This is a genomic window from Bradyrhizobium sp. HKCCYLRH3099 (assembly GCF_051167855.1).
Lineage (GTDB): Bacteria > Pseudomonadota > Alphaproteobacteria > Rhizobiales > Xanthobacteraceae > Bradyrhizobium.
The window spans coordinates 1-56,765 of sequence record NZ_JBNPTW010000023.1; the positions used below are offsets into that span (position 1 = coordinate 1).

The 56,765-nt window shown below is 63.9% G+C and carries 50 protein-coding genes, 2 tRNA genes and 1 pseudogene (1 of these 53 running past the window's edge); 35 read left to right on the forward strand and 18 right to left on the reverse strand.

The genetic code is table 11. The annotated features are described in order from the left end of the window. Positions 1-1,003: 1,003 nt before the first annotated feature. Positions 1,004-1,474, forward strand: a complete 471-nt coding sequence (locus tag ACQR1Y_RS30690; protein WP_434879488.1) for a helix-turn-helix domain-containing protein — start codon at positions 1,004-1,006, stop codon at positions 1,472-1,474. 1,449 nt (positions 1,475-2,923) lie between these two features. Here the strand turns inward: ACQR1Y_RS30690 and ACQR1Y_RS30695 are convergent. The 5 genes from ACQR1Y_RS30695 to ACQR1Y_RS30715 form a co-directional block, all read right to left on the reverse strand. Next, a complete protein-coding gene (locus ACQR1Y_RS30695) occupies positions 2,924-4,078 on the reverse strand; it encodes a hypothetical protein (RefSeq protein ID WP_434879487.1) in 1,155 nt (384 codons plus the stop codon). Between the two features lie 15 nt (positions 4,079-4,093). Continuing rightward, entirely contained in the window at positions 4,094-6,925 is a 2,832-nt protein-coding gene (locus tag ACQR1Y_RS30700; protein ID WP_434879486.1) for a TrlF family AAA-like ATPase, read from the reverse strand. A 186-nt stretch (positions 6,926-7,111) separates the two neighbouring features. Further along, a complete protein-coding gene (locus ACQR1Y_RS30705; RefSeq protein WP_434879485.1) occupies positions 7,112-7,786 on the reverse strand; it encodes a recombinase family protein in 675 nt (224 codons plus the stop codon). A 1,251-nt stretch (positions 7,787-9,037) separates the two neighbouring features. Beyond that, positions 9,038-10,669 carry a phage integrase gene (locus tag ACQR1Y_RS30710; RefSeq protein WP_434879484.1) on the reverse strand — a complete coding sequence of 544 codons (1,632 nt, stop codon included), beginning with the start codon at positions 10,667-10,669 and terminating at the stop codon, positions 9,038-9,040. A gap of 92 nt (positions 10,670-10,761) precedes the next feature. Next, positions 10,762-10,836: transfer RNA gene (locus ACQR1Y_RS30715), tRNA-Thr, on the reverse strand. A gap of 453 nt (positions 10,837-11,289) precedes the next feature. Between ACQR1Y_RS30715 and ACQR1Y_RS30720 the strand changes: the two genes are divergently transcribed. The 13 genes from ACQR1Y_RS30720 to ACQR1Y_RS30780 all read left to right on the forward strand — a co-directional run bounded on the left by ACQR1Y_RS30720 (position 11,290) and on the right by ACQR1Y_RS30780 (position 20,741). After that, the gene (locus ACQR1Y_RS30720) at positions 11,290-11,469 is read left to right on the forward strand and encodes a hypothetical protein (protein ID WP_434859692.1); all 180 of its coding nucleotides are present in this window, start codon (positions 11,290-11,292) and stop codon (positions 11,467-11,469) included. A 22-nt stretch (positions 11,470-11,491) separates the two neighbouring features. Then, the gene (locus ACQR1Y_RS30725) at positions 11,492-13,210 is read left to right on the forward strand and encodes an FAD-dependent oxidoreductase (protein WP_434879483.1); all 1,719 of its coding nucleotides are present in this window, start codon (positions 11,492-11,494) and stop codon (positions 13,208-13,210) included. A 134-nt stretch (positions 13,211-13,344) separates the two neighbouring features. Beyond that, positions 13,345-14,634: a UDP-N-acetylglucosamine 1-carboxyvinyltransferase gene (gene murA / locus ACQR1Y_RS30730; protein WP_434879482.1), complete on the forward strand. Its 1,290-nt coding sequence runs from the start codon at positions 13,345-13,347 to the stop codon at positions 14,632-14,634. 15 nt (positions 14,635-14,649) lie between these two features. Then, positions 14,650-15,093: a DUF2948 family protein gene (locus ACQR1Y_RS30735; RefSeq protein ID WP_434879481.1), complete on the forward strand. Its 444-nt coding sequence runs from the start codon at positions 14,650-14,652 to the stop codon at positions 15,091-15,093. 87 nt (positions 15,094-15,180) lie between these two features. Next, complete coding sequence (gene hisD / locus ACQR1Y_RS30740) at positions 15,181-16,476, forward strand: histidinol dehydrogenase (protein ID WP_434879480.1); 1,296 nt, start codon at positions 15,181-15,183, stop codon at positions 16,474-16,476. Continuing rightward, positions 16,473-16,979 (forward strand): UPF0262 family protein, encoded by a 507-nt coding sequence (locus tag ACQR1Y_RS30745; RefSeq protein WP_015663966.1) that lies wholly within the window; start codon positions 16,473-16,475, stop codon positions 16,977-16,979. Before hisD ends, ACQR1Y_RS30745 begins: the two co-directional genes overlap by 4 nt. Before the next feature lie 54 nt (positions 16,980-17,033). Next, on the forward strand, positions 17,034-17,504 hold the full coding sequence (locus ACQR1Y_RS30750; protein ID WP_434859697.1) for a low molecular weight phosphatase family protein: 471 nt from the start codon (positions 17,034-17,036) through the stop codon (positions 17,502-17,504). Between the two features lie 181 nt (positions 17,505-17,685). Next, on the forward strand, positions 17,686-18,315 hold the full coding sequence (locus ACQR1Y_RS30755) for a Maf-like protein (protein ID WP_006613056.1): 630 nt from the start codon (positions 17,686-17,688) through the stop codon (positions 18,313-18,315). A 48-nt stretch (positions 18,316-18,363) separates the two neighbouring features. Beyond that, on the forward strand, positions 18,364-18,561 hold the full coding sequence (gene yacG, locus ACQR1Y_RS30760) for a DNA gyrase inhibitor YacG (protein ID WP_434859698.1): 198 nt from the start codon (positions 18,364-18,366) through the stop codon (positions 18,559-18,561). A gap of 174 nt (positions 18,562-18,735) precedes the next feature. Then, positions 18,736-18,811 (forward strand) — tRNA-Phe (locus tag ACQR1Y_RS30765). 776 nt (positions 18,812-19,587) lie between these two features. Next, the gene (locus tag ACQR1Y_RS30770) at positions 19,588-19,869 is read left to right on the forward strand and encodes a type II toxin-antitoxin system RelE/ParE family toxin (protein WP_434879479.1); all 282 of its coding nucleotides are present in this window, start codon (positions 19,588-19,590) and stop codon (positions 19,867-19,869) included. A gap of 11 nt (positions 19,870-19,880) precedes the next feature. After that, entirely contained in the window at positions 19,881-20,186 is a 306-nt protein-coding gene (locus ACQR1Y_RS30775; protein ID WP_434879478.1) for a HigA family addiction module antitoxin, read from the forward strand. Positions 20,187-20,261: 75 nt separating this feature from the next. Continuing rightward, positions 20,262-20,741 (forward strand): hypothetical protein, encoded by a 480-nt coding sequence (locus tag ACQR1Y_RS30780; protein ID WP_434879477.1) that lies wholly within the window; start codon positions 20,262-20,264, stop codon positions 20,739-20,741. 759 nt (positions 20,742-21,500) lie between these two features. Here ACQR1Y_RS30780 and ACQR1Y_RS30785 read toward each other — a convergent pair. Together ACQR1Y_RS30785 and ACQR1Y_RS30790 are read right to left on the reverse strand one after the other, a co-directional pair. Next, the gene (locus ACQR1Y_RS30785) at positions 21,501-23,663 is read right to left on the reverse strand and encodes an exonuclease domain-containing protein (RefSeq protein WP_434879476.1); all 2,163 of its coding nucleotides are present in this window, start codon (positions 23,661-23,663) and stop codon (positions 21,501-21,503) included. Positions 23,664-23,856: 193 nt separating this feature from the next. Continuing rightward, positions 23,857-24,573: an acyl-homoserine-lactone synthase gene (locus tag ACQR1Y_RS30790; protein ID WP_434879475.1), complete on the reverse strand. Its 717-nt coding sequence runs from the start codon at positions 24,571-24,573 to the stop codon at positions 23,857-23,859. Positions 24,574-25,287: 714 nt separating this feature from the next. Between ACQR1Y_RS30790 and ACQR1Y_RS30795 the strand changes: the two genes are divergently transcribed. After that, a complete protein-coding gene (locus ACQR1Y_RS30795) occupies positions 25,288-26,061 on the forward strand; it encodes a helix-turn-helix transcriptional regulator (RefSeq protein WP_434879474.1) in 774 nt (257 codons plus the stop codon). A gap of 133 nt (positions 26,062-26,194) precedes the next feature. Next, on the forward strand, positions 26,195-27,760 hold the full coding sequence (locus tag ACQR1Y_RS30800) for an ABC transporter substrate-binding protein (protein WP_434879473.1): 1,566 nt from the start codon (positions 26,195-26,197) through the stop codon (positions 27,758-27,760). Here the strand turns inward: ACQR1Y_RS30800 and ACQR1Y_RS30805 are convergent. Beyond that, complete coding sequence (locus tag ACQR1Y_RS30805; RefSeq protein ID WP_434859707.1) at positions 27,747-28,664, reverse strand: LysR substrate-binding domain-containing protein; 918 nt, start codon at positions 28,662-28,664, stop codon at positions 27,747-27,749. The genes ACQR1Y_RS30800 and ACQR1Y_RS30805 overlap by 14 nt on opposite strands. Positions 28,665-28,750: 86 nt before the next feature. On the opposite strand from ACQR1Y_RS30805, the gene ACQR1Y_RS30810 reads away from it, so the two are divergent. The 7 genes from ACQR1Y_RS30810 to ACQR1Y_RS30840 all read left to right on the forward strand — a co-directional run bounded on the left by ACQR1Y_RS30810 (position 28,751) and on the right by ACQR1Y_RS30840 (position 35,428). Next, positions 28,751-29,869 carry an NAD(P)/FAD-dependent oxidoreductase gene (locus ACQR1Y_RS30810; RefSeq protein WP_434879472.1) on the forward strand — a complete coding sequence of 373 codons (1,119 nt, stop codon included), beginning with the start codon at positions 28,751-28,753 and terminating at the stop codon, positions 29,867-29,869. Continuing rightward, entirely contained in the window at positions 29,850-30,143 is a 294-nt protein-coding gene (locus ACQR1Y_RS30815) for a (2Fe-2S)-binding protein (RefSeq protein ID WP_434879471.1), read from the forward strand. Before ACQR1Y_RS30810 ends, ACQR1Y_RS30815 begins: the two co-directional genes overlap by 20 nt. Continuing rightward, complete coding sequence (locus ACQR1Y_RS30820) at positions 30,140-31,534, forward strand: FAD-dependent oxidoreductase (RefSeq protein WP_434894330.1); 1,395 nt, start codon at positions 30,140-30,142, stop codon at positions 31,532-31,534. Before ACQR1Y_RS30815 ends, ACQR1Y_RS30820 begins: the two co-directional genes overlap by 4 nt. A gap of 76 nt (positions 31,535-31,610) precedes the next feature. Further along, on the forward strand, positions 31,611-32,549 hold the full coding sequence (locus ACQR1Y_RS30825; RefSeq protein ID WP_434859710.1) for an ABC transporter permease: 939 nt from the start codon (positions 31,611-31,613) through the stop codon (positions 32,547-32,549). Continuing rightward, a complete protein-coding gene (locus ACQR1Y_RS30830) occupies positions 32,546-33,415 on the forward strand; it encodes an ABC transporter permease (protein ID WP_434859711.1) in 870 nt (289 codons plus the stop codon). The genes ACQR1Y_RS30825 and ACQR1Y_RS30830 overlap by 4 nt, the downstream gene beginning before the upstream one ends. A 4-nt stretch (positions 33,416-33,419) precedes the next feature. Next, a complete protein-coding gene (locus ACQR1Y_RS30835) occupies positions 33,420-34,415 on the forward strand; it encodes an ABC transporter ATP-binding protein (RefSeq protein ID WP_434859712.1) in 996 nt (331 codons plus the stop codon). Beyond that, complete coding sequence (locus tag ACQR1Y_RS30840; protein ID WP_434879469.1) at positions 34,415-35,428, forward strand: ABC transporter ATP-binding protein; 1,014 nt, start codon at positions 34,415-34,417, stop codon at positions 35,426-35,428. Before ACQR1Y_RS30835 ends, ACQR1Y_RS30840 begins: the two co-directional genes overlap by 1 nt. 46 nt (positions 35,429-35,474) lie before the next feature. Here ACQR1Y_RS30840 and ACQR1Y_RS30845 read toward each other — a convergent pair whose 3' ends face one another. Then, entirely contained in the window at positions 35,475-36,356 is an 882-nt protein-coding gene (locus tag ACQR1Y_RS30845; protein ID WP_434859714.1) for a winged helix-turn-helix transcriptional regulator, read from the reverse strand. Between the two features lie 242 nt (positions 36,357-36,598). Here ACQR1Y_RS30845 and ACQR1Y_RS30850 point away from each other — a divergent pair, with 242 nt between their 5' ends. The 5 genes from ACQR1Y_RS30850 (at position 36,599) to ACQR1Y_RS30870 (ending at position 42,630) form a co-directional block, all read left to right on the forward strand. Continuing rightward, positions 36,599-37,501 carry a sugar phosphate isomerase/epimerase family protein gene (locus ACQR1Y_RS30850; protein ID WP_434879468.1) on the forward strand — a complete coding sequence of 301 codons (903 nt, stop codon included), beginning with the start codon at positions 36,599-36,601 and terminating at the stop codon, positions 37,499-37,501. 348 nt (positions 37,502-37,849) lie between these two features. Further along, positions 37,850-39,001, forward strand: coding sequence for an NAD/NADP octopine/nopaline dehydrogenase family protein (locus ACQR1Y_RS30855; protein WP_434879467.1), 1,152 nt, complete (start codon positions 37,850-37,852; stop codon positions 38,999-39,001). Between the two features lie 32 nt (positions 39,002-39,033). Next, entirely contained in the window at positions 39,034-39,996 is a 963-nt protein-coding gene (locus tag ACQR1Y_RS30860) for a DMT family transporter (protein ID WP_434879466.1), read from the forward strand. 204 nt (positions 39,997-40,200) lie between these two features. Next, the gene (locus ACQR1Y_RS30865) at positions 40,201-41,580 is read left to right on the forward strand and encodes an MmgE/PrpD family protein (protein ID WP_434879465.1); all 1,380 of its coding nucleotides are present in this window, start codon (positions 40,201-40,203) and stop codon (positions 41,578-41,580) included. A gap of 600 nt (positions 41,581-42,180) precedes the next feature. Continuing rightward, positions 42,181-42,630, forward strand: coding sequence for a hypothetical protein (locus ACQR1Y_RS30870; RefSeq protein WP_434879464.1), 450 nt, complete (start codon positions 42,181-42,183; stop codon positions 42,628-42,630). 81 nt (positions 42,631-42,711) lie between these two features. Here ACQR1Y_RS30870 and ACQR1Y_RS30875 read toward each other — a convergent pair whose 3' ends face one another. From ACQR1Y_RS30875 to ACQR1Y_RS30885, 3 genes are all read right to left on the reverse strand, one after another. Beyond that, positions 42,712-43,497: a class I SAM-dependent methyltransferase gene (locus ACQR1Y_RS30875; protein ID WP_434879463.1), complete on the reverse strand. Its 786-nt coding sequence runs from the start codon at positions 43,495-43,497 to the stop codon at positions 42,712-42,714. Between the two features lie 56 nt (positions 43,498-43,553). Beyond that, positions 43,554-44,366: a GntR family transcriptional regulator gene (locus tag ACQR1Y_RS30880; RefSeq protein ID WP_434859721.1), complete on the reverse strand. Its 813-nt coding sequence runs from the start codon at positions 44,364-44,366 to the stop codon at positions 43,554-43,556. 91 nt (positions 44,367-44,457) lie between these two features. Next, a complete protein-coding gene (locus tag ACQR1Y_RS30885; RefSeq protein ID WP_434879462.1) occupies positions 44,458-45,492 on the reverse strand; it encodes an ABC transporter substrate-binding protein in 1,035 nt (344 codons plus the stop codon). Between the two features lie 543 nt (positions 45,493-46,035). Here ACQR1Y_RS30885 and ACQR1Y_RS30890 point away from each other — a divergent pair. Next, positions 46,036-46,221, forward strand: coding sequence for a hypothetical protein (locus ACQR1Y_RS30890; RefSeq protein ID WP_434859723.1), 186 nt, complete (start codon positions 46,036-46,038; stop codon positions 46,219-46,221). A gap of 51 nt (positions 46,222-46,272) precedes the next feature. Here the strand turns inward: ACQR1Y_RS30890 and ubiG are convergent, their stop codons facing one another. From ubiG to ACQR1Y_RS30910, 4 genes and pseudogenes are all read right to left on the reverse strand, one after another. Continuing rightward, positions 46,273-47,055 (reverse strand): bifunctional 2-polyprenyl-6-hydroxyphenol methylase/3-demethylubiquinol 3-O-methyltransferase UbiG, encoded by a 783-nt coding sequence (ubiG, locus tag ACQR1Y_RS30895; RefSeq protein ID WP_434879461.1) that lies wholly within the window; start codon positions 47,053-47,055, stop codon positions 46,273-46,275. 184 nt (positions 47,056-47,239) lie between these two features. Further along, positions 47,240-47,479, reverse strand: a pseudogene (locus ACQR1Y_RS30900) (DUF4149 domain-containing protein); the annotation flags it as partial. Then, positions 47,476-48,291, reverse strand: a complete 816-nt coding sequence (locus ACQR1Y_RS30905; RefSeq protein WP_434879460.1) for a methyltransferase family protein — start codon at positions 48,289-48,291, stop codon at positions 47,476-47,478. The gene ACQR1Y_RS30905 and the pseudogene ACQR1Y_RS30900, both read right to left, overlap by 4 nt. 89 nt (positions 48,292-48,380) lie before the next feature. After that, positions 48,381-48,791, reverse strand: a complete 411-nt coding sequence (locus ACQR1Y_RS30910; RefSeq protein WP_434879459.1) for a flagellar basal body rod protein FlgC — start codon at positions 48,789-48,791, stop codon at positions 48,381-48,383. 213 nt (positions 48,792-49,004) lie between these two features. Here ACQR1Y_RS30910 and ACQR1Y_RS30915 point away from each other — a divergent pair, with 213 nt between their 5' ends. Further along, the gene (locus tag ACQR1Y_RS30915; RefSeq protein ID WP_434879458.1) at positions 49,005-50,633 is read left to right on the forward strand and encodes a hypothetical protein; all 1,629 of its coding nucleotides are present in this window, start codon (positions 49,005-49,007) and stop codon (positions 50,631-50,633) included. Here ACQR1Y_RS30915 and ACQR1Y_RS30920 read toward each other — a convergent pair. Both ACQR1Y_RS30920 and ACQR1Y_RS30925 read right to left on the reverse strand, forming a co-directional pair. Beyond that, positions 50,615-50,926: a hypothetical protein gene (locus ACQR1Y_RS30920; protein WP_434859729.1), complete on the reverse strand. Its 312-nt coding sequence runs from the start codon at positions 50,924-50,926 to the stop codon at positions 50,615-50,617. The two genes, ACQR1Y_RS30915 and ACQR1Y_RS30920, sit on opposite strands and share 19 nt — an antisense overlap. Before the next feature lie 83 nt (positions 50,927-51,009). Continuing rightward, positions 51,010-51,402, reverse strand: a complete 393-nt coding sequence (locus tag ACQR1Y_RS30925) for a hypothetical protein (protein WP_434859730.1) — start codon at positions 51,400-51,402, stop codon at positions 51,010-51,012. Between the two features lie 227 nt (positions 51,403-51,629). On the opposite strand from ACQR1Y_RS30925, the gene ACQR1Y_RS30930 reads away from it, so the two are divergent. The 5 genes from ACQR1Y_RS30930 to ACQR1Y_RS30950 all read left to right on the forward strand — a co-directional run. Next, positions 51,630-52,580, forward strand: a complete 951-nt coding sequence (locus ACQR1Y_RS30930) for a sugar-binding transcriptional regulator (RefSeq protein WP_434879457.1) — start codon at positions 51,630-51,632, stop codon at positions 52,578-52,580. 383 nt (positions 52,581-52,963) lie between these two features. Further along, positions 52,964-54,253: an ABC transporter substrate-binding protein gene (locus ACQR1Y_RS30935; RefSeq protein WP_434879493.1), complete on the forward strand. Its 1,290-nt coding sequence runs from the start codon at positions 52,964-52,966 to the stop codon at positions 54,251-54,253. A gap of 523 nt (positions 54,254-54,776) precedes the next feature. Continuing rightward, a complete protein-coding gene (locus ACQR1Y_RS30940) occupies positions 54,777-55,649 on the forward strand; it encodes a carbohydrate ABC transporter permease (RefSeq protein WP_434879456.1) in 873 nt (290 codons plus the stop codon). A gap of 2 nt (positions 55,650-55,651) precedes the next feature. Then, on the forward strand, positions 55,652-56,482 hold the full coding sequence (locus tag ACQR1Y_RS30945; RefSeq protein ID WP_434879455.1) for a carbohydrate ABC transporter permease: 831 nt from the start codon (positions 55,652-55,654) through the stop codon (positions 56,480-56,482). A gap of 14 nt (positions 56,483-56,496) precedes the next feature. After that, positions 56,497-56,765, forward strand: partial view of an ABC transporter ATP-binding protein gene (locus ACQR1Y_RS30950; protein WP_434879454.1) — the beginning only. It continues 739 nt past the right edge of the window; only the first 269 of its 1,008 coding nucleotides appear in the window; it begins with the start codon at positions 56,497-56,499; the stop codon falls past the right edge of the window.

Below are 56,765 nucleotides of genomic sequence, written 5' to 3' on the forward strand. Positions count from 1 at the left end.
CAAGCTCAAGCGCGCCGGTTGGAGCGATGACTTCTTTTTCGAACTCCTCAGTCACGTGCGATAGCCCTGCCCGCAAGCGGGAGAGGGAGCGGACCGCTGGCGTGGCCAGCATCTCGGCTCAAACTCTCTCAACGGGGCGGTCACCCTCTCCATGAACACGCCGGTTGGCGTGTTCATGGTCGATGTGCAGGACCCACTTGGGTGCCAGAACCTCATGGTGGGGAGCGCCGCGCCCGGGCCGAACGGTCGCGGCAGATCTCAAACGCGGCGCGTCTCGAACCATGAGGCCGAGATGGTGCGGTTACATTCTTGGGAGACGGAATGGTGCTGCCGGACAGGATTGAACTGTGAATTCTGTCAGGTGACCTACTGAAATCATTGGCGATTTTCGCCTCGCCGGTCGCCGCCGTGTATCACCTCCGGGGACACTTGTCACTCCGTTCCAAGAGCGTGTCAGACGGGTCTCGAAGCTTATGTCGAGCTTTCGGGCAGAGCGGATCGGGTGATGGGAGCATGTCTCATAGACACGATTTGCTGACGAAACTTTTCCTTTGGTGGGGACTTGAACGAAACATCAACCTATAATAATTATAGGTCTATGAGCGCATCGGAGCCACCCTCAGCGGAACCTATAATCGTATGCTCCCGGCCGAAGACGGCGGAAGTTATACCTATTAGGACGCGCGAAGTTACAATCGAGCAGCCGGCTAATCTCAACCGGGCGGATGCTTTGAAGTTGATTCGTGCTCTGGCGGTGGACACCGAGCGCATCGTGGTCATCCCGTATGGCCGCAAGAAGGCTGGTCGCCGTGGTGTTACTCGGCGACAAATTGAACTCTGTATTCAAAGGGGGACGCCAACTGAGGGTCCCTTCGTAAACCCTCATGGCAACTGGCAAATGAATCTGTATCGACACGCAGCCGGGGAAGAACTGACTTGTGTTGTGGCTATCGATTGGCCGTCACAAGTGCTCGTCATCAACGCATTCTGAAAGGAGGCAGCTATGTATCACTACAAAGAGAGCGGCCTCGACAACATCTACCTGGAGAACGGCTATCGCATTCAGAAGACTCCCTATGGAAATGGCGTCTCCATCGTAGACACCGAGGGTCTGCATAGAGTCATTGGACAAGGCCTAATCAACGTACAGAAGCCCTTGAACGGGGCGGAGCTGCGTTTCCTCCGACTTGAGATGGATACGACGCAAAAGGATTTGGCCGCGATGCTCGGAACTACAGAGCAGTCGTTGCGTCTTTGGGAGAAGAATCGGACGAAGTCGCTTCCGGGAAGCTCGGATAGACTTCTACGAGCCCTCTATGCCGACTACATTGGAGGCAAAGGTTCTGTCCGGCGCATGCTGCGGCGCCTCTCCGACATGCGAGAGCACGAACAGTCCTCGACCTTTTTTCAAGATAAGGGAAAGGGTTGGTTGCCTCGTGATGAGGACCCGCCGACTGCTCAGGCGCAAGCCTGAGTGTGGCGACACAAGAAATGAAGCCGCCAGGTGGTCAGACCTGACGGCTTCTGAAACCGCCCCGAGTGGTCGAGAGCCGACTTGGGACAGGCCCGATAAGGCGGACCGATAGAAGTCGATCCGTTGCCTGCGGTCAATGGCTCTCAGCAAAAAACAAGAGAGAATTGACATATGGCTAAGATACTCAAACCGGGTCAAGAGGCTCCGCGTTCTGGTCAGTACGAGCAAATTGGACCGCGCGGCGGCCGAACGGGTGAGGAGCGGACTGTAACGAGGCGCGAGCCACTGCCTCCGACGCCAAAACCGGGAATGGGGTACGTTCTCGTAGACCCCACAAAGCACGAAAGTGGTCGATAGGTGAGCGTCATGTCAACTTGGCAAGTCGCTCTCGTTCGCGAGCAGGGGGTGGAGTTCGGCGTGGTCGTTGTGAATGATCACGTCATCGACAGTCCGGGCGAACGTGAGAGTCTATTGAGAAGTTGGACACTTCAACTTCAGCGGCCTGTTGCCCTCCTCGGCGCACACAGACACCGCTCCTACGGGCGTCGCGATCTTGTTGATTGGCTGAGCAGTGTAGATGCGTCTAGGCTACCTTGGCGTCAATTGACGGTAAGCTGAGCACTTCGTGCTGTCGGCAGATGGAGACTAAAAATGGAGCGAAATCGGATGATCAAGCTCGGCCAGAAGTGGCCTGGCGATCTGTTCGACAATACATTCTGGATAGGCGTAGATCCCATGAATAGTTCTGTCCAACACGAAGATGGTCTCGTACTCGTGGGGAGAGAATGCCGATCTTATGCTGAGCTAGAGATGCTGGCGAGTGAGATTCGGAGCGAACTCGACGCTGTTCTCAACGAGGCGCGTATCCGACTTCGAAAGTCGGAGCCGAGCCCGTTCGAAGGAGGCGGTGGATTCCAAACTCGGGTAGTACCGATGAGGTCGGGACGGTAGCAAGCCATGGTCGAGCAGAGGTTCCGTGTTCAAATATACAGCTGGGATCAGCAGGGGCGCTTGTCCTTGGGTGATCCCAGTGACGTATTCGCGTCAGACATGGACTGCGCAGCTACGAAAGCAATCGGTACAAAAGCCCTACGTATCGGTTCAATCGGGAGTTTGGCCGCCAAAGTATGGGATATGGGCGGCAACATTCGACGCTACTATCGAGGATAAAATGATCTCGGTTTGGTTTGTTACGAAATCTCGCGGGCTGCCTGACCGCACAATGCCTTCGTGCCAATTCAAATCGGCTGACGATGTGGTCCGAATGATTGTCGATCTTAAGGCAGGACGGCTTGGCGATGGCCACTACATGCGCATCAGTGCGCCTGGCGGCTACCTCAGCCATCGAGACCAAGTGCGCCTGCAGCGGGCCGGCGCCGAGGAAGCCTTTTCGTTTGTGTCGGATGAAAGTCGTGCAGCGCCACTGGAATGCTGAACGAAGTTTGAGGATTAGAACAAGGCGAGTTTCCCTCGGATCCCCATAAGCTCGCGCTGTTGCTCGACCGTTCGATCGAATGTCGAAAGGGCCGCCTCTGCGTAGGTCTGATATTTGTAGAAGTCGAATTTCCTGCCAGCCCACAGTTGCTGTGCCGCCGGTTCGCGCGGCTCCGCCTCTTTGAAGCGGAGGTCGAGGAACGCTGCCAATGCCATTCGATAGAGCACCGGGGCATAATCTACTAAGAAGCGTTTGGATGGCATGATGACGAGCTGGACATCAGAGATTTTGTTGCCATGCAGATAGTCGTTTCGTGCGGTGTTCATGCGCGAGTAGATTGCGCAACCGAGGACGCGCGGGCGCCGGGCGTGGACAGGTGCCATGCAAGGGTGACGCGCTTCACGGCAAGCAACGGAGTGCCAATCGGCTTTCTCTAGAAGGTCGTAAACTTGAAGCAGCCCCGACTGACCTTCCTCGGGATGTGCCAAAATCTCAAACGCGCTAACCCATAGGGAGATTGAGCGACCTGAGTCATACGGGGTGAAGTCGCCATGCGATGGAAGTTGGGCGGCAGCATTCGCCGTGTTCAATGACCGGAACAGCGCCACGTCGCTCCACTCGGGCTTCTCAGCCGTGAAGCGGCGTTTGAAGCGCACCATCAATTCCTTATGAAGCGTTTGGTCGATAGCGGCTGGATCGATGATCTCTTGGTTGAGGCCCGGGTACGTCTGGCCCTTTAGTAACTTGGGCTCGTGCAGCCCAAAGATCGCCGCGCTTCTCATTACCACGTATTCATAGTTCTTATCGAGCATCCAGGGGTAGATGTTGAACCAGTTGGAAAAGCGCATCTTGAATTGGCTTTCCCTGGCCAAAATCTTAGCTTGATATTGCGGTATGACGGACAATGCTAATGCATCACGAAAGGCCGATAGAGCTTCCGTGTTGCGGTACGTTTCAGGCCCGTCGGTGTTCCACATCAAGATGCTTGGCTCAATTTGAGCTCCAAACTCCGTAGTAAATTGATTCAGTAGGCCCTTAAAGTTCGGGTGGCTTTCGGCCAACGCCTTCACTCGGGCATCGTCCGCGTAGGCCAATGCTAGGTGGGCAATCTCCACCGGACGCGTAACCCGTAGCGATGGGAAGGCATACATCGGAAGCCAGGACGCCATCGTGAGCCTCAGTCTTCATTTGGTCCCGTCGAAGCGATACTTACGACTGCGAAGGTCGAAGGCAGCCTGTCCGCCTTCCATGATATGCGTGATCATGAAGCGGACATCCGCCGTCTCTATCGCGCCGTCTACGGCGATCTCGACCGGTGGGTTTTCGGGCTGGCTGCCCATGACCGCATCGCCAGCCTTCAGTGAGATCACTTTATCCGCGTCACCATTGACTACAATATTGGGATTGTGGGTCGTGAAAATCAGTTGACGCCTGCCCTTCGATCGCCGAATTAGCTCGACGATTTTCATAATCACACGATTGTCTAAATCGTCCTCCGGTTGGTCGATGATGAGAGTGCCGGCGGCCTGATTCAATAGTAGCTCTAAAAGCGCGGATGCCTGCTGCCCCGGCGACGCCTTAGCGAACGGCATGTCTCTCCCATCATCTGAGTAAGTCATGATGACATAGTCATCTGGTACGGACGCAAGAATTGCGCTGAGCGTGGCATCGGTGATGTTTTGGTAAATCCGCTGCAGCTGCCGCGGTGTAATCCTGCCCTCTATCGCTAGGAATTCCCGCAAGGCGCCGGCGACTGTCTCAGTGGGTTCGGTTGGCTTTCCAGAATTTATGATGGTTTGATACAGCGAAACCGCGCCTTCGCATATTTTTGTCCACGCCGTTTGATCGGCGCTGATCGCTGATCGAATCCAGGAATCGATCCGAGATTCGGCATCTGGGACATGAGCGCCTAACGTAAGGGCCGATATCGCGGCAATGTATTCCTTTGGTGCCGGGTCGCGCTTGAGGCGGGCTTTTAGCATATTACTCTTGTCGACAACCCTATCGGCCGCCGTGTTCAGCACTGCCCGTCGCTCCACTATCAGGCTAGCGAGCTTCTGTCGCGCGTCTTCGAAGGCGTCGATAGAGGTCTGAGTTGACATCAGTCGCGCTGTCAGGTCACCCTCGGCCTGCTCGGCAGAGTTTAACTCCTCTCGCAGCCGGCTATTGTCGGTCAAGAGTGTTTTGTGTGCCTCTTGCTGCGCCTCGGCGCCAGCGTAGAGTTCATGAAATTCAGTCTGCCGGGTTGCAAAATGAGACGCTACCTCTCCGTGATATTGTCCGAGCCGAACCAACTCTTCTCTGGCCCCTTCAAGTTGTGCCAGAAGGCGCTCTCGGGTGCGAATGACGGCCTCGCCAAGCGTCGCCAGTTCTGGGAACGTGGCGACGTCGGCAAATTGCTCCATCGGCATTGGAAGAGGAGAGATGATGATCGTGTTGATTCGATTTCGCTCGGCTTCGATGGCCTTTTGGAGCTGCTGAAGATATGCGCTGCCTCGTGAATGGCGCGGCGCATCAGCAATGATTGCTAAGTCGCCGGCCGAAACGCCACTTTCTTCAAGTCGCTTGTTTACATTATCAATGCGCTTTTTAATGTCTTGCGCCCAAGCTTTCGTTCGAGCGAGATCGTAGGCGCATTGCCAGTGCGCTGCCACGCGTTGAAATGTCGTTGCGACGTCGCGTTTGGCATTTGCTATTTCCTGATCAAGTTGGCGTCGCCGATCTAAAGCCTCGGCCGCGACGATGCCGGTGATTTGATCAGCGGCCGAAGCGGGTTCCCGTGTTGTGGTTGACAGCTGCTTCTGGAAGAAGGCTCGGCCTCGGAATCTCCGCCGAGCTTCATCGGGGGTTGCCTTGCTCACGGTGCCATCCGCGTCGACGATGTGAATGGCCTCATCGTGCAGTGTTCGACGCCATACTTCTCGAACGCCCTCGCGCTCAATGACTACAGATACGTATCCATCTGAAGATAGGGTGTCCTCAATTAGTTGCTCTTCGCGCTCGCGACTGCCCGGTCGTCCGAGATCTCGCTCAGTCCTTGCCAACGCAAACCGCAAATACTCAAGAAAGGCGCTCTTGCCCGAGCCGCGTCCACCAATGAACGCGTTGAAGCCTGAGTTGAAACTTGCGGTTATTGGGAGCGGGCCGGTCAATGTAGAAAGGACTGTTAGCTCAACAACTCGTTCTGAGGGTTCGCTCGGAGGGGCATACGCAATTCGTGCTTCATCCGCGATAAGCGCCTGTCGCAATGCTTCAAGCGAATTCTCGCCCATCTTGATGTAACAGTCATGCAGGCCCAGGCGTCTCCACGTTGAGCTGCGATTGTCGCCAGTAGCGACTATGGCCCTTCGGCGCTTCCCCCACTCGGGCACGTCGCCGTATGCCTTTCTCACCGTGTCTGGACTGAGGTCTTGATAGGCCTTTTCAATGTAAACCGCGTCGCAGGGGAGATTGCAAAACCTGAGGTGATGTCCGTTTTCGTTAAGATGTTTATGTGCGCCCGGGTCGCTGAAATGGGGTATCAGCACGCATGCATCACGTAGCAGCCGGTCCTCTGTAACCTCTCTGAACAACTCGGTGATGGTCAGGTTGGCGTTGACAGGTGGCTGCGTCTTAGGAGCGTCCGGCGACGCAATCGACACATCTCGAAGCTTCCCGAGGAAATGGCGCCAGATGTCCGCCTTGGTCAAGGGGTCAAATATAGCGAGGCATTGCGTGTTGTCGTTGCAGGAAACTTCGATGCCGGGGAAGACGGTGACACTGCTGCCCGTTGCAGCCCTTTGAACGTAAGGTACAAAAGTCGCGTCATGATGATCCGTTATTGCGACTGCACCGAGCTTTGCTGCTCTGCACTGCTCTATGAAAGATAGAGCCCAAGCGTCGCGGGCGGCTTCGAGGTCGGCAGCGCCGCCGGGGAGTTGAGGCGCTTCCGTCCACGATTGGTCGCGCGGGCTATGACATTGGAAATCAGTCTTAATCCACAGAGTGCCTGGGTGTTGGCCTTTTGGAAATGCCATTCGCTTCCTCTGGTTCCCCACAATTACTGCAGGAAGGAGCGAAGGATTTCAACCGCGCTTTTGGGGGATCGGTGAGCCATTTCGAGGCGGCAGAGACCTGCGAATGTCTCGCCGCTTTGCGTCAAAAAACACTGATAGAGGCGCAGGAATTAAGATATGCACCGCACCCTGCGCTGAGGGTTGCACCTATAGCCTAGCCAACGTTCGGGCCACCTGTACGGCAGCCCATTTTGTTGAGCCCCGAGGTGTAGGAACGCCCCGGTCTGTCAACGCCCTAGCAAGGCCGCTGAGCGATGTGATGCCGGTGGATTGCAGGTCTCGAATTATGTGAGCAAGGTCCGCCGCCCGCTCATTGGCGCGGGCCACTTGAGTCTCCCTGCCAGCCTTTCTTGCAGCCCGCGTTAGCCGAGTGCCACGGTCGCCGCCGAGCTGCACACCGCGCCTCTTTGCGGCCGCAAGAGCCGCCTTGGTGCGTTCTGATATGGCACGGCGCTCTTCATCCGCCACCATCGCCATGATTCCTACAGTCAGCCGGTTTGCATGCGGCATGTCTGCTGCGACGAAATCCACTCCAGCCTTCTCAAGTCCGAGCAAGAAATGCGCGTCGCGAGACAGCCGATCGAGCTTGGCGATGACGAGTTTGGCCCCGAAGACACGGCATGTCTGTAGGGCCTTGGCGAGTTGCGGGCGGTCGTCATCCCGCTTGCCGCTTTCCACCTCTGTGAATGCTGCGGCAAGAGACCAATTGCCGCCGTTGAGATAGGTCCGCACGGCTTCCTTCTGTGCATCCAAACCAAGGCCTGATCGTCCTTGGCCCTTTGTCGAGACCCGGTAATACGCAACAAACACGCCTTCCGCCATATTTTACAATCCAATCAACGAACGTTGACACAGATGTAAAGCACGCTGCGACTTTGTGCAACGGGTCGGCTGCATCGGCTTCTCTCAGGTCAGCAGCAGCCTATTCGGCCGAGTTCGAGGGCAGGGCGCCATTGTTAACGGTCGGGTGGCGCCGAGGCTGTGCTTTCTCATGCTCATCAGCGCATTCGTCCGTCGAACGGCTCCGCAACAGGGCATCTCTCATCAGGCCGATCGGCGGCGATGGCTGGCGAACTAGCGGAGGTCTCTCCGAGCGAAGCTAGGTGAAACGGGCAAAACGACAGATGAGCCGTCGCGGATGAAGCCGCATTCTCCCGAACGCTTACCGACCCCGGCTGCGCCACGCCCGTGCGCCGCTTGATCAGGGCGTCAGCATCTTGGGCACGGCAGCAGCCGAGGGGCGGTTCGCATGGGCCTCCGATGGCTGTAGCGCATTCGACAAGATGCCCCCCCCTGCACGAGGTCACAGGCAATAGCGGGCCACCGGGCGCGGGGGACATTGGATTCACTTTGCAGTCGATGCACCGGTTCAGAGATTTTCGTCAAAATACCGGACATCGTGGAACACCGTCACGCCGCTCGCAGATCGAAGGGGCCGGCGATGGTGCGGAGGCGAATCGGGTTCGGGGCTGTGCTCGGCTGCAGGCGAGGTAGGTGGCTTCGGAGTGCATGGACCCACCCACGACCAGACAACTGGCACCAATGATAGCGCCGATGCGAAGCCCCTCTCAAGGGGACCTGCATCTCCATCTGCTTGGGTTGGCTTCTATTGGGGATGACTATCGAGGTCCGCCTCAGTGCCCTCTAGATCTCCCCCTATACGACCTCCCTATAGAGGGGGGCTCTAAGTGTTGATGGTGATTGAGGTCAACCTCAGTGCCACCACCCCCCCGCCCTAAGGTCCCACTTCAGTACACTATAGGGTATAACCCCGGATGCTTATGCAGTAGTGCAACCTATATATTAGAGTTGCGCCGCGGGTCTGTGCACGCGTCAGATGTGTGCCGCCTAGGGTGTGGGTGAGGAGGCGTTTGCCGAGACGCGTCAGGCCGCCCAGGAGGCTCGTACAGCCGGTTGGTGTGGCCCCGCGCAAAAAGGGCCAGGGCCGCGGTCGAGCGTCCTCAGGGGGCTTCTAGTCCGCGCCTGTACGACATTGGGGACGCCAGCCCTGTCCCGTATCTCGGGCATCGTGCATCGCCTCAGTTCGCCTCTCCAGCGTCACCTCCGGGTTGATCATTCCGTCCCAGGTTCGATGGTTAGGGCTTCGTCGCTTGTGGCGAGGGCGTAGCGCGGAAACTTTCTCATGGCGGCAGAGCGCGTCTTGAGAGTGACCTTGGTGTATGCCTCGCCTTGGGTCCTCGGGGAGTGGTTCGAGATAGCATCCAGCGTAAGGCTTTCGATGCCCGCCTCTAACCCATAGGATTTGAAGGTGTAGCGCCAAGCGTGGTTGGGTTGGACGTGCGGGTCCTTGACCACGTCACGCACCATGCTCAGGATGCGCTTGTAAACGCCTCCCGCTGGGCCGTCGATCGTGCCGTCCTTGCTGGGGTCGCAGAACAGGTGACCCGTCTTGGCATTGGCCACGAAGGCGATGAACCCGGTGTCGATCAAGTGCTGATGCACGGGCACGTCACAGAACTTGTTATTCTTGATGCTGCCAGCCTCTGGCGTCAGCCTGATCACCCAGCCGACGGCGGGGTCCTTGCGAACGTCCTGCTTCCTCAGCTGGATCATCTCCGCAACCCGGGCCCCCGAATAGGCGCAAAGCCATGGCACCCAACGCTTGGCAGCGGTGGTCTTCGGGCTCTCTCGCTCCGAGCCGACGATGGCGGCGGCGGTTTGGAGAATCTTCGCGGCTTCGTCGGGCAGGAAATACTTCTCCCGAACCTCCGCGGTGTTCCGCTTGGTCTTGATGGACGTCCGCTCGGTGGGATTGGCTGAGAGCCAGCCGCGCTCAGCGCCCCAGCTAAAGACGTTGCTGAAAGACGTGATGTCGCTGTCGTTGATTGTCTTGATGCTGATCTTGTTCGCAAGCCGATGGTCGCGCCAGCGAATGATGTCCTGTTTGGTCACTCGCCCTGCATCATCATGTTCGAGGAACTCAATTAGCTTCTCAAACCGTTGCTTGATGCGTTTCGCGTCGCGGTCCTTAACGCCCCGATCAGGTGCCGCTTTGTGCCACGCCTCCACCAGCGCGGTGAGGGATCGTCCGCTGGCCGCTTTCGGCTGCTGATCTTCGTATCGCGGGAAGCGCTTTGCATATTCATCGGGAGTGAAGTCGCCGTCGGCATTTTGCGATAGCTTCTTCGCGGCTGCGGGGAGATCAACGGAGGCCCGTTGAATGAGCTTCCACCGGCTTTCGCTGTCGGTGTGAATGCCGCGTCGTGCGAGGAATGTATCGGTCAACTTGCCAAGAAGCTGCTCCAGAGAGGCGCGGCGACGGTCCTCCGGTGACCTGTGAATGCCGATTGCGGCAACGAGGCCCTCTTCGCCCTTTTGGGCCCGCTCGATCTTCTGCGCGGCTCGCAGCCAAAGGTCAGCACCGACGACGGGGTCGTCCTCCAAGCCGTCAGCAAATGCTCGGTACAGCTCACCCGAGAGGGCGCTGATCTGCTTGACCGACAGCGGCTTGGGGCCAGCGCGGAGCGCTGCGATCGTGCGCTCGACCTCCGCCGCGACCTCGGGACATTTTGCTTTCGCTGCCGCGCGGTCTGCCGTTTTGAGGGAGATGCTGATCTGATCCTTGTACCAGTTCGGCGGGCGCTGCTCCTTGGGGAGCTTGGCAAGGATCGCTTGAACGTCGGGCGGGATTCGCTTGCGGAAGTACCAATTCTCGGAACCGGGACGCTTAGTCGGGCAGGCCATTCTCAAAACCATCGTGCAACACCTGTGTGTATCAGGCGCAGCGCGAAAATCTCAACATGCTCAGTAAGTTGTTGATGTCACAGGGACAACAATGGTGCTGCCGGACAGGATTGAACTGTCGACCTCTCCCTTACCAAGGGAGTGCTCTACCACTGAGCTACGGCAGCAGGAACGCGACGGGGGCCGGCCCGAAGGCCGCGCCCGAACGCGGGCGGTTCTTGCCACAAGGTCCGGACATGCGCAAGCGCGGCTCGCCCGGTTTTCGGGGAAAGACGCAGATGCTTTTCGCCGAAACGGTGCGAAGGACCCCCGAATCGGTCCGAAATTGCCGGTTCGGCCCGCGATTCTCGCTCCTGGCCATCGGAAGGGGCGGAATGAACGTGGTGGCCCGGCAACTCCCCATCCGGGCAGGCGACGCGGCCCGCAGCGGAACTTACCGTCTGCGGCGCATCGCCTCTTGGCTTTCGCGTCCGCAACATCAATTGTGCCCTCGTGGCGCGGGACGGTACCTGGCGGGGAGATCTTCGCCTCTCGGGCCGTGCGCTTCCTCCTCCGCAAGCCGGGCGAGGCAAGTGCTGCGCAAGCCGCGATAGCTCGCACGATGTAGCGCGGGGAAGGGGATGACAGATCAGACCAGCAGGCCGGCGGCAAAGGGCGCACGCGAGGAGCGGCTGAAGCAGGCGCTGCGCGAGAACCTGAAGCGGCGCAAGGCGCAGAGCCGGGAGCGGAGCCAGGCGGCTGTCGAGAAGGACAGGGTCGATGCCGCTCCTGTCGACAGCTCCGATGATTCGAAGCGGTGAGACGAGTGCAGCGGGGAGCGTGATGACGGTGACTGACGGGACGACGGCGAGTGAAGCGACCCAGCGCGCGGAGCTGGCGAAAACCTTTGCCCGATTCGAACAGACGTTCCCTGAGCTGACGCCGGCCGAGATTGCGCGGCTGCGCGGCTTCGGCGAGATCCGCACCTATCGCGATGGCGAGTGCCTGTTCGAGACCGGCAAGCCCGGCCCCGGCATGTTCGTCATTCTGAAGGGCCACGTCGCAATCACCCAGCGCGATGGCCTCGGCCACGTCACTCCGGTCATCGATCAGGGGCCTGGGCAGTTTCTTGCCGAGATCGCCCAGCTCTCGGGGCGCGTCGCGCTGGTCGACGGCCATGCCGAGGGCGAGGTCGAGGTCATCCTGATTCCGCCGGACAAGCTGCGCGCGCTGCTGATCGCCGAGGCCGAACTCGGCGAGCGAATCATGCGGGCGCTGATCCTGCGCCGGGTGAATCTCATTCAGGGCGGCGCCGGCGGCCCGGTCATGATCGGCCCGCCGCAATCGGCCGCGATTGCGCGGCTGCAGAGCTTTCTCACCCGCAACGGCTTTCCGCACCATCTGCTCGATCCCGCTGTCGATCACGACGCGGCCGACCTGATCGCGCGCTATTCGCCGACGCCGGCCGAGCTGCCGCTGGTCGTGGTGTCCGACGGCAGCGTGCTGCGCAATCCGAGCGAGACCGAGCTCGCGCGCGCCATCGGCATGATCGGCGGTCCGCGCGGCGAGAAGGTCTATGACGTCGCCGTCGTCGGCTGCGGACCGGCGGGGCTCGCGACCGCCGTGTACGGCGCGTCGGAAGGTCTGTCGGTCGCGGTGCTGGATCAGCGTGCCTTCGGCGGCCAGGCCGGCGCCAGCGCCCGCATCGAGAATTATTTTGGTTTTCCCACCGGCATTACCGGCCTCGCGCTGACCGCGCGCGCCTTCAACCAGGCGCAGAAATTCGGCGCCGAGATCATGATTCCAGTGTCGGTGACGGCGCTCGATTGCGAGCGCAAGAACGGCGCCTTCGTGCTGGCGCTGGAGGGCGGCGACGAGGTGCGTGCGCGATCGATCGTGGTCGCCAGCGGCGCGCGCTATCGGCGTCCGGATCTCGACCGTCTCAAGGAGTTCGAGGGCCGCGGCGTCTGGTACTGGGCCTCGCCGATCGAGGCGCGGCTGTGCGCGGGCCGCGAGGTCGCGCTGGTCGGCGGCGGCAACTCGGCCGGCCAGGCCGCGGTGTTTCTTTCGGGACACGTCAAGAAGGTGCGGATGATTGTCCGCGGCGGCGGCCTTGCCGCGTCGATGTCGCGCTATCTGATCGAGCGCATCGAGGCGACGCCGAACATCGAGCTCTTGTTCAACACCGAGGTGGTCGCGCTCGACGGCGGCGCCGATATGGGGCTTGAGCGCATCACGCTGAAGAGCCGGCTGTCGGGCGAGGAGACGCCGGCGGAGATCAGCAACCTGTTTCTGTTCGTCGGCGCCGATCCGGCGACCGGCTGGCTCGGCGATTGCGGCGTGACGCTCGACCGCGCTGGCTTCGTCGTGACCGGCGCGCAGTCGGAGCAGAATTCCGGGCGGATGGTGTCGCCGCTGGAGACCTCGGTCCCCGGTGTCTTCGCCGTGGGCGATGTCCGGTCCGGCTCGGTCAAGCGGGTCGGCGGCGCGATCGGCGAGGGCGCCCAGGTGGTGGCGGCGCTGCACGGCTTTCTCGCCGATCCCCTGGTGCCGCCGGTCTGATCGCCGAGAGCACGGTCAGGGGATGACGAGCTGCATGATGCGACCTGCCGTTGCGAACTCATCAAATCGCCGTAATGTCGGTCCTGTTGCGCCCATCTCAGCCCGATTTCCCGGCCAGCTCCCATAGGACCAGCATGGATCGCATTCGCATCGTCGGCGGCAAACCGCTTCACGGCATCATCCCGATTTCGGGCGCGAAGAACGCTGCCCTGCCGCTGATGATCGCGGGCCTGCTGACGCCGGAGACGCTGATCCTCGACAACGTCCCCCGCCTGGCCGACGTCGCGCAGCTGCAGCGCATTCTCGGCAATCACGGCGTGGACATCATGTCCGTCGGCAAGCGCCCGGGCGATGGCCAGTACCAGGGCCAGACCCTGCAGATCTCCGCGGCCAACATCATCGACACCACCGCGCCTTATGAACTCGTGTCGCGGATGCGCGCCAGCTTCTGGGTGATCGCGCCGCTGCTGGCGCGCATGCACGAGGCGCGGGTGTCGCTGCCCGGTGGCTGCGCCATCGGCACGCGGCCGGTGGATCTGCTGATCATGGCGCTTACGAGGCTCGGCGCCAGCATCGAGATCGACGCCGGCTATGTCGTCGCCAAGGCGCCGGGTGGCCTGCGCGGCGGCACGATCGATTTTCCCAAGGTCACCGTCGGCGGCACCCATGTCGCGGTCATGGCGGCGGCGCTCGCCAAGGGCACGACAATCATCACCAACGCGGCCTGCGAGCCGGAGATCACCGATCTCGCCGACTGCCTCAACAAGATGGGCGCGCGCATCACCGGCGCTGGCACGCCTGTGATCGAGATCGAGGGCGTGGCGTCTCTGCACGGCGCGCGGCATACGGTGCTGCCTGACCGTATCGAAGCCGGCACCTACGCGATCGCCACCGCGATGACCGGCGGCGACGTCCAACTCGCCGGCGCGCGGCCGGAGCTGCTGCAATCTGCGCTCGACGTGCTGGCGGAAGCCGGCGCCGAGATCACGAGCAATGCGGAGGGTATCCGTGTTGTCCGCAACGGCCACGGCATCCGCCCGGTGCAGGTCACGACCGCGCCGTTTCCCGGCTTCCCCACCGATCTCCAGGCCCAGCTCATGGCACTGATGGTCCGCGCGCAGGGCGCATCCGCCATCACCGAGACCATCTTCGAGAACCGTTTCATGCATGTCCAGGAACTCGCCCGCTTCGGCGCGCGTATCAGTCTGGACGGCGAGACCGCGCGGATCGAGGGCATCTCGACCCTCCGCGGCGCGCCCGTGATGGCGACCGACCTGCGCGCCTCGGTCTCGCTGGTGATTGCCGGGCTCGCGGCAGAGGGCGAGACCATGATCAACCGCGTGTACCATCTCGATCGCGGCTTCGAGCGGCTGGAGGACAAGCTGCAGGCCTGCGGGGCCACGATCGAGCGCATCCGCGAATGAGATGAGGATGATGTCGTGACCGACCGGCTCAAACTGATCGCGCTCGACGCCGACGATCTCGCCGTGATCTCGGCCCACGTGCAGGATGCGCGGGTGCAGCCGGCGGATATCATCTGGCGCCAGGCCGAGAAGCGGCTGGTCATCGGCATGAATCGGCTCGACTGGGACCAGGCCTTGCACGGCGAGGCCGAACCTCGCCGCCTGCTTGCCGCCTTGCGCTTCGACCGCGTGCTCGCCTGCAAGTCGCGCCGCATCGACCTCGCCGCGCCCGATGCCGCGCTGGAGCTGATCGGCATCGAATTCCATCCGGGCACCGACGCGCCCGCCGGCAGCGCGCTTCTGCTGTTCTCCCATGGCGGCGCGCTGCGGCTCGATGTCGAATGCCTGGAATGCGAGCTGACCGATCTCGGTGCCGACGATCTCGGCACCTCCGACGACGTGCCGCCGCTGACCGGGTAGGGGCCGGTTCAAAGGGTTGACGGCCCCGCGCTGCCGCGCCATTGAGCAGGGGGTCTGGGGCAGCCACCCCTTCGGAAAGTGCCAGAGATGCCCATTCGCCTGTCCCGCGCTCACGCCGGTTTCGACACCCAGTTTCGGCAGTTTCTCGCCGCCAAGCGCGAGACCTCCGCCGACGTCGAAGCCGCCGCCCGCGCCATCGTCGACGACGTCGCCAGGCGCGGCGATGCGGCGCTGCTCGAGGCGACGGCCAAGTTCGACCGGCTGGAGCTGACCGCCGCCACGCTGCGCGTCACGCCAGATGAAATCCAAGCCGCGGTGAAGGCCTGCGACACGGCAACCGTCGATGCACTCAAGTTCGCCCGCGACCGCATCGAGGCGTTCCACCTCAAGCAGCTTCCGCAGGACCAGCGCTTCACCGATGCCGCCGGCGTCGAGCTCGGCTGGCGCTGGAGCGCGATCGAATCCGCCGGTCTCTATGTGCCCGGCGGCACCGCGGCCTATCCGTCCTCGGTGCTGATGAACGCCATTCCCGCCAAGGTCGCCGGCGTCGGCCGGCTCGTCATGGTGGTGCCGGCGCCCGACGGCAGGCTCAACCCGCTGGTGCTGGCCGCCGCGCATCTCGGCGGCGTCTCCGAGATCTACCGCGTCGGCGGCGCGCAGGCCGTGGCCGCGCTGGCGCATGGCACCGCGACGATTGCCCCCGTTGCCAAGATCGTCGGCCCGGGCAATGCCTATGTCGCCGCCGCCAAGCGGCTGGTGTTTGGCAAGGTCGGCATCGACATGATCGCCGGCCCCTCCGAGGTGCTGGTGATCGCCGACGACAGCGGCAATGCCGACTGGATCGCCGCCGATTTGCTCGCCCAGGCCGAGCACGATGCCAGCGCGCAATCGATTTTGATCACCGACAGCCGCCGCCTCGCGGACGACGTCGCCCGCGCCGTCGAGGGCCAGCTCAAGACGCTGCCCCGCGCCGAGATCGCCGGCGCGTCCTGGGCCGATTTCGGCGCCATCATCGAGGTCGACACCCTCGACCAGGCCGTGCCGCTGGCGGACGCCATCGCCGCCGAGCACCTTGAGATTATGACCGCCGATCCCGATGCGTTCGCGGCCAAGGTCCGCAATGCCGGCGCCATCTTCCTCGGCGCGCACACGCCGGAGGCGATCGGCGACTATGTCGGCGGCTCCAATCACGTGCTGCCCACCGCGCGCTCGGCGCGGTTCTCCTCCGGGCTCGGCGTGCTCGACTTCATGAAGCGCACGTCGCTGTTGAAATGCGGCCCGGAGCAGTTGCGCGCGCTGGGGCCAGCGGCGATGACTCTGGGCAAGGCCGAGGGTCTCGACGCCCATTCACGCTCCGTGGGAATACGCCTCAATCTGCCATGACCCAGCACCCGCCAGGCGACGACCGGACCAATCGCATCGTGGCGGTGACGCTCGACGAGGAGTCGATCGGCCGCTCCGGTCCGGACATCGAGCATGAGCGGGCGATCGCGATCTACGACCTCGTCGAGGAGAACCTGTTCGCGCCCGAGGGCGCCGACGGCGCCGGTCCCTTCACCTTGCATCTCGGCATCACCGCCAACCGGCTGATGTTCGACATCCGCCGCGAGGACGGCACCCCCGTCGTCACGCATCTCTTGTCGCTGTCGCCGTTCCGGCGGATCGTGAAGGACTATTTCATGATCTGCGACAGCTACTACCAGGCGATCCGCACCGCGACGCCCGACAAGATCGAGGCGATCGACATGGGCCGCCGCGGCATCCATGACGAGGGCTCGCGCACCCTGCAGGAGCGGCTCAAGGGCAAGGTGCGGGTCGATTTCGAGACCTCGCGCCGGCTGTTCACCCTCATCACGGTGCTGCACTGGAAGGGCGAGGGCCAGTGACGCCGCGCGCTCGCCTCCGCGCGTCCTGCCGTCCGGCCAAGGACGCCTAGAATCATGGCCGAGGGGCCGCCGCGCGCGCGCCAGCCGCAGGCGGTGCTGTTCGCCTGCGGGCAGAACAGCGTGCGCTCGCCGATGGCCGAAAGCCTGCTGCGCCAGATGTTTCCGCACGCGCTCTATGTCCGCTCCGCCGGCGTCAAGAAGGGCGAGCTCGACCCGTTCGCGGTCTCCGTGATGGCCGAGCTCGGCCAGGACATCTCGCAGCACAAGCCCACCACCTTCGAGGAGCTCGAGGACTGGGAGGGCCTGAACTTCGACCTCATCATCACGCTCTCTCCGGAAGCGCACCACAAGGCCCTCGAGCTGACCCGCACCATCGCCGCCGACGTCGAATATTGGCCGACGCCCGATCCGACCACGACCGACGGCAACCGCGAGCAGAAGCTGTCGGCCTATCGCGAGGTCCTCGACGGCCTGTTCACGCGCATCCGCAAGCGCTTCGCCAAGCCCGGTCCGGCAGGTCTGTAGTTCCAAGTTCCCCCCGCAAGGTGTCATCGAACCGAAATACCAACGTCGTCCGCCGCTCAAACTGAGCCCGTAGAGCAGGCTGTCGCAGCCTTGTCGCAGTCTCCGGGTTGTGGAATGGCACCCCTTCCGATAGGTTCCGCGCGCCCGCCCCGCCGTTTCCGAATCCCTCAGCGAAATCAGCATGCTCGGCCGTCCCAAAATCGTTCTTGCATCCGGTTCGCCGCGGCGTCTGGCGCTGCTCAACCAGGCCGGCATCGAGCCCGACGCGCTGCGTCCGGCCGACGTCGACGAGACGCCGAAGCGCGGCGAGCTGCCGCGCGCCTGCGCCAACCGCCTGGCGCGCGCCAAGGCCGACGCAGCGCTGAAATCCGTCCAGCTCGACGACGAGCTGCGCGGCGCCTTCATCATCTCCGCCGACACGGTGGTCGCGGTCGGCCGCCGCATCCTGCCCAAGGCCAACCTGGTCGACGAGGCCTCGCAGTGCCTGCGCCTGCTGTCGGGCCGCAACCACCGCGTCTACACCGCGATCACCTTGGTGACGCCGAAGGAGGCGTTCCGCCAGCGCCTGGTCGAGACCCGCGTCCGCTTCAAGCGGCTCAGCGAAGACGACATCCAGGCCTATATCGGCTCCGGCGAATGGCGCGGGAAGGCCGGCGGCTACGCCGTGCAGGGCATCGCCGGCTCGTTCGTGGTCAAGATGGTCGGCTCCTACACCAACGTCGTCGGCCTGCCGCTGTACGAGACCACGACCCTGCTCGCCGGCGAGGGCTTTCCGATCCGCTTCGGCTGGCTCAACACCGTCGGGGTGTAATCGCCCGACGGGGATGCATCCGGCGGCCTCGTCGCCTAAATAGCGGCCATGTCCGACGAATCGCCTCAACCGAACACCGCCGCCGCGGCCAAACCCATCCGCCGCTGCCCGATCTGCAACCGCCCCGCCGCGGACGCCTCGCGCCCGTTCTGCTCGTCGCGCTGCCGCGACGTCGACCTCAATCGCTGGCTCAGCGGCTCCTATGTCATCCCGGCCACCGAGGGCGACGAGGACGACGTCGAATAAACCAGTATTTTCATGTCCTTGCGCCGATGGCGCCAGCTCGCCGGGCGGTGTTTCGGCAACAGCTGCGCAGCTGCAAAAGGAATGTGAAAACTTCCGCGAACAGCGGTAGACAGCGCCGCCCGCTCTGACTATAAACCGCCGGCTCGCCGGGCTTTTTTGGCCCGAAAGAGACCTGCCCAGGTAGCTCAGTTGGTAGAGCATGCGACTGAAAATCGCAGTGTCGGTGGTTCGATTCCGCCCCTGGGCACCACGCTTCGCCCTGCGGGCTACGCGTGGCGCAGCCGCGGTAGCCCGCAGGGCGAAGCGTGCCCGGCGTAGCCTCTTGGCGAAGCCGGGCGTTTGAGCCCGCCAAGTGCCAGCTTCAGCCCCGCTCCCTGATCTCCTGATCAACCCTGTCAAACAGCCTGCTGCGATCAGCAGCCGTCGCTCGCGCCCATGCGCCCGCAACCTCGCGGCTGAATCAGCCCGAGCTCTGCTGCGGATGGCGTCCTCATCGATTGAGAGGGCGCAGGGAAGGCCGAGTGCCGACTGGCACCCGCGGCCCCCGTGCGAAACAGAGTGCACGGGGCAGGAACCACAGGCTCAGCCGGAAACAACCCGGCCTTCCCTGCGCGATGGTTTGAACGGCTGCTCCGCGCTCTCCCAGGGGACCGGGCTTGCTTGCCCCCGTCATCGGCATCGTCGCCGACCAAGACACCAGCGTCGGGGTGTCGGGACCACACGGCTTGACCGTCCGCATGACGACGTTCGTCCGCACCCGCAAATGAGATGCTGCGTCGCCCCACGGCCACCACTCCCCGCCGCAACGTCCCGTGACGATCGCGATACGCCCCTCTCAGTGCGGGCGGGATGGCGGGAAATGTGGCGGTGATTTGCCCGACGGCGCAAGGGGAATCAGCACGACGGGCAGTTTGTGCAGGGGTGGATGCTCTGGCTGACGACATGGAAGTTGGTAGGAACAGCGCGAGCAACTCAGAGACGTCGCCATTGTTTGACGAGTGTATCATGGAGTGATACATTTTCCGGATGATCAGGAGCTTCCGGGACTGGACCACCGAGGCTGTGTTCGACGGCGAAAACCCGAAGGGCTTTCCGTCCGATCTGTTGAAGGTGGCTCGCCGGAAGTTGCGTTACCTCCACGCCGCGGCCGGTCTCGGCGACTTGCGATCGCCGCCCGGCAACCGGCTGGAGGCGCTGACGGGAGATCGCCAAGGGCAGCATTCGATCCGCATCAACGATCAATTCCGGGTCTGTTTCATCTGGACGGCGGACGGCCCGGCGAACGTCGAGATCGTGGACTATCATTGAAAGGCGCTGCGATGACCAAGAAGCTGAAGCCGATGCATCCCGGTGAAGTACTGCGCGAGGAGTTTCTCACCCCGCTCGGAATGTCCGCCGGCGCGCTCGCCAAGGTGTGCGGCCTGCCGCGAACGCGGATCGAGCGGATCGCCAGCGAGCAGACCGGCATCACCGCCGACACCGCGCTCCGGCTCGCCAAGGCACTCGACACGACGCCCGAGCTCTGGCTCAACCTGCAGACGGACTACGACGTCCAGATCGCGAAACGCAGCCTCGGCAAGACGCTCGACCGGATCGAGACGGTGAACAAGCCGCGGGCGGCGTGACCGGCGGCTGGCGTCGAGCAGGTCGGCTGCAGCAGTGTTGTGCACCGTCACCGTAATCTCGATTGGATGCCTCAAGTGCTGGACGATTCTGAACGAGATGAATCTGATGGCCTGGCGGGCGCAAAACTTCGCGCAATGATATCGATCTTCGGCGGCGGCGACAGCACGGTTGGGCGCGGACGAAGGGGCCCCGTTCCGACGATCATCTGCGATGACCTGCTCCCTCGAGGCCCAGGAGCCAAACACCAAGTGAGGCCCGTGAAGGTCAAATTGCACGCACCCATGACGTTCGTCGGTGCCGTAATAGCCATTATCATGGGTGGGCATGGCGTCTACAGCCTCAGCCAGTGGTACTCTACCGGAGCGCTCTGGGGGAATTTTCGTAGCAGAGGCGAGCCCAATCATTATCAGCTGATTACCTTTGGCGACCATCCGTTCAACTTTGCCGGCTTGTTCGGGCTTCATCTGCTGTTCATCCTGATAGGCTGCTTGGGATTCGTTTTCATCGCGAGAGAGATGCGGGCTTGGCTTGAGCGGCGCAAATCCGGCAGATAGGGGGGCGATCGTCGCCTTCAAGAATTGCGGTGACTGCACTGCCCCCTAACTTGCGCAGCAACCGTAAGTCCGTGCCAGCAACAGCCCGGATCCAATGTCGATGTGACCTCTCTCACAGCCCGCCACGCCATGGTACGTCAATATCGTCCCATGTGGTCCTGACACGCCGAACAAGGGAGCTGATGACATGCACAGGGGTGACTTCGCCAAGGGATCTGTGGTCGTCCTGGCGGTGACCGTGGCGGGATATCTGTCGACGATTTATGTCGACCACCGGTTTGCAGCGCGCGAGGCTGCATCGCATGCGACGGCGAGTTCGCCTCCGGCAGCTTCCGCCTGCGTCGGCGACGATGGGCGGTGGCACAATTGGCCGTGGGCGAATGTGCCGATGCTTTCGCCGAGGTGCCGGAGTGGCGGCTAGGACGTGATGTGTTTCCACGAAATCGTATCAAAGCAGCCTCGCGCATTGTCTAATGCCGCGGCGCTCACTGGAAGGTCAACTGCGCGGTCACCTCTCCCCTCGAGGGTAGGGTCATCGCAGAAGGCGATCGTAGTTCTGTGCCCGTCTCTCTCCACGTCGTCATGGCCGGGCTTGTCCCGGCCATCCACGTCGGTCGGCATGCTGAGAACGACGTGGATGCCCGGGCCTTCGCCGCGCCGAAGCGGCTTCAGCCGCGCAGGCGGGACGAGCCCGGGCATGACGGAGTAACTCATTGTGCAGGATCGCTCGTCGCGACCGGCCTCGGTCGAGCCGAGAGCCTACGCCGCCTGCACCTCTTGTGCAGGGACGGCGTCGGCGCGCTTGGTGTTGATCAGGGTCAGCAGCCGCGCGGTGGCGCGGGCGTCGCACAAGGCGCGGTGGTGGTCCTCGAGCGCGATGCCGTAGATCGCGCAGAGTTGGCCGAGGCCGTAGGATTTGTGCCCGGGATATCCTCGCCGCATGCCCGTGCAGGTACACAGTTTCGGGAAGCGGAAGCGTCGCGCCAGCCGTTCGTATTCGGACGACAGGAAACCGTAGTCGAAGTTCACGTTGTGCGCGACGAAGATGCCGTCCTCCATGAACGCCATGAAGCTGTCGGCGATCTCGTGGAAGGCCGGCGCGTCGCGCACCATCTGGTTGGTGATGCCGGTCAGCTCGACGATCTTCGCCGGAATTGGCCGCTGCGGATTGATCAGCGCGTGCCACTCCGCGATCGGCTGGTGGTTGCGGACCTTCACGGCCCCGATCTCGGTGATGCGATCGCCGGCCGACCACGATCCCGTCGTCTCGATGTCGACGACGACATAGATCTGGTCGGGATCGAAGCGGTAGTCGACGCGGCCGATTTCGGCCGGGATGCCCGCGTGATTCAGCTGGCGCAGCCGGGTCAGCTGATTGCGTCGGATGGCGTCGCCCTCGGCCTTGACCTCGACGAAGGAAAGCCTGCCGTCCCGCACCTGCAGCAGGTCGGGAAAGCCGTCGCGCATGCCGCGGAAGTCCTCGCACATCGCCCTGACGATGTCGGCGAGGCCATCGGCGTGGGCGCCTTCGAGCACGGCGCGGAGCGCGTCCACCTGCACGCGCTCCCAGGCGAACAGGCCGTTGGGCCGTCCCCATTTCGCGGCGATGGTGCGCAGGATCAACGGCAGTGCGGTCCTCGCCCTGATCTGCGCGAGCTTGCCGTCGATCTGTGTGGCGAAGCGGCGATGAAAGGTCCGGTCGCGCAGACACTGCGGCACCCAGTCGAAGCCGCTGTGGAGCTGGCCGGACTCGAACAGCTCGTCCCAGAACAACAGCCCGAACAAGGCGAGCCAGAGCGAGTTCTCGGTCACGTAGACCTCGCCGCCCTGGCGCCGCAGCACGCCGGCGACGCCGGCTTCGGGATGGCCGCGATGCAGGTCGTCGACGACGATCGTCCGCCCCGCGCGCAGCAGGGCCGTGCACAGGCCGGTGCGCTGTCCGCCGAACTTGCGGGCGTAGAAATCCGTCGCAAAGAGATGCTCGTGGTCGCTCTCGGGATCGTCGATCATGTCCCGCAGCAAGACCTCGGCCGCCTCCTTGTCGCCCCGCGCGTAGAGCAGGCGGACGAGGCGTTCGCGGCAATCGGCCGAGCCGCCGTCCCTGTATAGCCGTTCGGCGAGTTCCTCGTCGCCCTGCTTCTCGAAGAACTGTCCGACCTCGCAGGCGGCGCGCGCCGCGAGGTCGGCGGCGTAGTCGGTGGTTCGCGGCGGGCCGTCGAGGATCGCCGCGGCCGCCTGCCGGTCGATCGCGGCGGAGCGCAGGGCGATCCGGTCCAGCACCTGGCTGTAGTGGAAGCAGGCATGCGCCTCGTCGGCGTCGGCGAAGCGCGCGCTGAAGGACGTCTCCTGGTTCGTGCGCAGCACGCCGAGATCGCGCAGCGCGAAGTTCTTGAGATTGTCAGCCGTCTTGCCGAAGTAGAGATACAGCAGGAATTCGATCGGACGCGTGTTGTCGAGCGCGACGAAGCTCGCGGCGCCGCAATGCCGCGCGGCGGCCTCGAAGGGAATGGTCGACAGGAAGAACTCGGCCAGCGCCGGCTTCGACCAGGAGGCGCGGACCTCACGGCCGAACCCGGCCGCACGCGCGCCGTCGAGCAGGGCGGTCTTCGGCTGGCAGAGCACGAAGGCGGCATAGTCCTCGGACCGGAGGTTCCGGGCATGCCCGCAATCCATCAGCTCGCGGATCGCGGCCGAGAGATCGGCGATCTCCGGATATTTGAACAGCGCGCGATTGAAGATCGGTCCGTGCCGGTTGACCATCCGGATCAGCAGGCACTGCGCGTCCTTGGACAGGCGGCGAAAGCGCGCGGTGAACGCGCGATCATCGTCGCCGAGAATGTCGCCATAGGTCGTCTCGACGAACCCGAGCATTTCGACGAAGTGGTCGAGATAGTAATAGACCGGCAGCGTGGCAGGTTTCATGTGACGAGCCGGGATCCCATGCGTCTGGCTGACGACCGCGCCTGACGATCAGGCGAACGGGGCGAGCGTTCGTTTTTTGTTCTGATCGGCGCATTTGTCAAGATCGACGGATGAAGGGGCCGGGCGACAGCGATGGCGCGGCACGGGTTCCGGCGCCGTCATGACATGATGTCGAACAGCTGATCTCGCCGCTTCAGTGGGCGTCGACGAGGGGACTCGTCGAAGCCGCGAGCCTGCTCGGCTCGGGCGCCGCGACAGCATCGCCGGCGACGGCGAGCGACAGCGCCGTGGGCGCGACGTCGAGGACGTCGATGTTCTCCAGCGCCTGCCGCAGTCCCGTGTGCGCGCGCACGCGCGCGAGAACCGCCGCCGAGACCTCGATCGCGGCGGCTTCGATGGCGTGCCCTTGCAGCGACAGCGCCGGTCCGAGCGGGCGCACCGGGCAGCCATGGGCCGCAATGACGGTCTGGAACACCCAGGGCGGCATCACGCCGAGATAGGACGTGATGCCGTGGGCGACGCCGAATTCTTGGCAGGCCTGGATGAGCTGACCGATCACGCGGCGTCGCCCGCCGGCGCCCAACGCGCGATCGCAGCCGAATCGCGACGCCTCCCACACCTGATCGGCGTGCGGCAGCAGGCCATCCACCAGATCGGGCCATAGCGACTCGACCATGTAGGGGCGTGTCGTCGGAATCAGTCGCGCGGTGCCGAGCGCCTGATCGCGCTCGTCGACGACGACGATGTAGGTGGCCGCCGGCGTGTCGAACTCATCGTACTCCATGCGCTGATAGTGCGGCACGGACCATCCCTGGCGCTCGACGAACATCCTGTATCGCAGCCGATGGTGCGAGATCCACGCCTCGCCATGTTGATGGACGTTGTCCCACCTGACTGCAACGGTACGCATGAGCATCTTCCAATGGGCGACATGATAGGAAGGCGCAGACTAATCGGCTCGACGCAAGCGCTGCAGCTACCCAGTCGAGTAGCGCGATGATCGAGCGAGCGCTGTGGCGCGGCTCCTCTCAGAAAAGCGGTATCTGTCGAGCCGCGCCTCAATATCACCTATAATTCGACGCAATTCTGGGTTGCAATGTTGTGGAGTTCTTGGCTTTTGCAAGGCTCCCATGAGGGCCGTGGGAGCGGTCGGCGTGAATCGCCGAGGCCCCTGATCCGCGGGCGATGTGGACGAAGAGCCGACACGTCCAACTACGCCGTTCCGTACGTCACGCATGCCGGAAATGCTTTGTAGAAAGAGGCGAGCGCCTGAGAATGCTTGTTGAGCAGGCACTTCGCTGAGTCCCGCAGTCGGCATGCTCGTTCGTGCGGCCGGTCCTGGAGGATGGCAATGCTCATGACATGACGCAGCGTCCATATGATGAATCGAATGTGATCGTCATTTGCACGACGGACTGTACAATGATACAATCTACCTCAGGTTGGGATGAAGTTCGGACAAACAAGCGCCTGTTTTCAGCCTCGACAGAGGCGGGCGAGGGGGCACGAGCGGGCCGTCGGCGACCGGAAGGTCGCGGCGGAGTCGTTTTCACGATCAAGATCACGATCACACCGGGCCGGAAGTGCCGGACGTCTGCGCAGCTTTGTCTGCCGTGAGGTGGCTATGGACCTCTTCTGCTTCATCGATTGTGCCAACCGCACGCAGTCGCTGCCCGACCTGTTCGAGCTTCTCGTCGGTGCTGCGGCCGAGGAAGGTTTCGGCCAGGTGGCCTACGGCGCCTTGAACTACGTCGAGGTGATGCGGCTGCCCGATCACCCGATGCCGGCGATTGCGCTCAACTTTCCGTCCGCCTGGCGGAAGCATTATTTCGAGCGCAAGTATCACGAGATTGATCCGGTGGTCAGGCGCACCGCCTTTCACAGCAAGCCGTTCATGTGGGATCAGTTGCTCAAGCAGGACCGGCTGCAGGCCGGCGAGCGCCGGGTCATCCATGAAAGCCGCGAGGCCGGCCTCAAGCACGGGATGAGCGTGCCGCTGTTCGGGCCGTCCGGGCGCATCTCGGTGCTGTCTTTTGCATCTCACTTCGACGACGCCGATCCCGGCCGGCGTCTCCATCATCTTCATGCCCTGGCGTGTCAGTTCCATGTCGCGTTCGGCGAGCTGGCGAGGCCTGCGACGAGCCACGATATGATCGAGCTTTCGGAGCGCGAACGCGAATGCCTGCGGTGGACCGCGGAGGGCAAGTCCTCCTGGGATATCGGGATCATTCTGAAGATCAGCGAGAACACCATCAACTTCCACATCAAGAAGGCCATGAGGAAGCTCGGCACGACCAGCCGGACGGTCGCCGTGGTCAAGGCGATCAGGCTGGGTCTGATCGAGATCCCGGGCCTGTCCGGCTCGGTGATGTCGATGTGGCTCGACCCCACGGACTGAGCCGGTGGCGATGCCCTGATTGGCGGGAGCGTTCGGCCCATAACGTCGGAGAATAGGTCTCCTCGATTTCGGACTTTGACAGCGGTGCAGGACTCTTTCAGCCTGATGCCCGGGTAACGGGCGAGGCATCGGGATGAAGCACCTCCATATCGTGGCGTTCTGCATTGCTGTGCTGCTGACAGCCGCCGGCGGCGTGTCGGCGGCCGAGGTGCCGGCGGGGGCCACCCTGCAGATGGGGGCCGGCGGATCGGACATCACCACGCTCGATCCCCATCGTGCGACGACGAGCACGGACAAGCCGCTGATCGGCCTGATGTTCAACGGCCTCGTCCGCTTCAGGCCGGGAAGTGCCGATTTCAAGGATCTCGAGCCGGACCTCGCCGAGCGCTGGGAAACGTCGGCGGACGGACGAAGCTGGACCTTCTTCCTGCGCAAGGACGTCAAGTTTCACGGCAATTGGGGACGCCTCACCGCGGACGATGTGGTCTATTCGCTGACGCGCGCCGCCGATCCCAGCCGTTCGAGCTTCGCTGCGGACTTCGCCGCGGTCGAGAGCATCGCCAAGATCGACGACGGTGCGGTGCGGGTCACCCTGAAATATCCGGACCCGAATTTTCTCGGCCGCCTGTCCAACTATCACGGCGGCAACATCGTCAGCAAAAAGGCGGTCGAGGAGCTCGGCGACAAGTTCGGCTCCAATCCGGTCGGCACGGGGCCCTTCGCGTTTGCCGAGCACGAGACGCAGCGGCACGTCAAGCTGGTCGCGAACGAGAGCTACTTCCGCGGCCGGCCGCAGATCGGCGCCATCATGTACCGAACGATTCCTTCCGACAGCGCGCGCGAGCTCGCTTTTGCGTCGGGAGAGCTCGACCTCGTTCAGGGCCGGCGCGAGCAGCGCTGGGTCGATACGACCCGCCAGCGCGGCAACATGGTCGTCGATATCTTCCGCCCGGGAGAATTCCGGACCCTTCACATCAACGCCAGCATTCCGCCGCTCGACAATCTCAAGGTGAGGCAGGCGATCGCCGCCGCGGTCAATGTCGACGATCTCGTGCAGTTCGTCGGCAAGTCCGTCAGCCAGAAGGGCTGCTCGGTCGTGCCCCCCGGCTATATCGGAGAGGACTGCTCGCCGGGAGCCTATGGCTACGATCCCGTGAAGGCCAAGGCGCTTCTGGCCGAAGCCGGCTATCCCGACGGCATCACGCTCAAGGTCGTGGTCTCCAACATCTCGGCGATCCTGCCGACGATGGAAATCATTCAGCGCCAGCTTGCCAAGGCCGGCATCAAGCTGGACATGAGCGTCGTCGATCATGCGACGTATCAGAGCCAGATCCGCGGCAATGCCAGCGCGCTGGTGTTCTATGGCGCCGCCCGGTTTCCGGTCGCGGACACGTACCTGACGGAATTCTATCACTCGCGCTCGATCGTCGGAAAGCCGACCGCGGTGGCCAATTTCTCGCATTGCGATGTCGCCGACGACGACATCCAGGCGGCGCGCGTCGAAGGCCGTGCCGAGCGGCAGCAGGAGCTGTGGAAGGACGCCCAGCGCAAGATCCACGACGCCGTCTGCTCGGTTCCGCTGTTCGAGCTTCAGCAGGTCTGGGGACACAGCAAGCGCGTCAACTATGGTTACGAGCTCAAGGGCGCGATGAACCTGGCGCCGCTGATCACCGAGGCGACGACGCTCACGCCGCGCTGAGCGACTCCTGGGACAGGCGCGCGGCCGTGGTCCGCGCCTGCTGAAGAAAGGCATCGACCAGGCCGGCATTGCGGCTGTCGCGCATTCGGCAAAGCTGGAAATCGTAGGACAAGGCCGGTTCGAAGCGGCGGATGGACAGCCGGTCCTGCAGCCCGCTGAACATCAGCGGATGGACCAGCGACACGCCAAGGCCGGCCGCGACGAATTCGCAAAGGGTCGGCGAGACGTTGGCGACGAGCACGGTCTTGGGCCTGACATTGTAGGCATCGAACATCGTCGCAATGCACTGGCCGGCCTGGCTCTCAGGATCGAACGATACGAACGGAACGTTGTCGAGATCATCCGGCTCCACGACGTTCTTCGCGGCGAGCGGATGATCCGTCGGCATGATGCAGACGAGCGGTTGCTGCGTCAGCGGTTCGGCGATGACATAGGGATTGTCGATCCGCGAGCTGACAAGCCCGACGTCGAGCTTGCGCGTGACCAGCCAGTCCACGATCCATTCCGAGCTGCGCGACTTGACCGAGCAGAACACATTGGGATGCTGCTGCAGGAAACCCATCGTCGCCTGCTGAATGAAGGAGCGCGACAACGCCGGCATCACGCCGACGAGCAACTGACCCTGCTCCTCGCGGCGAATCGCCTCCACCGCGTTCTCGACCTGGCGAACGCCCGCGAAGATTCGATCGATCTCCTTGTAGAGCCGCATGCCGCGCTCCGTCGGAGCAAGCCGGCCTTTGACGCGATCGAACAGATTGAGCCCCGTATCCTCCTCGAGATGCGCGATCAGTTTGCTCATCGCCGGCTGGGAGATGTTGAGGATCAAAGCGGCCCGGCTGATCGAGCCGCTCTCGATCACCGCCTTGAACGCCTCCACCTGTCGGAGATTGATCTGACGAGCCATCCCATAACCCTGAAGAATACAGCCACAGATTTTCGACTTTGACCAAATATCTCTTTTTGTCGTCATATTGGGCAAGAGGAAATCTGATGCATCCCGACATCATCGTTATCGGAGCTGGAACGGTCGGCGCGGCCATCGCCTACGGCCTCGCGCGACGACAGCAGCGTGTGCTCGTGCTCGACGGCGACGATCGCGACCACCGCGCGGCGCGGGCCAATTTCGGCCTTGTTTGGCTGCAGGGCAAAGGCCAGAACATGCCGGCCTATCAGCAGCTCTCGCGCCGGAGCGTGGACATGTGGTCCGACTTCGCGTCGGAGCTCACGGGCGTCGTCGGCATGGATCTGCAATATGAGCAGAACGGCGGATTGGCGTTCTGCCTTGGCGAGGACGCATTCGAGAAGCGTCGCCTCGACCTTCAGCGCTTGCACAATCAGCTCGGCGGAGCGGATGCGGATTGGCGAATGCTCGATCGCACCGAATTGGGCAAGCTGCTTCCGAACGTTCGGTTGGGGCCTGACGTGGTGGGTGCGAGCTTCGGCGAACGCGACGGGCACGCCAATCCGCTTCAGCTGCTTGCGGCGCTTCATGCGGGAATTTTGCGCCTGGGCGGGGAGCTGCGCCAGGCCGCTGCGGTGCGCCAGATCATTCCGAGTGAGGCGGGTTTCACGGTGGCGTTCGGAACCGAGACCGTCAGCGCGCCGCGCCTGCTGATCGCGGCCGGCCTCGGATCTCAGGCGCTGGCGCGGCAGGTCGGGCTCGACATCCCGCTGCGGCCGCAACGCGGGCAGATCCTGGTGACCGAGCGGCTCGAACCGTTTCTGCCGTTGCCGACGAGCGGCTTGCGTCAGACGCGGGAAGGCACCGTGATGATCGGTGCCACGCATGAGGAGGCGGGGTTCGACAGCTCGGCGACCGCGACCGCCGCGGCCGATCTCAGCCGGCGGACGCTTCGCATCGTGCCGGCTCTCAGGGAGGCGACGTTGGTCCGTCAGTGGGCCGGCTTGCGCATCATGACTCCCGATGGCTGCCCGGTCTATGCACAGTCAACCAGGCATCGCGGAGCCTTCGTCGCGCTGTGTCACTCGGGCGTGACGCTCGCGGCGCTGCATGCCAGCGTCCTCGCTGATGCGATTGCAGCCGGGCAATTGCCGGGCTCGCTGGATATCTTCCACCAAAGGCGTTTCGATGTTCAGAAAGCTGCATGAGCCCGCCGAGACCGTCACCATCCAGGTCGACGGCGAGCCTCTGACGGCGGAGCCCGGCGAAAGCGTCGCCGCCGTCCTGCTGCGCCAAGCGGTCGTCTGGTCACGCGCGACGCCGGTCAAGAGTAATAGGCGAGCACCCTATTGCATGATCGGCGTCTGTTTCGATTGTCTTGCGCAGGTGGACGGCATCGCCTCCGTGCAGACCTGCATGACTCCGGTCCGGGACGGCATGACGGTTCAGCGCCAGCAGGGCAAACGGTGCCTGCCGTCATGACGAGCACTGACCTTCTCATCGTGGGGGCCGGCCCCGCCGGCATGACGGCCGCGATCACGGCCCGCCGGCATGGACTCGACGTTCTGGTCGTCGATGATCAGGTGTCCCCGGGCGGGCAGATCTGGCGCGCGGTCGAAACCGTGCCGGCGCCCAGGGGAGATGTTCTCGGACGCACCTATCTGAGCGGACGGGCAACCACTGACGCGTTCCGCGCCAGCGGCGCGCGTTACATGCCTCGAACCCAGCTATGGCAGATCGAATCCGGCTTCCGCGCCTTCGTGACCCATGATGGCAAAGCCGAGACCATCAAGGCACGCGCCATCATCCTTGCGACGGGCGCCCAGGAACGGCCCGTCCCTTTCCCAGGTTGGACGCTCCCGGGCGTTCTCACCGTCGGTGCGGCTCAAGTCCTGCTGAAGACCGCGGGGCAGATTCCATCCAAGCCCGTCTGGGTCGCCGGTTGTGGTCCACTGCCGCTTCTCTACCTGGTCCAGTTGCTCAACGCCGGAGGGCAGATCGCCGGCTATCTCGACACCACGCCGGCAGGCCGTCATTGGGCGGCTCTTCGGCATCTGCCGAATGCCTTGCGCGCCACGGGAGCGCTGCTCCAGGGCGTCGCGTGGACGTCCATGCTTCGACGGCGCCGCGTGCCCATCATCAAGCATGTCGTCGCGCTTGAGGCGCACGGGTCGGACCGCATCGCATCGCTCAGCTATCGCACCGCCGATGGACGAGAGGCGACCATTTCCACGGACAATCTGCTCGTGCATGAAGGCGTCGTGCCGAGCGTGCACACGGCGCTCGGACTGGGCTGCGCCGTGGAATGGCGCGACGGGCAGGATTGCTATGTGCCGGTTCTCGACCCCTGGGGCGAGACGTCCAGGGCCGGCATCTTCATTGCCGGCGACGGCGCAGGCATCGCCGGGGCAAAGGCGGCGCAGCTTCGCGGTGCGCTTGCCGCGCAAAGAGTTGCGGTGGAGCTCGGGTTTGCGGACGAGCAGGACGTGATGCGGGACGTCGTGCGCAGCCGGAAGATGCTGGCGCGCGAACTGGCCTTGCGGCCGTTCCTGGACGCCCTGTTCAGGCCTCGCGAGACCGTCTTCAATCCGTCCGACGAGACCGTCATCTGCCGATGCGAAGAGGTGACGGCGCGGGAGATCCGGGCCATGGCGCAGATCGGCGGGGCCGGTCCGAACCAGATCAAGGCGTTCACGCGTGCGGGAATGGGGCCCTGCCAGGGGCGGCAATGCGGCTACACCGTCACGCGGCTGCTCGCCGACATTCACAAATGTCCTGCGAGCGAGATCGGCTTCTATCGCGTTCGTCCCCCGTTCAAGCCTGTGACGCTCGGAGAGCTGGCGACCCTCGATGACAAGGAGGATGCATTGTGAGCTATTCGCGTGCTTCGCGATCTGAACCTCAGCCGGGATGTCTCCGCCGTCAGTCGCGACCGATCGGGACGATCGCATGATCAACTTCGCCTTCAAGCGGCTGCTGCTGGCAATCCCGACGCTGCTCGTGATGCTCACCGCGATCTTCGTGCTGGTGCGTCTCGTTCCCGGTGACGCCGCATCCGTCATCCTGGGCGATCAGGCGACCGAAGCATCGCTTCGGGCGATGCGGGCCCGGCTCGGGCTCGATCAGCCGATCCTCACCCAGTATCTCCACTTCCTCGGAGAGGTGCTCACCGGAAATCTCGGGCAGTCCCTGAGCAGCGGCCGGACCGTCGTGCAGGAGGTCCTGCTGGTGCTGCCCTCGACCATCCAGCTCACATTGGCCGCCATCCTGATCGGACTCGTGCTCGGTCTCCCGCTGGGAATCCTGGCGGCGCTCGGCCGCAACAGCTGGATCGACTACGTGTCACGGCTCGTCTCGTTGCTCGGACTTTCCTTCCCGGCATTTGTGTCGGGCATTCTGCTGCTCATCGTCTTCGCGATCCACCTGGGCTGGTTTCCGGTTCTCACGTCGGACAGCTCCGATCCCCTCGACCGGCTGCGAAGCCTGGCCTTGCCCGCGCTGAATCTCGGGCTGATCCTGATGGCCTATGTGGTGCGCGTCACGCGGTCATCCATGCTCGGCGTGCTCGGCGAGGACTACATCCGCACGGCGCGCGCGAAGGGCGTCACGCCGGTTCGCCTCGTCCTGCGGCACGCTCTGCGCAACGGCCTCATTCCGGTGGTGACCGTCGTTGGTCTCTATTTCGGGACACTGATCGGAAACTCCGTGCTCACGGAGATCATCTTCAACCGGCCTGGGCTCGGGAAGCTGATCTTCGGCGCGCTCAATTCCCGCGACTACACGCTGCTCGAGGGATTGATGATCATCTTCGCGATCTGCGTCATCGTCGTGAACACGCTGACGGACATTACCTATGGGCTGATCGATCCGCGGGTGAAATACAAATGACGATCGAGATCGCGACCGTTGGTGTGTCGCAGCCCAGCCGGCTGTGGCTGGTGTTTTCCAGGAATCCCCTGTTCTGGCTGGGCGCTTTGCTCCTGGCGTTCATCGTGGCGGTCGCGGTGTTCGCACCGCTGATCGCGCCGCACGATCCGCTGGAGCAGAACATCGTCGCACGGCTCGAGCCGCCGTCCCGGGAGTTCCTGCTCGGAACGGACAATTACGGCCGCGATGTCCTGTCGCGCCTGATCTATGGAGCTCGCATATCCCTGATGGTCGGCTTCGTCGCGATCCTGATTGCGATGACGATCGGCTGCACCATCGGGATCGTCGCGGGCTATGCCGGGGGCTTGCTGGATCAGTTCGTGATGGGCGTCCTCGACGTCATGCTCTCCTTTCCGGCTCTGCTGCTCGGATTGATGATCGCGGCAATGCTCGGCGCGAGTCTGCAGAACCTCATCATCGCAATCGCCATCACGGAGATCGCGCCGTTCGCACGCGTTGCCCGCGCGCCGACGATCGCCTTGAAGCAGCAGGACTTCGTGATGGCTGGCCGGGCGCTCGGCTTCAGCCCGGTCCGGATCATGGGCGTCCATATTCTGCCCAACCTCATCTCGGATGTCGTGGTGATGAGTTCGCTGTGGATGGCGTCGGCGATCCGCACCGAGGCGTCCCTGAGCTTCATCGGTCTCGGCGTTCCGCCGCCGACGCCGACCTGGGGCAGCATGATCCGCGAAGGATTCGACAACATCCTCGACGCATGGTGGCTCGCGGTGTTTCCAAGCCTCGCGATCCTGCTGACCGTGCTTGCACTGAACCTGCTGGGCGACGCCCTGCGGGACGCCATCGATCCGAAGCTGAGGGCTGAGTAGCGACATGACATCCTTTCCGAGGCCGGCTCTCGACTTGCGCAACCTGCGGACCGAATTCCGGATCGGCGACCATTGGTATCCGGCCGTGCGCAATCTCTCGCTCGCGCTGATGCCGAACGAGACGCTGGCCGTGGTGGGCGAATCCGGCAGTGGCAAGAGCGTCACCGCGCTCTCGATCCTGCGCTTGCTTCCGCAGGCCGGGGCCCGCATCCAGGGCGGGGAAGTGCTGTTCGAGGGGCAGGACCTGGTGACCTTGTCCGAGCGGGACATGAGCACCATTCGCGGCAATTCGATCGCCATGATCTTCCAGGAGCCGATGACGAGCCTCAATCCGACGATGACGGTCGGCGACCAGATCGCGGAGGCGATCCTCATTCATCGCGGGGGCTCGCGCATCCAGGCCAAGGCCGAGGCGCTCCGGTTGTTGACGGAGGTCAAGATTCCCTCGCCGAAGAGCCGGCTCGACGAGTATCCGCATCAGTTTTCGGGCGGGATGCGCCAGCGCGTCATGATCGCCATGGCCCTCGCGTGCCATCCGAAGGTTCTCCTGGCCGACGAGCCGACCACGGCGCTGGACGTGACGATCCAGGCGCAGGTGCTGAGCCAGCTCGAAGAGCTGAAGCAGGCCTATGGCATGTCGATGCTGTTCATCACGCACAATCTTGGCGTGGTTGCACAGATCGCCGACCGGGTGGCGGTGATGTATGCAGGAGAGGTCGTGGAGCTTGCGAGTGTCGATGCGCTGTTCGCAAAGCCGATGCACCCCTATACGGCGGCGCTGCTGCGGGCGATGCCCCGAGCCGATCGGGCCAATGAAACGCTCGAGCCGATTCCCGGCAGTGTTCCCGCTCTGTCAGCCGTGCCGACAGGCTGCGCCTACGCGCCACGCTGCCCCTACAAGGATCGCAGTTGTACCGAGTTGCATCCGGAACTCGTGTCATCTGGTGATCCCGGACATCTGGTGCGCTGTCCCGTCAGACCGGCTGGAGGACTCCACTGATGACGACGTCTCTCGGCGACGGCGAATTCGTCGTACGCAACCTCTCCAAGAGTTTCGTGAGACACGGACGTTCGGGCGCTAACAATGTCCGGGCGGTCGATGACTTGTCCTTCCGCATCCCGAAGGGAACGTCCCTCGGACTCGTGGGAGAGTCCGGTTGTGGCAAGTCCACGGTCGCCCGCGCCATCCTTCGTCTCATCGAGCCCGATCGAGGATCCATCCTCTTCGACGGCATCGATGTGCGGGCCGCGAAGGGCGCCGCCTTGCGCGCGTTGCGGCGCCGGATGCAGATCGTGTTTCAGGATCCCTATTCGTCGCTCAACCCGCGCCGGACAATTCGGCAGACCCTGGAAGAGCCCCTCCGCGTTCATCTGCGCAGCTCATCCAAGGAGATCCGGGAGAAGGCGGAAGCGGCCATGGTCGAGGTCGGCCTGCCGCGCGACGCATTGGAGCGCTACCCGCACGAGTTCTCAGGCGGCCAGCGGCAACGAATCGGCATTGCGAGGGCGCTGGTCCTGGATCCCGAACTGGTGGTCGCCGACGAAGCGGTTTCAGCGCTCGACGTTTCGGTCCAGGCTCAAATTCTCCGGTTGCTGGAGGGGCTTCGCGAGCGTCGCGGCCTGTCCTTCCTGTTCGTTTCGCATGATCTCGGCGTGGTCCGTCATTTCTGCGACCGGGTCTGCGTGATGTATCTCGGCCGTATCGTCGAAGAGGGGCCGACGGTGGATGTTCTCGATCGTCCGCTGCATCCCTATACGAAGCTTCTGCGCGACAGCTATCCGATCCCGGACCCCAAGACGCGCCGGCCTCTGGTCCAGATCGTGGGAGAGGTGCCGTCTGCAACCAATCCGCCTCCGGGCTGCGGCTTCCATCCGCGTTGCCCGAGAGCGGAGGGGCCGTGTCGCGCCGAACCGCCACAACTGGAAACGTCGGGCGGCGACCGCGCCAGCGCCTGCTACTTCCCGGAAACGAGCGACGTCGCCTGGGGCAGCCTGCGCATCGGAGCGCGATGACCGAAGCCGGAGCTTCCTGGCAGGTCCGCGCGCGGGCGCCTCGGCTTCATCCCATGCGATCGTCGCAGCTTCGCGTGCTCCTGACCAGTTCGGGGCGTGGAACGTAAGTGGTCGGCCCGTCCGGCGCGAAGTCGAGCGAATAGCCCAGTCCTCGGACCGTGCGGATGTAGTTCGGCTCGCCGCGTTCACAAAGAGCCTTGCGGATGCGGCTGATGTGCACATCGATCGAGCGCACGGCGTTTTCCTGGGTATGCGCCCGTATGCTGGATAGAATCTGCTCGCGCGAGAACACCTTTCGGGGGCTTTCGAGGAGGTGTTGCAGGATCCGATACTCGACAGGGCAGAGGCGAATGCAGCGGCCGCCTCGGGACACGCGATGCGCCTCGGACTCCATGACGATATCGGCAAACCGAAGCACCTTCGGACCGGGGCTGGCCGATGCGCGCAGCAGACCACGCAGCCGGTCGATGAAAATGTCTGGGAGAAACGGCTTCAAGATGTAGCTCGTCCGATCTGCATGGATGCATTCGTCCTCGAAACGAGGTGGAGCGCTCGCCATGATCAGCGTCGGGACGTGTTGCGTTGCTGGAGTCCGCTGCAACTGTTCGAGAGCGCCGGCGAGCCGGTCTCCGCACGCCATGTCGTCCAGGGCGATCACGCCGGGACGCGCGACCGTCGCGGCCGCGATCGCATCTGCCAAGGTGCCGATCAGCAGGCAGTCGAAGCCGTTGCTGTCGAGGATGTATTTCAGGAGGCTCGTGAAACTCTTGTCGCCGACCAGCAGGATGCGCGGTCTTGCGGGCATCGATGCGGACGGGGCTTCTTTGTCTGTCGCAGATGCATGGACCGGCATCTCGGCTTTGCCTGCGCCGGCGCGGTATTCGTCGGCCAGCTCGCTGTCATCGGCTAGGGCTGCTCTGTGCGACATTCCCGTCTCCATCGCTTGTCCGCTGGCGAGACCGAGTAGAGCAGCTTCCGGTAAGCATGGCAGCTACCAGACCGGATAGCGGATCGCGAGCCACGGGCCTCTACCAGGGTTGGTAGTGGAAAGGGGAGTCTGGTCGCCCTAGCTTCGTACAGCAGGCTCTCCGTGCCGCAACCGTTCGCAATTCATCGATGCTTTGGCGCTTCGGTCGAAGGACCCATGGTATGATTGTCGGGGAGGCACGAATGGCAGGCCGCATCGGCGTCATGCAGGGCGACCTCATGGAGCCCGCCGACAGACGGCGACGAGGTTTTCTCAGCGACCGTTGGCGCGAGGAATTCCGGCTTGCCCAAGAAGCTGGCTTCGCGCTGATGGAGTGGAGGATCGGTGAGGAACCGATCCTGATGAATCCCCTGATGTCGCCGATTGGACGCGAGCAACTGCGACAACTGAGCCGCGACTACGGCATCTGCATTCCGTCGTTGTCCGCTGATTTCATCATGCAAGCGCCATTCTACGGGGTCACTGGCCGCGAGCATCGGGCGCGTCTCGATCTGCTCGGCGCCGTGATCGAGGCATGCGCCGAGATCGACATCACGAGTCTCGTGGTACCGCTCCCGCGTGGCGGGCATGAGCTGTCCTCGCGGGACGTGATGGCGTTCCGGTCCGGACTCGATCGGCTCTTGCCGCTGCTCGAGGCTTGTGGCGTCGTCCTCTCGCTCGATGCCGATCTTGATCCGCAGTCACTGGCATCGCTCATTGCGCCATATCCCGCGGACCGGCTCGGCGTCACCTACACAATCGGGTGTCAATCACCGCTCAGCGCGGCCGCCGATGAGGTGTTTGCCGCTTACGGCGATCGGATCGTGAATGTCCACCTCGAGGGTTGGACTCGACACGTCGAGCGCGCTTCGCCTTGTCGTCAGCAAACCCACTTGGCCGACGCGCGCCATCGCCTGAGGCGCGCCGGCTATCGCGGCGATTTCATTCTTCAATCGCCATCCGGCAATTGTCGCGCGGCGGTGCTGGCCCAGTACGGCGCCATGGCGGCCACATGGTGGAGCGTCGGTGGGGCGGATCATCTCAGTCTCGCTCCAGGCATGACGGACGTGTCCGAGAGCCTGCAGGAACTGGCTCATACTCAATGACTGCTGGGCGACAGCCCTGCGAGGCAAACTCCCCGCATTGTTTGATTTGATCCTTTGCATTTGAAACGCTCGAGCTCTCGACGGGGCTGAAGCGTCATTTTGATCGCGTCGGCCGCGCGCTTGCGCGGGATGCCGGCGCGCGAGTTGTCTCACGCCAGATCGGGCTTGGCCGATGGAATCTTGCAGGTCGTGCAAGACAATTTGCGTCGTCTTCTAAGTAATTGTTGCAGCCAGAGCGCAGTCCATGAGCGGGATGCTGCCGTATGTTTACAGAATTATTATGTTGACCGAACCGCGCTGCTCTCAGAATACTTGCGTCTACTTTAGATTGTGTCAGGGAGCAGTGACATGCAGACGTCGGTTTCGATCATTGGTGCCGGGAATTGCGGGTGTGCTTTTGCGGCCGACCTCGCCGACCGAGGCGCGAACGTATTGTTGTACGCGCATCCAGAACATCGCCGGCATGCCGAGACAATCGAGCGCAACGGCTATCTGGAAGCGGGAATGAAGATTGAGGGCCGCTTCCATCCGAAGGTCAGTTCGGACATGGCCGACGTCGTCCGATTCTCGAAATTCATCGTCATCACCGTTCCATCCTATGGTCACGACTCCATCCTGAGCGAGCTCGCGAAGTTTGACCTCAGCAGGCATGTCGTGATCTCGATCACCGGCAACTTCTTCGCGCTCATGGCGCGCCGGCAGATCAATGCGCGGTACATCCTGGAAACCGCGACCGCGCCCTACGCCTCGAGAATGCAGGATGGGAAAGTGACGGTGATGGGCATCAAGAGCGTGATGCCGATCGCGGCGATGCCCGTCGATGTCGATGACGATCTGCGCGATGAGATCGGCGCCATTTTCCCGATGCCGCTGGAGTGGCGCAGCAACGTTCTCGAGATCGGAATGTCCTGCATCACCGGCGTGATTCATCCGACGCCGGCCCTGATGAACACCGGCTGGATCGAGACGCGCAAGGGCGACTTCTACTTCTATCGCGAAGGCATGTCCGCCTCGGTCGCACGGGTGATCGGACAAGTCGACCAGGAGCGCATGGCGATCGCCAGGGAATTCGGCTTCAAGCCGCAATCCGTCGTGGCGATCATGAACAGCTACTACAGCCGCGACTTCGCCGATTTTGGCGAGTTCGCCAGAGAGACGGTCGAACACAACACGACGAAGATGGCGCCGACGCACATGCGCGACAGGTTCATCGTGCAGGACGTCCCGTACGTGCTGGTTCCCTGGTTCGAGCTCGGCGCCAAGGTCGGGCTGCATTGCACGGCGATCAAGTCGATCATCGACCTCGCCTCGATCGTCAATGACACGGACTATCTGGCGACCGGCCGAAACCTGCGCAGGCTGGGGCTGGATGCCGCGTCGAAGGGGCAGGTGATCGAGACCTTCAGCGCCCCGATCGCGGCCTCAATCGCGCCCTCGATCGCGGCCCCGATTGCGCCCTCGATCGCGCCCTGGGCCGACGAGCTTCGCCGCATCGCGTAAATCTTGGCCGCTTCTCGACGGCGAGGGCTCCCATGACACTCATCAGTGGCCGGCAGGTCGTGCCCCACGGTTCGGCATCAACTCACCTGCCGGCGATCGGCTACAAGGTGCTCTCGGCAGCGGTGCTCGCCGTCATGTTCGCCTTGATCAAGAAGCTGGGCAGCGAGTACCCCGTCGGACAGATCGTCTTTGTCCGAAGCTTGTTCGCGCTGCTGCCGGTGCTCTGGCTCGTCCGGCGCCTCGGCGGCTGTCGCCTGCTTCGGACGGAGCGGCCGGGCGCGCATCTGCGCCGCTCGGTCGCCGGTCTGTCCTCGCTGTTTTTCAGCTTTACCGCGGTCGGCATGCTGCCGCTGGCGACGGCGACGGCGCTCGGCTACGCCGCGCCATTGTTCATTACGCTGTTCGCCATACCCCTGCTCGGCGAGAGCATCCGCCTGCATCGCCTCGTCGCCGTCATCCTGGGGTTCGGCGGGGTGCTGCTGATGGCCCATCCCGATGGCCGGAGCATCTCCCCTGGAGTTCTGATCGCGCTGGCCGGTGCGGTGGCGACGGCCTTTGCGTTGATCTCCATCCGGCAGATGCGGGACACCGAGACGAGCATGGCTATCGTGTTCTACTTTTCACTGTCAGGAACAGTGGTGGGGGCGGCGACGCTGCCGTTCTCGGCCGTCTGGCCGACCCTGACGGATCTGCCGATCCTGGTCGCGATCGGTGTTCTCGGCGGCGCGGCCCAGCTCCTGCTCACCAAGGCCTACCAGATGGCGCCGGCCAGCGTCGTTGCGCCCTTCGAATACGCCACCTTCCTCTTCGCCTTTCTGCTCGGTCTGCTGGTCTGGCATGAAATGCCGGTGCCGATCGAACTGGCCGGGATCGCGGTCGTCATCGCCTCCAATCTGTGCATCGCGATGTACGAGCAGCTGGCCGGAGTGTCGTTGAAGCTTCGCCTGCCGGGCAAATGGCACCCCGTCCCGACGATCCGCGCCAGGAACGATTGAGCGGGCTCGCACGCGCGTCCGCGCAATCCCATAACTCCGACGAATAGGCGTTGCTGATATTCGACTTTGACCTTGCCGCTCGCATTCGCGAGGAAGATGCTTAGAGCTTCGCGCCCCTTCGACAGTGCTCCGTTTTGACTTGCGGGTCGGAACGCTGCGCTTTCCCCGATCCAGCATCCATGTCGATGATCCCCTGGAGGCCACATGACGTACACCGCTGCCGAGCTGTTGGCCGAATGGGTCAGCGCGAGCGACGTTCCGGAGGACGCCAAGGTCAGCGCGGCGAAATGCGTCTTCGATCTGATGACCGCAGCGATTGCCGGATATCAGACGCCGAATGCTGCGGCCGTGCGCCGCGTGGCGCGCGCGACGTGGGGCGAGGGCCCGGCGGCGATGTGGTTTTCAGGCGAGCGGTCGACCGCTGCGGGGGCAACCTTCGTCAACGCGGCCTGCGCATGCTCTCTCGATCTGGATGATGGCCACCGCGCCGCCTCGGGGCATCCGGGCGCCGCGATCATTCCGGGCGTGCTGTCGCTGCTCGGGAGCCCGTCCCTGGACGGGCAGCGCGCCCTGGCCGCGATTGCCATCGGATATGAGATCGGCGTGCGTATTTCCGCCGCCAGGGATCTGCGCAGCGTTCCCACCGTGAACAGCGGCCTGTGGAGCGGCCAGGCCGTCGCCGCCGCGGTCGGCTGGCTGAGAGGGCTGCCGCCGGGCCAGATCGCACACGCGATCTCGATCGCCGGCACGACGGCACCGAGCCAGTCGGCCACGCCCTACACCCGATTCAGAGGCAACAGCGTCAAGGAGGGCATTCCGTGGGGCGCCGCCAACGGAATTCTGGCGGTCGATCTGGCCCGGCACGGCTTCACGGGGCCGGTCGACATCCTCGACAGTGCGGAGCGTTACGATCGCGCGCGGCTTCTCGACGGGCTGGGCACGAGCTGGCTCATCAACAGCACCTATTTCAAGCCGTATAGTTGCTGCCGCTGGATCCACGCGCCGATCGACGCGCTGCTGAGCCTGCTGACCGACCACGACATTCGGCCGGACGCCATCATCAATATCGATGTCGAGACCTTTGGCCGGTCCCTGACCCTGAGCAACGAGGTGGCGCCAGCCACGCTGGAGGGAGCGCAATACAGCCTTCCGTTCTGCCTGGGCGTCGCCGCGACCAGCGGCGCGCGGGCGTTGCTCCCCCTGAGCAACGAATCGCTCGCGGATGCACGCGCGATCGAGATCGCCGGCCGCGTGCGGATGACGGTCAATCCTGAATTCGAGCGCATGTTTCCGGCGGCGGTCCCCGGACGAATCCGGATCACCACCGGCTCCGGCACGTTCGAGCGGACCGTGCTGGCGCCGAAGGGAGAGCCCACAAACCCGATGAGCTCAGACGACATCGGGATCAAGTTCCAGGCCATCGCGGCGGAGCGCGTCGACGCCGGTGTTGCGGCAGGGATTCGGCATGCGATTGGTGCGTTGCGGAGAGGCGATATCGCGCCGTTGCACTCCATCCTGGGAGACAGGCTGTTCGCCAGCCCGATCGAGGCCCCGGCTCTCGAACGGTGCGAGGTCGCCGAATAGGCGACCAGAGCCGAAGCGACAGCGACAGAAAATCTCGTCCCAATGCTGCGCCGACGGATCGAGAGGCACGGTGCCATCGCGGCCCGCTGCCATGCGCGGCGCGACCATTGCTGAAGAACTCCGTTCGCTCCGCGTGATTGGCGAGCTCTGGCTCGGTGCACGGCGCACTGAGGTCGGCCGTCCGGTCATATCAGGACCTGAGGGCCGCGCAGCCTGCCATCGGCATCGGACCACCATTCTCGGTAGCTCGCCAAGCGACGTCCTGCGTGGCATGAGTAGGATGCGGCGGCCGATGACGGCGTGCTGCTGAGAGCGCATCGCTGCGAACGGCTCCGCGTTCAATCACGGTGCTCGTCGGCGTCGATCAGTTGCGTGAGGCTGTAGTTGCAACCTAGAACTTAATGATTACGCGCCGAAACAGATATTGTATTGATGTTAATACGACTGAACGGTATCGTCTGACACTGCAGAAGAAGGGAAGTCGCGGCGTCTACGAAGTGTACGTCGCTGATTTTCATCGATGACTTGCAGCGATGATTTGCAGCCGATCGGTTGTCGGCGACCTTCCACCGACTGAAAATCTCGGTTTGGAGATCGGTGATGTCTCTTGACGAAACATTGCGGATTTTGGCGACCGTCGAGCCGGGTGGTCTGGCGCTCGATCAGCTGGCCATCGATGACAGTCCCGATGCCGTGCTGGTTGCCCTCGGCCGCAGCTTCGAGGCCCTCTCCGCCGAACTCGCCGCGCTCCAGCAGCAAGATGCTCAGTGTGCTGCCGCCGCCTGTGAAGCGAAATCACAACTCACCGCGGTGGTCGCGCCCGGGCTGGAGCGCATGGAAGCCGTGCTGAATTCGCTCGACCCGATCGAGCGAGCAATCATGGCAATTCCGGCCAGGACGGTGGTCGGCCTCGGTGTCAAGGCACGGCATGCTGCACATGTGCTGTCCAACTACTGGATGGACGTTCCCGAGAGCCTCGACTGGGATGCCCGAACCGTGCGCCACCTCATCGAGTCCGCGTGTTCGGTCGCCGGAGTGGAGCTGAGCTGAGGCCATCTGCGCTGGGTCGCCGGTGTCCGCCGGCACGCGCGTGGCACCAGGCGGCTCGAGGCGGCCGTCGAGATCCGAGAGCTAGCGGCGCCGCGCGATCAGGGCCTGGGATTCGATGACTTCAACGACGTGTCCATCGCTTGCGAAGGGCGCCATTTCCGTCGTCATGTCCTGCACGAGCTGATCCGTGAGCGCCCCGAGCTGTTCAGGCGAAGAGGTCGACATCGACAGGGCTCGATCGATCAGCCGTTCGACGGGAACCCGTCGCTGCTCGATCACCCCGATCCTGCTGAGCTGACTGAACGCGGACTCGAGCAGCAGTGCCTCGTGGCGCAACCGTTCGGGTGCGAAGCCGACGCTCCGGTTCGTGAACCGATCGACGACCTCCGAATAGCGTTTGTACCAGGTGTTCTGCGGCACATCCGGACGGACGTCATTGAACAGCAGGACCGCGCCATCGTCTTCGATCAGCGCGTCGAGCGTGCGTAGCGTTGCGGCGCGGTCCATCCAATGAAACGCGCGCCCGATCGCCACCGCACGAAACCGGCCGAGCTGCGGCCCGAGATCGTATGAGCTGCCTTCGATCCATTCGATGTCCACTCCCGCGGTGGCGGCGAGCGCGGACGCAGCCTCGAGCATGGCCGGCTCCGGATCGACCCCGACGACCTGCCCGACGAGAGGGGCGAAGGCGATGCCGAGCCACCCCGGCCCACAGCCGAGGTCCATCAGCCTATGGCGTTTCGTCAGGTGCAGGTGGTCGGCCACGGTCTGGATCAGCGCTTGCGCATAGTTCGGCCGTCCGGCCACGTAATGATGGACCGTCGATGCAAAGCGAGGGAACGAGGAAGAAGCTGGTTCGAACGTCATCTGTGTCGATCAAGGCGCGAGGAGAGGCCGGTATCGCGTGACGCCTCCGGACGATGCTAGAAATCTTTGAGCGGCATGCGAAGCTCGTAGGTTGCGGGAGGAGCCAGAAGTTCGAAATGCTGGATCGGCCGCCCGGCGCTGTCGAAATGGATGCGCACGACCTTCAAGAGCGGCGCGCCGATCGCGACGTTGAGACGCGCGGCGACGATCGGGTCGGCCGCAGCCGCCGTCACGATCTGCTCGCCCGACGTGAAGGTGATCCCGAACTTTTGCAGGATGGCATAGAGCGAACCACCCTCCATGTCGTCCGGACCAAATTGCCGTCCGATCGCCTCCGGAATGTAGGTCGTGACCTGCATGATCGGCCAATCATTCATGTAGCGTATTCGGACCGTCCGCTGGAAGAGGTCGCCCGGCCCGGCCCTGAAGTGCTCGCGAATGTGCCGAGGTGCCGGCTTGAAGTCGAACTCCACGACGTGAGCTCTCGTCGTGCGCACAATCTCGCGATTGCGCGCAGCGAGGTCCATCATCGGTACCGTGAGAGGCTCGGGTCGCGAGAGCTCGCGGACGAAGGTGCCGATACCTTGCCGGCGCTCGATCAGGCCGAGTTCATTGAGCGTGTCCAAGGCCGATCGGACCGTCACGCGCGAGACGCCGAACAGTGCAGCCAGCTCCGCTTCGGTGGGAAGCGGCTCTCCTTGCGCATAGCGCCGCTCCGCGATCTCGTCCTGCAGAACCAGGAACACCTGATGATGCAGCGGAATGTCGCGCCGTCGCCGCGCCAGCAGCGCGGCCCGTCCCTTCGACAGCTTGGGCTTGTCCGCCGATTCCGTTTTCCGCTGCCGCTTTTTGGCGACGGTGGCGGACACGTTCAATTGCTGCGACAGTCGCGGCGCCACAGCCTAGCCTTGATGCAACAATGCTGCGGGTGGGGTCATCGGGCTGCAGCCTTCCAAGAGTTCATCGTGATGCCAGCGCCTCGTGAGCCTTGTCGACGAACTCGTTGGTGAATGTCTGTGCGAGGTCGACCTGAACGCCGCGCAGTTGAGGGTCGACGGTCGACAGCACGCGATAGGCGATGCTCGCGCCCTCGGGACTGAACCGGCCATCAGGAGAAAACATGTCCCGCGTGCCCCGGATGGAGGCGATGAAGACGCTGCGATCGGGCTTGGCCCATTCCTCGGGAAGTGCATCGGCGATGTCTTCGACCGATGCGCGCTCGATCCACTGCAGGGCGCGCACCATCGCGACGGCCACGGCCTGGAGTGTCCCGGGATTTCGGTCGATGAAATCCGACCGCGCGTAGATCGTCCCCGAGGGATAAAGGCCGCCGAAGATTCCGATCGTGCCTTCATTGGTCCGGGTATCGGCGACCAGCTTGACGTCGCCTGCAGTCGTCAGCGCGGTGAGGGCGGGTTCTCCGGTGACGACCGCGTCGACGGCGCCGTTGCGAATCGCCGCCACGGCGCCGGTGCCGCCGCCGACACTGACGAAGGACATGTCGGCCGGGGAGACGCCAGCTTGCAGCGCGATGTACTCCACCATGAACTGGGTTTGGGATCCGAGCGCAGTGACTCCGATCTTCATGCCTCTCAGGCTGCTCGGGTCGCGATACTCGGATGCCTTGTCTTTTCGCAACGCCAACGCGAAGGTCGGGTGTCTGCCAAACAGAACGACACCGACAATCTTCTGACCTTTTGCGTGCATCTGGATGGTATGGTCGAAGGCCCCGGCCGTGAGTTCAGCGCTTCCGGCCACGAGAGCCTGGAGTGCCTTGGATCCGCCGCTGACGTCGAGAATCTCCGGGTCGAGGCCGGCGTCCTTGAAGAAGCCGAGTCGCTCTGCGAGCGTCACCGGTGCATATTGCAGGAAGGCCTTTCCGCCGATCGTGATCCGGACCTTGGACGTCTCGATCGAGGTGCCCGCCTTCGCCAAGCTCGGCAGGCCGCACAACGCCACGAACGGAAGCCCCAGGAAACTACGTCGCTGCAACACTGGCCGGGTCTCGCGGAGCTTTGGAGGGGAGCGTGCGCGGTCGTGATTCGATCTCACCAAACCAACACTTCTGAATCATACGAATGATCATTCGCCCGAGCAAGGCAAAAGCTCGCCGAGGTTGCAAATGTCGATCGCACGTTTGGCGATTGTCGTATCAGAATACGACCAAAAATTGTCATTCAGGAAATCGAGCGCTGTCGAGTTGCCAGGTCGACTCGTCATCTGGATTCGACCTACCACATGCTCTCGTCGAGAGCCGCGAGCCCAGGATCCTGCTTGCCGAACGAAAGCGTAACGGAGCCGCAGACCACTGCGGTCTCACCGTGCTCACCTGTCCCGCGACGCCGAGGTGGGATCAGGTCAGCCACGTCACGCAACTCGGTGTTGGAGCCGGCCGTGCGAAGCGATCGAGCGGAGATGGACTGAGCCTGTGCGGGCTCGCAAGCATCCCAGTTGCGTGCTACGGTCCTGGCGGAGTTGCAGCGCGGCTTGGTCATCCATCTCGGGCGCTGTTGCGTTGTGGGATGACCTGGAGGTCCCATGTTCGTCGACCTGCCCGGCTACTGGCCGCACGAGCCGAAGCCCGAACCGCCGAAGCGGCGACTGTCAGCCGGTCGTGAAAAGCTGCTGCTCGCGTTGCTCGGCTTCAACATGGTGATGCTGGTCGTCGCGCCGATCGGCGGCGCGACGCTGATCCATTGGCTCATCGCCGTGTTGGCGCGCTGAGACCTCCTGTCGTTAAGACCTGTCGCAGCGGTCCGGGAGCGGAGCGCTGGCTCAAGGCATCCGCCGGAAGATCTGCAGATAGTTGGTCGATGGCCGGCCGCCGATCGACCAGCGCATCGTGAACGGATTGAGCTCCACCGCCACCGTCTCGATCGCAACGAACCGGCGCGGCGCCAGCAGGGCCTGCAGCTCGGCCGGCTTGACGAAGCGGCGCCAATCATGCGTGCCGCGCGGCAGCCAGCCGAGAATGTATTCCGCGCCGATGATCGCCTTCACGAACGACACCGGCGTGCGATTCAAGGTGCCGATCACGAGCAGGCCGCCGGGGCGCACGAGATCGGCGACATGACCGACGAAGCGGGCGAGATCGGCGACGTGCTCGACGACCTCGAGCGTCAGCACGATGTCGGCGCGCGCGCCCTCGGACAGGAGATCCTCGGCCAGCGCGTGGCGATAGGCGACTGGGGCGCCCTGCTTGCGCGCATGATCGGCGGCGACCAGCACGTTGCGCTCGGCCGCGTCGATGCCGAGCGTGGCAGCGCCGAGCCGCGACAACGGCTCGGTGACGATGCCCGCGCCGCAACCGACATCGATGATCTCGAGGCCAGCCAGCGGCTCGGACGCGGCGGGATCGCGGCCGACCAGCGCCGGCAGCCGGCCGCAGAGATATTCGACCCGGGCGGCGTTGAAGGCATGGACCAGCTTGAACGCGCCGTCCGGCTTCCACCATTCCTCGGCAAGCCGCGAGAACCGCGCGATCTCCGCGGGGTCGATGGTCGAGGGCCCTTCGGCGGTGGCGGCGAAGGCGGGCTTCACGGCGTCCTTGTAGAGCATCGTCGTGGTCCTTTTTCCGGTGCGGCCAATATCGAGCGAGGCGAAGCAGCACGGCGGCGCTCAGCACGATATGGATCAAGGTGAGCGCGACCGAGGCGCCATGAAGGCGCGCAAAGCGGCGCTTCTCGCCGGCGTCGGTCGCGCGGTTGATGGCCGGCATCAGGATCTGCCGGGCGAGCACCGCCGTCAGCGCGATCGCGGCCAGGGCGGAGCTCGCAAGGGCGTCGACGCCGAGCGCGAGAAGGCCCGCGGCAGCCGCGGCTGCGATCACGAACAGATAGAAATGCGGAAAGGCGCGGCGGATCAGCGTTCGCGTCGTGTCGGCCGGCAGCGCGCTGAACAGGAACGGGGCGAAGCCGAACGAGAACAGCGTCATGCCGCCGAACAACAGCGCGGTGATGATCAGGGCGGCGGCGTTGATCATGGCGAGGGGTCCGAGCGTATCGGCCAGCGCGGCAGCATGTAAGGCACGCGGGCGCGATAGGTTTCAAACCGCGCGCCGTAGATGCCCGTGAAGCGCCGTTCCTTGAAGCGCGGCGCGAGCAGGCAATAGGCCGTCAGCACACATGCGACGGCGAGCTGATCCGGCGTCCACACCGGCACCGTCCAGAGCGACAGCGCGAACGACAGATAGATCGGTTGGCGGATCAGCGCGAACAGGCCTGTCACGGGCATGTCGGGAAAGCGCGGCGGCTTGTTCGCGGCCAGCGACAGCCAGCCGAGCGCGCCGGATTGCACCTCGACGCCGGCGTCCCAGCTCGCCTTGATCAGCAGCAGCCAGGTGCCGGCATAAGCGAGGCAGAGGATGACAAGGGCTGTGCCTTCCGCGCGCCACCAGATCACGCCGCTCGGCGTCCACAGCGCAAACAGCGACAACAGCTGTAGCGATGCGATGATCGCATAATGCGTGGTGGCGAGCGTCGCGCCATGCTTGCCGAGACGTGCGAGCCAGCGGCGTCCGGGACCGAGCAGCAGCGAATGCACCAGCGGAAACTGCAGCAGCAGGGCCGCGTTGGCGGCAAGGGACCACGGCCAGGGCACGCGGCCGAAGCTTGCGCTCATGCCGAAGAACATTGCCGTGATCATCGCGAGCACCGCCAGCGCGAACAGAGCGTGGCAGACGAGGCCCGTGACCACCGCGATGACGATGCGGCGCTTGCCGCGAGGCGCGGCCAGGGCGGAGCGCAGCAGCGCCGTGAGGCGGGAGAGGTGGGAGATGTCGGTCGGGGTGCTCACAGTCCGGCTACGCCGGGCGCGGGGACGCGGATTTCAGCAGATCATCACGGATGCGTGAGTGCCGCGGCCGTGGCCCGAAGCCTGAGGGCTCAGACCTTCATGTCGATGACGATGCGGCTCATCTCGTCGCTCGCCTTCAGCACGCGCGCATTGGCGGCAAAGCTGTATTTGGCGACGAGCTGGCTGATCATCTCCTGGGCGAGATCGACATTGGGGACGGCGACGAGGCCGTCCTTGTTGGCAAACGGCGCCGTCGGCTGGTAGCTGGGCGAGGTCCCGTTGCTGGCCTTGGTGATGGTGGTCTGCGTGCCGCCGCCGGCGACGTCGCTCTGCACCAGCTCGAGCGGATCATAGGCCTTCGGCGCACCGGCCGGCAGCGAGCCATCCGCATTCGGCAGCGCGCCGGTGCTCATCGCATTGGCGACGTTGGAGGCCGACACTTCGAGCCGGCGCGTGGCCGCGTTCATGCCGGAGACAGCGTTGGAGGCGATGGGGCTCATGGGACGCAAGCTAAGACCGGAGCCTGCGAAGCAACCGTCAAGGCGGGCAGGGGCATTCGAGGCTCGAGAGTAAGCCTTTGTTTACTCTCGTGACGCGCTGTCGAAGGCCGATTATCGGCCACGGTGCCGGCATGTTCACGGTGGATTGCTGTTGAAGACCATGTCTGCGGGCCTCCGTCTGCGGTAAATTCAAGGCCTTCAAGGAGTTCCGTCATGCCCAACTCTGGCGCCCAAACTGCCGGTCTCGACCACCACGCCAGGAAGCTTGCTGTGGGCTTTGCCAAGGGGCGGCTGCCGCAGCCGACGCCGGAGCTCGAGCGCTTCCTGCTCAGCAACGCCACCGAGATCTTCGCGGCGTCCGAGGGCGTGTGCCGTCACATGCCGCCCGCCGGCGACGACGAACCGCTCGGCATCGCCTATCTGTTCCTGCTGCAGATGCTGCTTTCGGGCCTGAACGAGCGGGCCAAGCGCGGCGCCAAGGATGCCGCCGAGCTCATCGCGAACTTCCAGTCCGATCTCGCCGCCCGCGTCGAAGACGGCGAGATCGAGGGCACGCTGCTGGCCTATCTCGGCGGCGCGCTGCAGCAGGCCGGCATCGCTCCATCTCCGGAGCTCGCTGCGGCCTCGTCCGAACTCGTCGACGAGGATGACGACGAACTGCTGCCGGGCGATATCGGCCAGGTGCTCGATGAACTGCTCGAAGCCTGCGACGGCGACCCGTTCGAGATGGTGACCTCGTTCGCGCAGGGTGCGCACCTTCTCGCTGATGAAGCGAAGGTCGCTGTGGTCACCCATCTCGCACATCAGGAGCAGCCCGATGCGCGCGCGGCCGCGGTGCTGTTCCTGCAGAACGGCAGCGCGGCGGTGCGCAAGGCCGCCGCCGCGGTGCTGGCGGAGCGGGCCTCGGCCCTGTCGCCGATCGATCTCCGGCGTGTGATCGCGATGCGCAACTGGCGGCCGGAGCGCGAGCGCGCGGCCGTCGATGCGATCATCCAGAAGGCTCGCGCGGCCGGCGTGGACTGCGCCCCCTGGGACAAGGGGGCGGTCGATGAGCTCAAGTCCAGCCCGATCGACGGCTCCGGCGCGCAGTTGCTGATCGCGGTCTCTCCGGTCGACCGCAAGACGAAGCGGATGGCGACCATCTTCACGTGCGAGGGGATTACGGAGGCCATGAGCAGCCCGCCGCAGCCCGTCCCGACGGTCAAGAAGCTGGTGGCGGAAGTGGCGACGCACGGCCCGGTGCTGGACGTCAGCCGCGGCTTCATCGACCGCATGATCGCGCATCATCTCGCTCTCACCGTCAAAGCCGGTGATGTGCCGCCGGCGGGGCTGCTGGAGGTCGCGGAAACGATCGGCGGCGCCGCGTGGCAGCCGGAGCGGATCGACTGCCGCGCGGCACTGGACGCGCTGATCGCCGACCTGCCGGACGATCTGCGCAATCCCGAGGATGTCGCTCAGGCGCTGGCCGACAGCGGTGAGATTTCAGATCTCGACGAGATCGAAGGTTCCTGGTTCGAGGACAATGCCGAACTGGAGCAGAAGGTGAAGAGCGCGAGCCAGCGCGCCCGGGAGAAGCTTCCCGCGAAGCTGCTGCAGGACAATGGTGCGATCGGCGCGCAGCGGACGCGCTGGGCGGAGCTGTTCGTGCTGACCGCGCTGTGGATGCGCGAGGGGCCGCCGGGCGATTGGCTCAGCTGGGCCGATCTCGCCGTGGTCGCGCGCGCCGTGCTCGACGGCCATGATCTCGCGGAGATCGGGCTGATGCGCAACATCGCGGAGCGGACGGTCGCGGCTCTCGCCCGCGAGGAGGACGACGACGATCTTCAGGACGACCTGTTCTGATCGTCGTGAAGGCAGGCCAGGGCGCCTGCGACATCGTCGCGCGTGGCAACGAGCACATAGTCCCCGCGCGCCGCTGACACGCCGCCGGTGATGACGACCGCGCGCTTCGGGCACAGGCCGAAGCAGCTCGTCATGACGACGCGCGGCGGCTTGCGGCCGGATGGGGCTGCAAGCCGGGTCTCGCGCTTGATCGCCTTCTTGATTCCCTTGGCGTCATCGCTGCGCTTCAGGCATTTGCGGCAAACGAATACGGGAGCCGGGCGGCGCGGGCGGATGAGGGTGGGGGAAGCCATGAGGTGGAGCTAAGTCGCTGAGCGATCCGCCGCACCCTTCGGGACTGCGCGGCCGCTTTGCGGCAGACGCGGTTCCGACGCCCTCAGTCCGTGGCGCGGCGGGCCAGCAGCCAGCGCGTGCCGAGGCCGATGGCGAGCGCCGGCAGCACGACCATGGCGCCTGCGACGATCGCGAACACCAGCTCCAATGGCCACAGATTGTGCGATGTCGGATCAACAGCGGTGTGCCGCCAGATCGGCACGATGACGATGCTCGGCACGGTCGCGATCATCACCTGCGCGATGCGCCGCGGCGCGGCGGCCTCGGTGACGACCAGGATATAGGTCAGGAGGCCGAGCAGCAGCGCGCCGGGCAGGATTGCAAACTGGCCGCGGTTCAGCTCGGCGTAGGACAGCCGCCAATAGGGGATGCCGATCGCCAGCACGACGACGACATAGCCAAGCGCCAGCGCGATGAGGCCGGTGACCATCTTCATGCCCGGAGGTTGGCATGGCGCGATTTAAAGCCGTCTAACCGCCAGCGGTGAGCTATTGCCCGGCAGCCGGGCATATGATCTGGTTCTTGCTCGCGCAATGTCGGCATTCTGGGGATGGGCGTGGCCCGCCGGTTCCAGCTGGCCGGACGGCCATGTCATAGTGCCGCTGATCCCGCTCGGACGAGGGGGCTGGACGAGGCATATCGGGAAGGAGACCGCTCGGCACCATGGCGGGCAGCGACAGCGACAAATCACGGCTCGACGACGCCGCCCGCGCCGGCTGGCTGTATTTCATCGCCGGCCATACCCAGGACGAGATCGCCCGGATGCTGCAGGTGTCGCGCGCCTCGGCGCAGCGGCTGGTGTCGTTGTGCCTCGCCGAGCGGCTGATCACCTTCCGGCTCGAACATCCCATCGCCTCCTGCATGGCGCTTGCCGCGCAGCTCAAGGAACGCTTCGCGCTGGTCCATAGCGAGGTGGTGCCGACCGATCCGGCCGCGCCGACGGGAGCCGCTGGGATTGCCGAGCGCTGCGCCAATCTGCTCGAGACCACCCTGCGCGCCGAGACGCCCGTCATCATCGCGCTCGGCACCGGCCGCGCGGTCCGCGCCGCGGTCGAGCGGGTCACGCCGGTCGACCGGCCCGAGCATCAGATCGTCTCGCTGGTCGGCAATATCCTGGCGGATGGCTCGGCAAGCTTCTTCGACACCGTCGGCCGGCTCGCGGACCGCACCGGCGCGCGGCACTATCCGATGCCGTTGCCGTTCCTGATGGGCAGCGAGGATGAGCGCGACCGCATGGTCCGGCTCGATGCCATCGCCAAGGTCAAGGCGGTCGCGGACAAGGCCGACCTCAAGCTGGTCGGCATCGGCCAGATGGACCAGAAGGCGCAGATGCATGTCGACGGCTTCGTCACCCGCGACGAGCTCACCGAGATGATGCGGCTGGGCGCGATCGGCGAGATCACCGGCTGGGCCTATGATGCCAAGGGCCGGGTGATCGAGGGCGGCATCAACCGCCGCCTGACCAGCATCGCGCCGGATGTGCCGGCGCGCGCGATGACCATCGCGGCGGCGCTGGGACCGGCGAAGATCGCGGCGATCCGCGCGGCGCTGACGGGTCGGCTGATCAATGGCCTCATCACCGACGAAGCCACCGCGCGCGCCGTTCTGGCGTAGCCGCCACTCTTTCGCCCGTCATTCCGGGGCATTCGCGCGCAGCGCGGATGAGCCCGGAATCCATAATCACAGCTCGACGTTTCGCGACGAGATGCCCACCCGAGCGTGCCCCAAACCCCTCCCTGTGGGTATGGGTTCCGGGCTCGCGCTGGCGCGCGCCCCGGAACGACGGGCGGGGTGAGAGACGCGATCTTCAGCCGCGCGTTTAATCTTTGAGAGATCGCCTCCCGCGCTGCACAACCTGTGCGTGATATCGCATGCTTGACAAAGTCTGACCGTTGTTGTGAACATCAGCTCAGCCCGTGAGCATATGTTCAAAAGACACGGGAAGGGAGGAGACCGTGAAGACCATCTTCACTCGCACGCGCACGCTTGCCGCCCTGATGGGCGCCGCCACGCTGCTGACCACGATGCCGGCGTCGGCCGAGACGACCCTGACGATCGCCACCGTCAACAATGGCGACATGATCCGGATGCAGGGCCTGACCGGCGAATTCACCAAGGCCAATCCCGACATCCAGGTGAAATGGGTGACCCTGGAAGAGAACGTGCTGCGTCAGCGCGTCACCACCGACATCGCCACCAAGGGCGGCCAGTTCGACATCCTCACCATCGGCACCTACGAAGTGCCGATCTGGGCCAAGAAGAACTGGCTGGTGCCGCTCGACAAGCTCGGCGCCGACTATGACGCGGGCGACATCCTGCCGAAGATCAAGGACGCGGTGTCCGTCGACGGCAAGCTCTACGCCGCGCCGTTCTACGGCGAGAGCTCGATGGTGATGTACCGCACCGACCTGTTCGAGAAGGCCGGGCTGAAGATGCCGGAGAGCCCGACCTGGGACTTCGTCATCGACGCGGCCAAGAAGCTGACCGACAAGCAGGCCGGCACGTTCGGCATCTGCCTGCGCGGCAAGGCCGGCTGGGGCGAGAACATGGCGTTCCTGACCGCGATGTCGAACTCGTTCGGCGCGCGCTGGTTCGACGAGAAATGGCAGCCGCAGTTCAACACGCCGGAATGGAAGAAGACGCTGTCGACCTATGTCGACCTGATGAAGGAGGCCGGCCCTCCCGGCGCCAGCTCCAACGGCTTCAACGAGAACCTCGCGCTGTTCAACTCCGGCAAATGCGCGATGTGGATCGACGCCACCGTCGCGGCCTCGTTCGTGACCAATCCGAAGGAGTCCAAGGTCGCCGACAAGGTCGGCTTCGCGCTGGCGCCGAACACCGGCCTCGGCAAGAACGCCAACTGGCTGTGGGCCTGGAATCTCGCGATCCCCGCCGGCTCGAAGAAGACGGACGCGGCCGAGAAGTTCATCGCCTGGGCGACCAGCAAGGACTACACCAAGCTCGTCGCCTCGAAGGAAGGCTGGGCCAACGTGCCGCCGGGCACGCGCACCTCGCTGTACAAGAACGAGGAGTACCTGAAGGTCGCGCCGTTCGCGAAGATCACGCTCGCCTCGATCGATGCGGCTGATCCGAGCAAGCCAACGGTGAAGCCCGTGCCCTATGTCGGCGTGCAATACGCCGCCATCCCCGAATTCCAGGGCATCGGCACCGCTGTCGGACAGCAGTTCTCGGCGGCGCTTGCGGGATCGATGACGGTGGATGCGGCGCTCGCTGCGGCGCAGTCCGCGACCGAACGCGAGATGAAGCGCGCCGGCTACATCAAATAGGCGCGTACGGTCATCAGCTCGACACGAAACTCCTCCCGAGCTGATCACTGGCGGCCATCCCTCCCCACAAGGGATGGCCGCATTTTCTCTCTCGGCGAATCTGAGATCCGTAGGGTGGGCAAGGCGTGCCCACCGCCCGGTGCCGCCGCGAGGTCGGTGCCGGTGAATGCGCCCTCTCCCCTTGTGGGAGAGGGCAAGTAGGACAGCGCAACAAGCTCGATCGGGTGAGGGGTCTCTCTCCACAAGTGGTGCTCGCCGAGAGAGACCCCTCACCCGACCGAGTGCGCGGGTGGGCCGAACTTGCCCTCTCCCACAAGGGGAGAGGGCGCATTCACGGGCACTGCGCCCGTTTCTGGAGCTTTAAGCGCTAAGGTTTGAATTTAGGGATGCTCTCGCAAAACCATCAGTCGTCATTGCGAGGAGCGAAGCGACGAAGCAATCCAGGGTCCCATCCGCGCCTCTGGATTGCTTCGCTTCGCTCGCAATGACGAACATATCGATCGAGTGAACGAGGACGGCGGTCATGGCCACCCGACAAACTCAACTGCTCGCCCGGGCGCTGATGTCGCCGGCGGTCATCCTGTTGTTCATCTGGATGATCGTGCCGCTGGCGCTGACGATCTACTTCTCCACCTTGCACTACAGCCTGCTCGATCCCGGCTCCGAGAGCTTCGTCGGCCTAGAGAATTTCGAGTACTTCCTCACCGATCCCGCCTTCCTCGCGTCGCTGCAGAACACCCTCGTCCTAGTCGGCTCGGTACTGATGCTCACCATCGGCCTCGGCATTCCCCTGGCCATCCTGCTCGACCAGCCCGTGATCGGCCGCAATTTCATCCGTCTGATGGTGATCGCGCCGTTCTTCGTGATGCCGACGGTCAGCGCGCTGGTGTGGAAGAACCTCTTGATGCACCCGGTGTCCGGCCTGTTCGCGTGGATCGCGACCTCGCTCGGCATGACGCCGATCGACTGGTTCACCGACGCACCGCTGCTTGCGGTGATCTTCATCGTCGCCTGGCAATGGCTGCCGTTCGCGACGTTAATCCTCCTCACCGCGCTGCAGTCGCTCGACGAGGAGCAGAAGGAGGCCGCCGAGATGGACGGCGCCGGCGCGCTGTCGCGCTTCATCTATCTGACCTTGCCGCATCTGGCGCGGCCGATCACGGTGGTGATCCTGATCGAGACCATCTTCCTGCTCACGGTGTTCGCCGAGATCTTCGTCACGACCGGCGGCGGGCCGGGGCTGCAGACCACCAACATCGCCTTCCTGGTCTATTCGCAGGCGCTGATCCAGTTCGACGTCGGCACGGCGTCGGCCGGCGGCCTCGTTGCCGTGGTCATCGCCAACATCGTCGCCTTTTTCCTGGTCCGCATCGTCGGCCGCAACCTGGAGGCCTGAGCATGGCGCGCAAGGTCACCGGACGTCATGTCGTGATCTCAACGCTCGGCGCCTGGCTCGCCGGCTTCGTGATCTTCTTCCCGATCCTGTGGATGGTGCTGGCGAGCTTCAAGACCGAGCTGGAGGCGTTCGCGACGCCGCCCTCGTTCCTGTTCTTCCACTGGACCACCGAGAACTACGTCACCGTGCAGGAACGCAGCGACTATCTGCATCACGCGCTGAACTCGTTGATCGTCGCCGGCGGCTCGACCTTGATTGCGATGCTGATCGCGATTCCCGCGGCCTGGTCGATGGCGTTCTCGCCGACCAAGCGGACCAAGGACATCCTGCTCTGGATGCTCTCGACCAAGATGATGCCGCCGGTCGGCGTGCTCGTGCCGATCTATCTGATCTACAAGAACCTCGGCCTGCTCGACACCCGCACCGGGCTCGTCTTCATCCTGTGTCTCGGCAATCTGCCGATCGTGATCTGGATGCTGTTCACCTACTTCAAGGAGATCCCGAAGGATATCCTCGAAGCCGCACGAATGGACGGCGCCACGATCGGGCGCGAGCTGATCTATGTGCTGACGCCGATGGCGATCCCCGGGCTCGCCTCGACCTTGCTGCTCAATCTGATCCTGGCGTGGAACGAGGCGTTCTGGACCTTGAACCTGTCGACGTTGGAAGCCGCGCCGCTGACGACCTTCATCGCCTCCTATTCGAGCCCCGAGGGCCTGTTCTGGGCGCGGCTGTCGGCGGCCTCCACGCTCGCGATCGCGCCGATCCTGATCATCGGCTGGTTCAGCCAGAAGCAGCTCGTGCGCGGGCTGACCTTCGGCGCAGTGAAGTAACGAAAGGGCCGATCATGGGACGGATCACGCTGGAAGGTGTGCAAAAATCGTTCGGGCCGGTGCACATCATCAAGGGCGCCGACCTCGACATCCCGGACGGCGCTTTCGTGGTGTTCGTCGGCCCGTCCGGCTGCGGCAAGACCACCTTGCTGCGGCTGATCGCGGGGCTGGAGGATGTCTCCGGCGGCCGCATCCTGATCGACGGCAACAACGTCGTCGACGTGCCGCCGGCCAAGCGCGGCCTGTCGATGGTGTTCCAATCCTATGCGCTGTATCCGCATAT

Coding starts and splice junctions, on each gene's coding strand:
- ACQR1Y_RS30940 (WP_434879456.1), top strand. CDS start 54,777: ATGGCCACCCGACAAACTCAACTGCTCGCCCGGGCGCTGATGTCGCCG.
- ACQR1Y_RS30695 (WP_434879487.1), bottom strand. CDS start 4,078: ATGGCGTCCTGGCTTCCGATGTATGCCTTCCCATCGCTACGGGTTACG.
- ACQR1Y_RS30925 (WP_434859730.1), bottom strand. CDS start 51,402: ATGAAGATGGTCACCGGCCTCATCGCGCTGGCGCTTGGCTATGTCGTC.
- ACQR1Y_RS30785 (WP_434879476.1), bottom strand. CDS start 23,663: ATGAAACCTGCCACGCTGCCGGTCTATTACTATCTCGACCACTTCGTC.
- ACQR1Y_RS30865 (WP_434879465.1), top strand. CDS start 40,201: ATGACGTACACCGCTGCCGAGCTGTTGGCCGAATGGGTCAGCGCGAGC.
- ACQR1Y_RS30870 (WP_434879464.1), top strand. CDS start 42,181: ATGTCTCTTGACGAAACATTGCGGATTTTGGCGACCGTCGAGCCGGGT.
- ACQR1Y_RS30790 (WP_434879475.1), bottom strand. CDS start 24,573: ATGCGTACCGTTGCAGTCAGGTGGGACAACGTCCATCAACATGGCGAG.
- ACQR1Y_RS30935 (WP_434879493.1), top strand. CDS start 52,964: ATGGGCGCCGCCACGCTGCTGACCACGATGCCGGCGTCGGCCGAGACG.
- ACQR1Y_RS30705 (WP_434879485.1), bottom strand. CDS start 7,786: ATGGCGGAAGGCGTGTTTGTTGCGTATTACCGGGTCTCGACAAAGGGC.
- ACQR1Y_RS30840 (WP_434879469.1), top strand. CDS start 34,415: ATGACGACGTCTCTCGGCGACGGCGAATTCGTCGTACGCAACCTCTCC.
- ACQR1Y_RS30835 (WP_434859712.1), top strand. CDS start 33,420: ATGACATCCTTTCCGAGGCCGGCTCTCGACTTGCGCAACCTGCGGACC.
- ACQR1Y_RS30800 (WP_434879473.1), top strand. CDS start 26,195: ATGAAGCACCTCCATATCGTGGCGTTCTGCATTGCTGTGCTGCTGACA.
- ACQR1Y_RS30745 (WP_015663966.1), top strand. CDS start 16,473: ATGACCCAGCACCCGCCAGGCGACGACCGGACCAATCGCATCGTGGCG.
- ACQR1Y_RS30805 (WP_434859707.1), bottom strand. CDS start 28,664: ATGGCTCGTCAGATCAATCTCCGACAGGTGGAGGCGTTCAAGGCGGTG.
- ACQR1Y_RS30860 (WP_434879466.1), top strand. CDS start 39,034: ATGACACTCATCAGTGGCCGGCAGGTCGTGCCCCACGGTTCGGCATCA.
- ACQR1Y_RS30825 (WP_434859710.1), top strand. CDS start 31,611: ATGATCAACTTCGCCTTCAAGCGGCTGCTGCTGGCAATCCCGACGCTG.
- ACQR1Y_RS30720 (WP_434859692.1), top strand. CDS start 11,290: ATGACAGATCAGACCAGCAGGCCGGCGGCAAAGGGCGCACGCGAGGAG.
- ACQR1Y_RS30850 (WP_434879468.1), top strand. CDS start 36,599: ATGGCAGGCCGCATCGGCGTCATGCAGGGCGACCTCATGGAGCCCGCC.
- ACQR1Y_RS30775 (WP_434879478.1), top strand. CDS start 19,881: ATGACCAAGAAGCTGAAGCCGATGCATCCCGGTGAAGTACTGCGCGAG.
- hisD (WP_434879480.1), top strand. CDS start 15,181: ATGCCCATTCGCCTGTCCCGCGCTCACGCCGGTTTCGACACCCAGTTT.
- ACQR1Y_RS30755 (WP_006613056.1), top strand. CDS start 17,686: ATGCTCGGCCGTCCCAAAATCGTTCTTGCATCCGGTTCGCCGCGGCGT.
- ACQR1Y_RS30920 (WP_434859729.1), bottom strand. CDS start 50,926: ATGGCTTCCCCCACCCTCATCCGCCCGCGCCGCCCGGCTCCCGTATTC.
- ACQR1Y_RS30890 (WP_434859723.1), top strand. CDS start 46,036: ATGTTCGTCGACCTGCCCGGCTACTGGCCGCACGAGCCGAAGCCCGAA.
- ACQR1Y_RS30815 (WP_434879471.1), top strand. CDS start 29,850: ATGTTCAGAAAGCTGCATGAGCCCGCCGAGACCGTCACCATCCAGGTC.
- ubiG (WP_434879461.1), bottom strand. CDS start 47,055: ATGCTCTACAAGGACGCCGTGAAGCCCGCCTTCGCCGCCACCGCCGAA.
- ACQR1Y_RS30710 (WP_434879484.1), bottom strand. CDS start 10,669: ATGGCCTGCCCGACTAAGCGTCCCGGTTCCGAGAATTGGTACTTCCGC.
- ACQR1Y_RS30945 (WP_434879455.1), top strand. CDS start 55,652: ATGGCGCGCAAGGTCACCGGACGTCATGTCGTGATCTCAACGCTCGGC.
- ACQR1Y_RS30830 (WP_434859711.1), top strand. CDS start 32,546: ATGACGATCGAGATCGCGACCGTTGGTGTGTCGCAGCCCAGCCGGCTG.
- ACQR1Y_RS30855 (WP_434879467.1), top strand. CDS start 37,850: ATGCAGACGTCGGTTTCGATCATTGGTGCCGGGAATTGCGGGTGTGCT.
- ACQR1Y_RS30725 (WP_434879483.1), top strand. CDS start 11,492: ATGACGGTGACTGACGGGACGACGGCGAGTGAAGCGACCCAGCGCGCG.
- ACQR1Y_RS30795 (WP_434879474.1), top strand. CDS start 25,288: ATGGACCTCTTCTGCTTCATCGATTGTGCCAACCGCACGCAGTCGCTG.
- ACQR1Y_RS30875 (WP_434879463.1), bottom strand. CDS start 43,497: ATGACGTTCGAACCAGCTTCTTCCTCGTTCCCTCGCTTTGCATCGACG.
- ACQR1Y_RS30690 (WP_434879488.1), top strand. CDS start 1,004: ATGTATCACTACAAAGAGAGCGGCCTCGACAACATCTACCTGGAGAAC.
- ACQR1Y_RS30845 (WP_434859714.1), bottom strand. CDS start 36,356: ATGTCGCACAGAGCAGCCCTAGCCGATGACAGCGAGCTGGCCGACGAA.
- murA (WP_434879482.1), top strand. CDS start 13,345: ATGGATCGCATTCGCATCGTCGGCGGCAAACCGCTTCACGGCATCATC.
- ACQR1Y_RS30820 (WP_434894330.1), top strand. CDS start 30,140: ATGACGAGCACTGACCTTCTCATCGTGGGGGCCGGCCCCGCCGGCATG.
- ACQR1Y_RS30915 (WP_434879458.1), top strand. CDS start 49,005: ATGCCCAACTCTGGCGCCCAAACTGCCGGTCTCGACCACCACGCCAGG.
- ACQR1Y_RS30910 (WP_434879459.1), bottom strand. CDS start 48,791: ATGAGCCCCATCGCCTCCAACGCTGTCTCCGGCATGAACGCGGCCACG.
- ACQR1Y_RS30700 (WP_434879486.1), bottom strand. CDS start 6,925: ATGGCATTTCCAAAAGGCCAACACCCAGGCACTCTGTGGATTAAGACT.
- ACQR1Y_RS30810 (WP_434879472.1), top strand. CDS start 28,751: ATGCATCCCGACATCATCGTTATCGGAGCTGGAACGGTCGGCGCGGCC.
- ACQR1Y_RS30930 (WP_434879457.1), top strand. CDS start 51,630: ATGGCGGGCAGCGACAGCGACAAATCACGGCTCGACGACGCCGCCCGC.
- ACQR1Y_RS30750 (WP_434859697.1), top strand. CDS start 17,034: ATGGCCGAGGGGCCGCCGCGCGCGCGCCAGCCGCAGGCGGTGCTGTTC.
- ACQR1Y_RS30770 (WP_434879479.1), top strand. CDS start 19,588: ATGATCAGGAGCTTCCGGGACTGGACCACCGAGGCTGTGTTCGACGGC.
- yacG (WP_434859698.1), top strand. CDS start 18,364: ATGTCCGACGAATCGCCTCAACCGAACACCGCCGCCGCGGCCAAACCC.